Consider the following 40,454-nt stretch of genomic DNA (forward strand, 5'->3'; position numbering starts at 1 on the left):
GTTATTGTTACAGTATTATTAGCATTTATGCTCTTAAAGTCTTGCATGTAAGGCATTAGAACATCTGTAGATTGCGAGAAACTAATTTGAGACAGGAGTAATAAACTAAGTAGAAAGGAAATGTTTACCTTATTCATAAATCTAGTTTTTTTATATTTTATTTATTAATTGAATTTGCCCCTGCTGAAGCAATTAGATGGTCTTGTTCAATGGTTCCGCCACTTACACCAATGGCTCCAATTATTTTTCCGTTTTCATTTTTTATTGGAACACCTCCCGGAAAAGTTATAAGACCGTTATTGGATAATTCAATATTATAAATAATACCTCCTGGTTGGGATAGTTTTCCTAAATCACCTGTATTAATGTCAAAGTATCGTGATGTTTTTGCCTTTTTTATGGCTATGTCTATACTCCCTAAATAAGAGTCATCCATTCTTATAAATGCTTTTAGGTTGGCCCCTGCATCCACTACAGCAATATTTACTAATACATTTGACTCTTCTGCTTTTTCTTTTGCAGCTAGTAATGCTTTTAATGCATTTTCGTGTGAAATATCCGTTGACACTTGAGCGAAAACGGCACTGCTATTTAAAAGGATTAATATAAGTATGTAGAATAGACTTTGTGTTCTTGTTTTCATCTCCGATTTACATTTTTAATGATGCAAATATCTTGAAGGCAGATGACTAAAAAGTTGAACAAGTTCAACAGAGAATAATTAATTCAAAGCTTTCTTTATCTTACTTAAAAACTCGTGGGTAATACCTAAGTAGCTCGCTATTTGTTTGTCTGTCAATTTTGAGGCGATGTGCGGATAACTTTCAATGAAAATATGGTATCGTTCTTTTGCCGTTTGGCAATGGTTACTTACTAAGCGGCGTTGCCATGCCACCAATGCTTTTTGAAACATTACCCTAAATAGTTTTTCTACTGTTGGGATGGTTTCGTAAAGTAAAAGTTTATCCATCCTGTTGATGATGAGTACCTTACTGTCTTCCAAAGCTTGAATATTAAGGTTGGAGGGCGTTTGATTCATAAAACTATCAATATCCATTAACCACCAATCACTTGCTGCAAAATATAATGTGTTTTCATTACCTTTTTCGTCGATAATGAACACCCTAAAACACCCTTCAACAACAAAGCCTTCGAACTTGGCTACATTGCCTTGTCTCAATAAAAAGTCTTTTTTCTGAAGTTTTCGAGGTTTAAAATAACTTGTAAAAAGGTCAATATCTTCTTCTTACATCTCCACAAGATTGTTGATGTTTTGTTTTAGTAAACTGTAGGACATTGTTTTTTATTAAGGTTTCGTCTACTAATCTCGTTTAAATGACTGATTTATTCTATTTTAAAACTTACTACGATTTTCAAATGCATAAAACGGGTTAAACTAAATTAAACGTATTGCCAACTTGATTTGTAAACAGTGGATGTTTATCTAAAAAACTAATCATGGCTTCCACGGCCTTAATTTTCAACTCCTGACGGTTTTTCCCTAAGTGATTTGGCACACCTTGGGATGTTACAAAAGCTACAGAATAATAGCTGTCTAGCTCAAGGTGTTTATCATTAAAATATATTTCCTGTATGCGATAGCCAGCAGGGTTTTCAATTCTAATATTTACGCTTAATCCAATACACCTTTTAACATAGCCGCCCATTTGTTTCATAGGGTCAGAGGAGAAAGTACGTTCAAAGTTTTCCTCTAACAGGTCTATAATTTCTTTGCCGCTTAGGTCAACGGTAGAAACGGGTGGATTCATCGGGATAATGTTATATAAGTCCATTTCAGAAATATTTCCCGCATCAATGGGAGCACCATAACGCCAACCGTTTGAAAAAGCAATTTGAGCATTGGATACAAACTTAACTGCAGACAACAACAAGTTATCCATTGAAGAATTTAAGGTATTATACCGGTGTAAAGTGGTGGAAGTGGCTCCTACAATATTTTTATTCATTTCAGCGTATGGTTGAAGAACATCTGAAACTAATGCGGCTATCTCTTTATCAGGCACTAGGCTTGGTACGACTTTAATTAATTCATATTCATGACTTTTGATTGATTTATCTTTAATGTCTAGTTTGAGATGCCCTAGGAATGAACCATGACAGCCGCATTGAATCAGAATAGTATTATTGACCATAGAAGGTTCATACAGTCGGTTATGCGTATGGGCACTTAAACAAACGTCTACACCACTCACTTTTTCTAACATAGACATGTCTTGCGGATAACCATTGTGTGAGAGTACCATAATTAAGTTTGACCCTTCATCCCTGAGTTGAGTTATGTAGGAAGGTAGCTCTTCAATGCCATTGGTAAATTTTAACCCTTTGCTAAAATGCTTCGGCATGGTCTTATCCACTATATCAGAACATATACCGATGATACCAATTTTCAAGTCTTCAATTTCAATTTTAAGAAAGGGTTGAAAAAAAAGACTACCATCGTCCTTATAGACGTTGAAACCCAGCATGGGATAGTTAAGTTGGGAAAGCAATTTTTTTAGTTGCTCCGGACCATATCCAAAGTCCCAATGACCTACCACAGCATTAAATTGAAGTTTATTAAGTATTGGGATTAATGCTTGCCCTTTTGAAGTGACTATTGGTAAAGTGCCATGAAAGGTGTCGCCTCCGTCAAATAATAAGGTGTTTTTATTGTTTTCTCTAATGCCATTTAAAAGCGTGGCAATCCGTGCATATCCTCCTACCGATTCTATAATTTCTTCGTTGCTATTATAAAACAATTCTGAATGCAAATCTAAATAACCATGCACGTCGTTGAGATATACTAAATCTATTTTCATAAAATAATAGTTATAGCGTGATATTACTTATTTAGCTGATTATTAAGGGCGTTTTATTACCCAAACCTACGGGGAGGTGGGTTCATTATGTAATGTTATGAGCTTTTATTTTTACTGAATATTTTTATAATACGATGATATACAATTTCCATTGTATTCCAATAATATCTATCAAAATTACGTGGTATTCACAAATCAAATAACAACGGTGTCGATGTCTTTGTGGTATTTAGCAATACGCTGATAGATAGGGGTTAATCTATTGTGTTCATGCAAGTAAATGGAGGGGTAGCTCTCCTACATTAAACACCGAACCATCGTTTACTTGTTCATGGATCGTATCCGGTAGTGTTAAAATCCAAAATCCATGATACAAAGGTCAAAGAAGTTATGATTTTGGTGATAAATACTATTCAGAGGATTATTTTTATGGTTTTGCTCTTCCTAAAAATCTTTCTTTCCCGTTTAAAAAATTTATGGCTCTCTGCACATTCTTTACCACGCTTTCCTCTGTTTTTAAACGAGAAATATACCGTATTATCTCTTGTTGCTTAGAGGTGGACAAATGTTCAAAAACTATTTCAGCTTCCGGACTTTCTGCCAAGGCAGTCACCAATAATGGATGAGGCTCCATGCTTCTATCTTTAGGATCGAATTGAATACTTAGATGAATTATCTCACCGATTCTTTGAGGGGAATTTTTGAGCATGACCATATTGATATATAGACGCCAATCACCTTTATATTTTACCAAGGTTTGGAGATAAGGTTTCTGATTGACTTCGCCTTTAACAGGAATGTGGCCTTTGGTCATTCCAGATTGTTTGAATATTATTTTTAAGACGTCCTCGGGCACAAATACAAACGGATTAATGCCAATAAGCTCTATTTTAGCTTTGAACTCATGCATTATTGGACAAATGTTTTCAGTGTATTTAGTTTTTGCATACCCGACAGCCTAGTTATGAATGATTTTCCTCTTATTTTCGTCATCCCAGACCAGAGAATTATAGGAACAAAATCATTTTCAGTGCTTTGAATCATCCGTTTTACGGAAGCAATGATGCCGCATTGGTCTACTTTTATCGTTCTTGGAAGTCACCACTTTTAATCTTACTCAGTTATTCTTTTTTGTCTAGAATAGTCACGCTAGCGGTACCCATGAATCTGTTTTTGGTAACTCTTAAATCTTTATGAAGCACCTTTTCTAGAAGTGCAATGTTGCTATTTTCACCGCCTCATACGAAGTGGTAATGGCTTGTTTATATGATCGATTTCTGTCATTTAAATGCTGCCATTAACAAGATTTTCTCGGATTTTAGCATTACTCACTTGGAGTTCCAGCTTAAGGATACTATTTAAGACATGGAATGTATGCCAAACATATTCCCTTCGGTATCTTTCGCTAGAACCATAGCCCCGTATTCCCCAATAGATATTTTTGATTTAAAAATACTTCCACCTGCTTTAACTACTCGGGCTTCTTCTATGGCACAATCCTCACTCATGAAATAAACAATTATACTATTGTTACCGGACGGAAAACCTTCCATTTTTACCAATGAGCCAGAAGCTCGATTTTCTGATTTCATATCCATCGGAAAAGCAAACATTTCTGAGCCATCATCAGTGGGATTGGGCAGTTCGGTTAATGTGGTCTCGAGCACCTGCTCGTAAAACTTTTTTGCCCTTTGCATGTCATTCACATAAATTTCGAACCAAACGACTGGATTTTGATTTTTCATAGTTTTATTTTTTGGTTATCTTATTATTTCACTGTTGAATTAGCATTTTACGAGATTAAAATGTGTTAAGAAAACAACGATTTACCCTCAAATTTCTTAAGCATAAACCCCCTTCTAGTACTTTAAAATCTTTCTCATGAGATATTATGCCGCTCTGGCTGTCGACCAATATCCAATCGTTAGTCATCATTTTTGTATTTCAGATCTTATTAGAAATTACGGCATGATTAAAATTTTGCTCCATAGCTTGAACATATTTTATCCATTGAGCGTCAGTCATATTCCATAATTTTAGTATTCTAAATTAGCGAATTATTTTTCAATCTTCTTTAGCTCTTTCAGAAATGCAGTAGGAAGAAATATTTTCCACAAAGTTCTCTTCATTAAACTGGTAGACATCACAAGCCGAAATGAAATTGATTCTTTTTCCTTCTTTTATAAACGCTGCAGAGCCTGTGACGACCACGCTATTCTTGTCGACAATGACAGCCTCAGTCACAAAATTAGTATCAACAGAACTGAAGTATTGTGATGTTTTTTCGCAAGCGGATATCACACCGGTTTTTCCTTTTATCTCTGATTCACCGATGATTTTCCAAACGATATTTTTAGATAAAAAGTCAAAAGTGTCTTCGAATTTCCCATTTGAGAATAATTGAGCGATCTCTTGCTGAGATAATGCATTCTTTGTCATAGATAAATGTTAATACTTATCAATCTTCTAATTTGGTTCACGGTCGGCATAGGTAATACTCGTCACCAAACATTTTTTCACCTCCTAGAAGCTAGTGTTCTTATCAAAAATATGGAAATCTCTCATAAAGACCAATAGGCTATTTTAAGTTGCTCCAAATTTTAGTAACATACGTCTGGATAGCCTTAAAACAGTTGCGTAGCTTTTTTTTTGAGACTTACGGTCATTAGAAGTTTGCTTATAAAGGACTGCTCTAGCTAAAAATTGCATGAGCCTATAGAGCTTGAAGGAATTCAGGTAGGGAAGCTTAGTTTTACTACAGCTTTTGAAGGTCAGAAATGTTAAGCAGGTAAGCTTCGTTTGCTTTTTGAATCTCCACTAAATTGTCATCAGATACAGGAATTTTATATTTTTTGAGCTTAGCCACCAGTTCCAAGAAACTTTCTCTCTCTACTTGAGAAAGGACTAGGGCTATCAGTTTTTGATTCTGAAAGGTATTATCAATCCTTATTTGCCCAATCACAAACTGGCTTAGTTTAGGATGATGCTTCACTTTTTCTAACTTTTTAAGAGCGGCCTTTTGGGTGTAATAATCTAGTTCCGTATAATTGGCAATGATATAATCCTGTACTGGTTTTGATTCAAAAAGTGGTTCTGGAATTTTTTCAAAAGCATTTTTGCTAAAATAGCCTTTGCTTTCTGTCATTAAACCCAAAATAGCCTCGATATTCTCTTGATAAGATTTAAAGTCTAAATGATTGATTAGAAAGTAATTATTCGTTTGACTCCTTTGGTTTATAATTTTGGTAATAAGCTCCTTGTTTAAAGCCAAACTCGTATTGTTTTTTATGGAGTCCACCACAGCACCATTGGCAATATGCCAGAGCGTATAACAAGTATAAAGTGCCCCTTCTATCACTTCTTTTTTGACCGTTTCTTTGGTAGCTCCTGAGTAGCCATCCAGTTTCGGTTGGTCAGACTTTACTACCAATTCTTCGGCAGGGATTTTAACGAAATTAAGGTCTTGGTTTTTTAAAATGCCTTGAAGCCTTTGATAGTCTTTCGGAGAAAATGGAATGTGATCTAACTTGGTTAAAGGTTCGCTGGAGAGAATCTCAAAATCCATGAATTCACCAATAAGGTTCCAATTGAAAATGAGGTTGACATCATAGCAGACCCTATCTTCACAGACAGGGGATACAATGTTTGCTCTATATTTATCTAATAGCCCTTGTTCGTCTTTTAAAGCTATAACCTTGAAATGGCCGCCATTTTCCATGTTGACCTCAAAATCTACTCTTTTTTGATGGTCATACATCAAAAAAGAAAGACAGAAGAAGATGGAAAAAATCAGTCTCATTAGTTTTGGGTTTCCATCAGTGTACCGCCTTTGTTATAATCTTGAGTATCCGGAATATTTGGGTTTCCAACACCTTTTATCATCAAAGCTTCTAGTTGGTCAAAATGCTTCTGATATAAGCCTCTAGGATTCGTGTTTTCTTTTATACAAACGGATGCCGCCATACCAAGAACCTCGCCCATCATGCCACCTGTTCTCATTAAACGAACCGTTCCTAAAGCCACATGCGATACGCTGATGTCTCTACCAGCCATCATGAGGTTATTGATGTTTTTCGAATACAAGCATCGGAAAGGAATAGGGTAGGGGTAAATTTTGATGTGCTTAGCAATGGATTTAAAAGCGGCTCCAGGGAATAATTTTGAATTCTCAGGGTCTGGATAATGTAAATCAATGGTCCATGAGGTAGGTGCGGTGCCATCTGGGTACACACGGCGTTCCGTCAAATCTTGTTCTATCAACACATAATCTCCTTTTAATCGTGCCGACTCTCGTTTACCAGCAATATAGGCTACCCAGCGGATGCTTTCATTCTGGAATTTGTCTTTGTTGACAGATTTGTTTTTAAGATAAGACCAGTTAGAATATACTGCCAACATGCCGTAATCTCTAATTTGCTCAAAGTCTAAGGTCATATCAAGACCCATTCCTGTTTCCCATTCCCAGTCACCTTTCGTAATTTCTTCAGATTTTGCTTCGTCCCATTCCATTCCCCACTTAATCTCAGGAAAAGTTACGGCATGGTCTTTCTTTTCTGAAAACCACTGCACAGACGCACCCATGGTCAGGTTGTCGCCTACTTCGGGTGCGGTAGGTTCATTATAAACTGATTTGCTTTCTCTGCCTGTCATAAATTCTGCTCCTGCCAAAAGGCCAATGGTGCCATCTCCTGTACAATCAGCAAAAAGCGGTGCTTTGAAAATTACTTTCTCACCTGTTTCAATATTGGTTGCAAATACTCTTTTGATAGTACCGTTTTCGGTTTCTACTTTATTAGCATGATGATTTAAGAAAAGTGAAATGTTGGGCTCGTTTAAAACCGCGTTTAGTTTTTTGTCATCTTCATAGTAGTTTTTGGGTTGGGCATTTCCACCCTCATCTGGACCAATTTCGTTAACCAAATTCCCTAAAGCAGGGTAGGGCTCTAGGTTTATTCTACCTCCTAAATGCACACGAACTTCTGAGCTATTATTGCCACCAAGTAGAGGTCTGTTTTGAATTAAGGCTACTTTAACTCCATTTCTTGCGGCTGATATAGCAGCACAAGTACCCGCCATTCCGCCACCCACCACTACGAAATCAAATTCTCCTGCATCTCGTGGATTGCTGTCAAACCCGAAGTAATTATTTCTGAAAGTACTTAGTTTCTTTACGTCTTCAATAGGTTTGAACTGAGGGTCATTTGTGAAAATGATGGCGTCGCAGCGACCGTTAAAACCTGTTAAGTCTTTCAGTGAAAGTGTTATCTCCTGATTAGATATACTTACTTCTCCTCCATCCGTCCATGCCCAGTTGGCATGTTCATTACCATAAATTTTAGCCAAAGGTTTGCCATCAATAGCTAACTGAAACTGCCCTGCCGCATCGGCTTGTGACCATTGAGAAGACCAGTTTCTAGTGCGTACATATACATGGTAAGTTCCTTTTTTAGGAAAGGTAACTTTGGTAGAAGCATCTGCTACGGGTATGCCCATGCCATGAGCCATAAGAAATGAAGAGCCCATGACATCCATAAATTGTTGGTCAATAACCCAACCACCTTTGTTGTGAAAGCTTTCGGTTTCAATGAATAGCGTGGTATGTTTTTGTGCGTCTGCAAAAAATGGACAGAACAGTAAAAGAAATAGTATTTTTCTCATTCTTGGGTTGAATTTTTGAGTCAATTTGGCGAAACTTTTATTGACATGTGATACAAAAATATTAAAATGTGGCATTTGATTTTCATTAAGGAAAATTGGTCAACTGTTTTTATGAAAAATGTATTTCATGGATTGGGATTATTTCTGTTTGTATGCATATCCCAAAACCACCCTTAAAATATAATCATCACAGGTGACGTAGAGTGTTTTCTCGTCATGAGACAAAACACAATTAGAGGTCTTTTTTCCTGTATAAATAGTACCTAGATGTTTTCCAGAAGGGTCAATTATCAAAACTCCATCTGGCCCAGCAAGAAAAATAATTCCTTCTTTGTTTATGTCCAAGCCGTCTGGTTGTTGCTTACTTAGACTTTCATCCACTAATTTTTTAGCATCAAAAAACAGCTTCCCTTTCATGGGAAAGCTTCCTTTTTCTAAGTCATAAACCATAAACTGTGCATTGGCCGAATTGGCCACATAGAGCTTACTTTCATCTGGTGAAAGCCCAAGGCCGTTAGGTCTACTCAAGTTTTCAACAAGGAGATCCACTGTTCCGTCTACGTTTAATCTATAAACACCAAAGAAATCTAAATCTGGCTTTATATCAGGATCCATGCCGTAAGGAGGGTCAGTAAAATAGATATTTCCTTTTTTGTCTACTATCAAATCATTTGGGCTATTTAGACGCTTCCCTCGGTAATTATCTATCAAAGTCTGAAAAACTGGAACAGGAAAGTCGTAGGAACTGGCCAGACGAGCAATTTCCCTATCGCCATCTCTACAAATAAGTAGCTGACCATTATTATCTACAGCAAGCCCATTACTGCCTGTACCTTTTTTTGAGCCTGTATAGCCAGACTTTTCTAGAAACAATTCTATGCCTTTGCTTTCTGTCCATTTATAAATGACATTTCTTGGTACGTCTGAAAACAATAAAGCTTGCTTTTCTTCTACCCAAACGGGTCCTTCTATCCAGGAGAACCCTTCGCCTAAAACTTCTGTTTTGGTATGGGCAGGTACAGTTTTATAAAAACTAGGGTCAAAAACCTTAAGCTCTCCAAAAGTCCGATAAGCCCTTAGTGAATCTAAAATTTCACTATACTGCTTTTTGATTTTTAGCTTGTCTGAGGAAAGGTTGGCAAGTTTGTTTTGCTCCAATTCATCATTTTCTATATCATAAAATCGGTCGTCATCATAAAGCTTATAGCGTTTGCCTTTTACAAATCTGGACGGCATAATGCTTTCTTTGTCCCATCCGGGTCTTGGATTATGGTCTATTAGAACCCAGTCTCTTCTGTTAGTATCTTTCTTCTTATTTAAAACTTCAGGCCAAAAACTACTGCCGTCTGTGTAGAAATCTTTTGGCATATTTCTGCCAATGACATCAAAAATGCTTGGGATGAAATCACTCGGAGCCACCATTTGCTCAGACGTTTGACTTTGAATTTTTCCTGGCCAGTTAAGAATTAAAGGTACTCTAGTGCCATTGTCAATCATTTCTCCTTTAGCTCCTTGTACGGCTTTTGCCCCTTTCATAGAAATAATACTTTGATGAGTACCATTATCTGTATAAAATACGAGCAATGTGTTGTCTCTAATGCCTAGGTCTTCTAATTGTGTTATGATTTTGCCTACCAGCTTATCGGCGTATTCCACCATGTCGCCAAAGTTTGCTTTATCTTCTAAAAGTCTTTTGCTGGCATTATCCCATGTTTTACTATCTGGCGTTATATTAAATGGGGGATGCGTGAGGGCCATAGGGTAATAAACAAAGAATGGCTGATCCACATTCTTTTCCATAAAGTCATTGATGAAATTGACGAATAGGTCTGGTCCGTATTGATTGTGCGTGTCTTGTAAAAAGCGGCCATCGCTATAAATCATAGGGTCGGCATATCGGCTTCCTTTGTCTTCTGTATGTGCGGTGTGATACATGGCGTATTCGTCAAAACCCGCTTGCTCTATGGTCATGCCTTTACCTCTTCTTAGGTCTGAGCCAGGAAATCCTGGAGGATCGTAACTCTGCAATTGCCATTTTCCTGCTATACAAGTTTTGTAGCCTTGCTCTTGCATTAGATGGCCAATCGTCTTTTCATCAGGGTCTAAAATTCCGAATGCCTGCCAATTTCTAAAATTGTATTTACCCGTCATTAAGCTCACTCTGGTGGGTGTGCACAAAGGGTAGGCATAGGCATGGTTAAAAAGTGCCCCTTCAGAAGCTATTTTGTCTAAAACCGGAGTTCTGTAAGAGGTCCCTCCATATGCTCCTAAGGCTTCTTTCCCTAGATCGTCAGCCATGATTAAGACAATGTTTGGCATTTTATCAACGGTGGGCTCCTGTGCAAAACCTAAAAAGGATGAGCAGCTCAGAAGGGAAATGAAAATCAAGCTGCAAAAGGTGCCAGCTTTGTTAATGCAATTCATTAGTTTCTTTTTCATAGGGTTTTAGTTTCTTTCAATGGGTACAAAGGCTCTTGTTTGTTAAATATAAAATATTACAGCTATAGCTCTAAGTTAAACACGCTCAAAGGTCGTTTAAATGAATTTGAGTTGATCAATCTTGCATCGGGCCTAGAAATGGCTACTTTTCATTCCTAAGTTTAGCATTTTCAGTTGCAACCCTTTCCAATTGCTTACTGCTTAATCCTTGTCTGTAAAATACATCAGGTTTATGATTTACACGGTGCTCTTTCATCTGCTCATCATGTAAATCTTGACTCAAATCACAATCGAATCTTACTAAGACAGCATGGAGGTTTTCTTTACCACCTTGGTTTATAAAGTGAGCCAAACCCCAAGTAATGCCACGTCCATCTTTGGTGTCTGTAAAAGCATCTGGAATATAGGGTGCTGCTGCATAGGGCATGAGTTCGGTAATGGCAGCTATGTTAAAGTTTACCCCGTCTTTAGCGTATTGAATGGTATTATGTTCGTTACCATCTTTATAAACCAATGCTGCAATACCTTCTTTGAAAGGAAATAAAGATGTTTCATGACCGGAGGTAATTACTGGATTTAGAGCATTTTTGGTAAATGGTCCTAAGGGATTATCTGATGTGGCTAAACCCTGCATTCTTACCCAATTCGGGTTTCTGTCAAAATCAGATTTATAATACAGATATATTTTGCCATTATGCACTAACGGGTAGGGGTCGTGTATGGAGAAATGGTCCCATTCATTTTCAGCACCGTTAGGTATTACTATTTTATTATATGCAGTCCATGGTCCATCTGGGGAGTCGGCATAAGAAACAGCCACTGGGCAGTCGTCTCCTCGTTTTCCGCTGGCTTCCATAAATCCTTGATAATATAAATAATACTTTCCTTTCCATTCCAAAATGTCTGGTGTGGTTACAGAACGCCATCCTACCAGTGGTTTTTCTGGTCTTTTTACGGCAACTCCCTCTTCTTTCCATGTAAAGCCATCTGTGGATGTGGCGAACCAAATTTCTGCCAAATCCCAGTCAGAAGAAGGAATGATATCACTTGATTTTTCGGCACCTTGAGGTGGTACGAGTGTGCTTCTGTGTGTGTACCAAACATAGTATTTACCGTTGGCAAAAATCACTTTGGAAGGATCTCTGCGAGTAATGGTTCCGTCTTCATTGTGGTAGTCAAGGCCTTTAATTTCGGTGTATTTGAATTGACTAAAGAGTTCGTTGTCTTCTGGTTTTGGTGCGGGATAATTGTCGTAAATACGATCCATGGCAGCACTCATTTCTCTGTTGGGCTTTTCTTTAGGTAGTATGTACGGAAACCCACCTTGGCCTAGTGCTTTAGTTATTTTGAAAGTCACTATTACACTTCCTATCATGAAGACGAGTGCTATTCTTTTCATCTTTATTCGTCAATAGAATTAGAAAATAATCCGGTTTAGTTTTTTAAAATAAGGGGTCAATCTCGTTCTAAAATTGACCCCTTATTTCTTATTTCAAATCCACTTTAATGGTGGTAGCATGCGAAAGTGGCAAATTGACTGGTTTTGTAATGATTAAACCTTCAGCGGTTTGCTTCCATTTTACTTTGCTTTTTACGCCTAGAATCTCCACAGCGGTAATTTTTCTATCTAAAAGTGAAGAGCCTTTGGCCAAAGACACAATTTTGATGTCGGATTTTGGCTGTGCCAAACAGAACACATATATGCTGTTTTCTTTTGAAGTAAATCGAAAGTCATCTTGTGTAAAAGGAATATTGTTGACATCACTGATTCCTTCATGAAGGCCTTTTGCTGCTTTTTTCGTCATTGCAGGCCCCTCACCAAATACTTTCCAAGGGCGTGAGCCATAGATTCCTTCACCGTTGATATTGGTCCATTCTGCTATTTCTTCTAAAATATTTAAAACGTCTGGCTCCAAATCTCCTTCTGGAGTTTGAACTACATTCAGCAGTAGATTTCCGTTTTTACTTACAATGTCAACTAACATTTGCACCACGTCTTTGCCTGACTTATAGGCTTGCCCAGTTTTATAAAACCAATCACCTATTGAAGTGTCGGTTTGCCATGGATAGGGGCTAATGCCTTCGGCTTTTCCTCTTTCAATGTCTTTTACCTACATTGGGTTGGGGTCACCATGTTTGCAGTTATACACAGCTTCAAGTTTTCCGTTGTTATGGGCTATGTTTCCATTGTAAAAATTGGCTAACATTTCCCTTCCTATTTGCCCAAAAGGTAATTCGCTATCAGAATACAGTAAATCAGGGTGATACATGTCTACTACTTCATTAATGCTCGCAAGCCAATTTTGTTGATTTGCAAGATTGTTTGTCAACCAATCTTTGTCCGTAGAGTCTGTCTTTGGGTGATACAAATCTTGGAATTCTGGATTGGCTCCATCGTATGGTACACCGGCATAAGGGCCGTCTCTATCAGCTCCATGACTTGGCTGATACCAAGTATAACTGGCTCCTAAGTGTTCTGAAATGCCAAAACGCAAGCCTTCTTTTTTTGCTGCGGCCTGAAATAAACCTACTATGTCTTTTTTAGGGCCCATTTCTACGGAATTCCATCGATGTATTTTAGAATCCCAAAGAAAGAAGTTGTCGTGGTGGGTTCCCATACTCACAAAGTATTTAGCTCCCACTCTTTTGTATAATTTCATTAACGCTTCAGGGTCGAAGCGTTCTGCTTTCCAAAGCGGAATGATATCTTTAAAACCAAATTCTGAAGGATGACCGTATCGTTTTTGGTGCAATGAATAGACTCTTTCGGGAGTGTCTAAATAAGTATCTTTCTTTCTATTATGAATTCTGTTTTGATACATTTTTCTGGCATACCAGTCGCCTTCTCGTGGTACAGCCTGTGGTCCCCAGTGTGCCCAAATACCAAATTTGGCGTCTTTAAACCATTCAGGGAACTGGTAGTTTTTTTCAAAGGACTCTAGTATAGGCTCAAATTTCTCTTGAGCCATTAATGAACTCACTAATGTGAGACAAAATGCCAATGCAATTAATTTATTTTTCATTTTTAAGGTTGGGTATTAATAAATTCAGTTAAAATTCTTTGACCAAATCAATGTCTTTAGCTACATCCTCACTTATTTTCTTCCAATCCATGAGGTTAGTTCGAGCCATCATTTGAGGTTTATAATTAGAGGAACTTAGCTCTGCATATAGGTTCCAATATCCTAGTGCTGCAGTAGCTTCTTTTATGGCTTTAGTTTTGTTTTTTTCTGTTTTTTGAATGGCATATACAGCCAAATATGTAGCGGATTTTATCTTTTCAGCATAATATTTCCCTAAAAGTGCCATAGAGGATAAGTCATCTAAAAGCACTTTCTCTTCTGTTGTTTTGGCCTTAAGTTTAAGAAAAGCTACACTTTTTAGGGTAGCATCAGCCCAGTTGTGTAAATCAGCTGCAACTGAAAAAGGAGTCTTGCCAATGTTTTTTTCGCTTTTGGCGTATTCCATTGGGCTTTGGATGTTTTGCCCAAGCATGGTAGGATTATTCATAAAGTCTATAACCGTCCTAAACGATGCGGTATCGGCTTTTCCTAATCCAGATTCAGCACTAAACATAAAGTCCCAATCTCGCCAATGAAACACGTTTACCAATGGTATTATTTTAGAAGCGGTTTTCCATGTTTCATACAGTTCAGTTGATGGTAGATTAGCATGTCTTTTGGCTATTTTACTTTTAAAAAAGGTATCGCTTAGTTCGTTATCATAACCTAGCCTTCCCCAAAGCATGAAATTGTACCAATGCTTATTGATTTCAAGTTCTCCACTCAGTTCTTCATGCTTGCTAATAAACTCTTTGCCCCAAACATATCCATCGGAGCCGACATAATAACCGGTTGTATTCTCAGGTGGAAAGTTTTTAATGAATTGTCTCACGTACTCTGGGTTTCCCCACCTAAAGACAAAAATGTCATCGTTTCGTAAATTCCACCAAGACTTTAGGCCGTACTTTTTCATTTGCTCCACATGCTCGTCTGCAAATGGAATGTCTGGAGATGAAAAAAGTCGTGCTTTGGCATATTTGAAACTGACATCGAAATTATCGGGATATTGGTCCCAATATTTCATAATCAAATCCATATTGGAATTCCATACGCGATGAATAAAATTCACTTTCCGCTCTGGTTGCATTTTTTTAGCATCCAAAATGCCTTCACCATAAGTTTCCCAAAGCCAGCGTTCACGGTTCCAGCCCAAAGTGTCTTGATTCATGTGTTCACCAGCAGTTACGCCTATTCCTTTAAGTAATGGATAGGTTAGTAAAAACTCTTTTACTGCGTCTCTCTGATAATCAATACCCGCTTGGTTATTTATTTGATGGCTAATACCATGTTTACCTAGTGGCTCGTCCCAGAGTTTGATATTATAAGTTCTGTAAAAAGGCTTTACTGCTTTGGCTACACTGTTTGGGCAAATATTCCAAGTGATAAAATAGACATCTATTCCTCGGTCATTCGCGTATTGCATGAGTTTTTGCCAAAAGGCAATCTTATCATCAATGCTTATTTTTTTGACCAGTTTTAAATTTTCTAAAACATTACTGCTGACGAGTTGCGGCTCAGCCCATTCATTTTCAATACCAATTGGTTTTAAGGTGGTTACAAAGACATCGTCCAGGGCTACATCAGGATATTTTTCTGATTTAATCATTGAAGGAAATGGGTGCGGATTCCAAAATGTAATCACGTTGTAGCGGTTGATAGCCATTTTGTCGAGGTATTCAGACCAAAAATTCCAATTCCACATTTCAAGAATGTTATTTTGAGCCGCATCACCCGTATCGTCATAACTTGGGGTTCGGGCGTCTAAAGGAATATTGAATTTTACGCCACGTTGTTTTTGGAAAGGTTTTCCCTCAGCTGGACTTAGTTTTTGATAAAGCTCTAATTGCTCAGCAGCTTCTAGTCCGCCATATAGGAGTCCACGAGCGTCACCACCAAATATCTTTACATTTTTGTTATCGACAGCGATTTTGTAAGCCTGCTCTATGAGGTTTTCACTGTCCAAAATATATTCGAATTGATATCCCAATGACTTGTTGTAAATAGCTATTTGACTATTGGCAAAAGCCACTTGTGGTAGGTCATTTTGAGCTATGCTAGCAAATGTGGTAAAGAGCAGAAGACCAATGATGTACTTTTTTACGCTATTTTTAGATTCGTTTATTTTCATTCTTGTCTAGTTTATACTTAATGCTTTATAGTTTGAGTGCAGATGTAATAAGGGAGTCATTTAGTTCGACCGCTGATGCGAACCCATTCCCTGATCAAAGTAGACATCGGGCTTATGCCAAACGCCAGTATTCTTAAAAAATGGATCATTATCATCAAGACTTAAATCACAATCAAATCTTGCTATAATGGAGTGTTGTTTGCCAGGTTCCCCTGCGTTTATGAAATGACATAAGCCCCATGTGACTCCTCGCCCATCCTTTGTATTGGTGAAAGCATCGGGAGTAAAAGGGGCAGCTGCTGTAGGTGTAAGTGACAGAACTGATGCGATTTTAAAGTTTACGCCATCTTCGGAGTATTGCATGGTTTCTCTTTCATTGCCATCTTTTATGGCAAGTGCAGCAACGCCGCCTTTGAACGGGAAATAGGTGGTCTCATGACCCGAAGTTAAAACAGGGTTTAAGGGATGCTTTATAAATGGTCCCAGCGGATTGTCAGCTGTAACCAAACCATGTGCAACGGCATATTTGTCTCGAAGTTTAGGCCATTTATTATATGCTGCTTTATAGTACATGTAAATCTTGTCGTTGTAAACGATAGGTTGAGGATCATGTGTGGCATCTTGATCCCATTCCCCTTTTTTTCCGAACGGAATTATTTCGTCTCCGCCATGAATCCAGGGACCATCTGGAGAGTCGGCATAAGAAACAGAAACTGGACACCAATCACCTTTGAGGCCGCTTGGTTCATTAAATGCTTGGTAATAGAGATAATATTTGCCTTTCCAAACTAGCACATCTGGTGTTGCAACGGATCTCCATCCTGATTTTGGTTTGGCTGGTCGAGGAATAGCCATTCCTTTTTCTTCCCAAGTGATGCCATCTACACTTGTTGCATACCAAATCTCACATAAATCCCAATCGGTAGATGGTATTTCATCGGTGGCCTCGTTAACGCTATTTACGCCTATTGGAGGTACTTTAGTATCTCTTTTGGTGTAATAGATATAATACTTACCATCCACTAATATTGGTCTAGAAGGATCTCGTCGGGAAATAGTACCATCGCCATTATGATAATCTAGACCCTTCAGTTTGGTGTACTTAAATTGTGAAAATAATTCATTGTCATGTACTCGTGTGGCCGGATAATCAAACATCCGCTCGGTGGCAGCACTCATAGCGAATGTTGGCTTTTCTTCAGGCATTTTGTGAGGAAAAACTTGTTGTATTTCAGTCGTTGTATTTTCTTCAGTGGTACAAGCAAATTGTGCCAATAAGAAAATATATAAAACTAGTTTTGGTGTCAATTTCATAAGTTCAGGGTGTTGAAGATTAGGTTTTTACTTTAGGATTATGAAAGGTTGAATTCACTTCTTTTTTTTAATAAAAATCCCAAAAGCTGTATTGTTCACCTTCTCTAATGGTCTTATAATCACCTAGTTTTTTTGCTTCTGTTTGCATCTCGTTTTGTAGCGTTTTAACTAAGCTTAGATTTTCTTCCATAAATGCGAGGTTGTTAACTTCCCAGGGGTCGTTCTTGATATTGTACAATTGTGTTACGCGTGATCCTCGTACTACTTCGCCGTTTTCCTTGTCCAAGTGTTTCGCATTTACATATTCTATTAATTTGTAGTCCCCTTTGCGATAAGCTCTTGAAACTGTTTGTAAGCAAAGTATTGGTGCTCTCTATTTTCTTGTTTGGGGTTGTTAATTATGGGCAAAAGGCTTTTGCCTGAAACAGAATTTGGAGTGCTTATTTTTAGTAAATCACAGATGGTTGGGTAGATGTCAAAGTTATAAGCCAGGGCATTTGTTTTTATTCCTTTTTGCTTAATTGCACCACCTGAAAATATCAATGGAATGTGAATTCCGTCTTCGTTATATAGGTTTTGTTTTCCCATCAATCCGTGGTTTCCTACGGCCAATCCGCTGTCTCCTGCGAAAACAATAATCGTGTTTTCGTACTTCCCTGACGCTTTTAATGCGGTAACTACCCTAGCTATTTGGTCGTCTAGATGCGTGGTAATGGCATAATAGTCAGCGAGTTGTTGCTTCGCGATAGCTTCAGTTCTAGGCCAAGGAGCAAGTGCTTCGTCTCTTAAAATCATGTCACCATTATCGAAAGGATGAACGGATAGATAGGAGGGCGTTAGCTGCATTTTATCTATAGGATATAGGTCTCTGTATTTTTGAGGTGCCTGTCTTGGGTCATGTGGTGCATGGAAGGCTAGATACATGAAGAAGGGGGCGTCTTTGTTATATTCTTTCAAAAACTTAGCGGCTTCCGTCGCAAATACTTCGGAAGTATGTGGTCCTTCATCTTCATTAGCAATTGGTCCTTTTTTCATGGCCTTGTCAAAAGGCACTTTCGTAATGTTTTTCAATTTGTCATATTTGAGCAAAAAAGCATTTTCGGGTTCTAGTTGCGAAGGGTCTCTATCAAACTCCCACAGTGGCATTCTGAAATGATCAACCAGATAAAGTCCTATTCCCATTATTTTAGAACCACTGTTAAATGAGCGAACCAATGATTCTTTGTCTTGATGCCATTTGCCTATGATATGCGAATAGTATCCTTCCTTTCTTAAGGTTTCTCCTAATGTTTTATGCTCTTCGGGAATTGAAAATCCTTGTCCCTGAAGTTCAAATAAATTTCTACCTGTATGTAACATGGCACGGCTGGGTGCACAGGTCGCTCCGTGAAAAGCACCCATGAGGTAGGCATTAGAAAACGAAACACCATTTTCTACAAGCTCATCCAAAGCAGGTGTTTTAACATCTTGTCCTCCAAGAGCATGAACACCGGTATAGCGGTTGTCGTCAGTGTAAATTACTATGACATTAGGCTTTTGAGTGTAAGCACTTAATGAAATGCCCAATAGAACGATGAATTGTAATATGTTTAATGTTTTTTTCATGGCTATTTATTTTCTGAGAATGGTGGTTTCTTTAATGAATTCCTGATTGCTTTGTGATTCATGGAAAGTGCCGCTTTTTACATCGTCCAGCACAATTGGGTATCTTTGGTCATCGCTTTTGGTTTCAATATAAAACCCATTTATACGAAGGTTTTTAACGTGACGGGCATAAATTCCAAAGGCTGGCAAAGTGCCAATCAGCGTAAATTCTGGCCACCAGTTGCCCAATACTTCAGGTGTAAATTCATTAATATTTGTTTTGGAAGCATCGGCTTTCGAGCCGCCTCCTGCCACTGTCATTTGTATGTTGTTCAGCACGATGTCGCCAATGTCATGTCCTGGCATTCCGGTTATGATGATGCCCGAATTTTTGTCTAATTCACTGTTGTCTATGATGAAATTATTGAAGTTGAAGTGGTGCATGGCCTTCATAGGAAAAAGCTCCATTGGGGATTCTACACCTGCTCTTTGTTGGCAAAAAGTCATAAAAATAGGTCGCGGGACATTTTTCATAATGAGGTTAGAAAAGATCATATTTTTCATTTCTCCGCCTTCGTTCATCTGTATTTTTAGACCAGAGTCATCTATGTCATGAAAAGTGCAATTGCTCACCGTCACAGATTCAAAATCGCCTCTTGAAGACAATCCGATACGCAAGCCCGCCCATTTACTGGTAAAAGTGCAATTGGTCACTACGATATCTTTACATGGTTTGTCGGCACGCGAAGTTTGTAAACAAATGGAGTCGTCGCTGGTGTCAAAAGAGCTGTTTGAAACCCGCACATTGGTGCAACCGTCAAAATCGAGTCCATCACCATTATTATTTACCCTACTTTTTATGTGTATTCCAGAAACCGAAATATTATTACAAAACAACCAAGCGGAGGTCCATGAGGCGGGATTGATAATGGTTAAATCACGAATTTGAATATTTTCACAATTAAGAAACCGAATGAGCATCGGACGCCCAATTTTATTGGTGAAGTTTTTGACATAGCCGTTTCCGTCAATGGTGCCATTTCCTTCTAGTCTGAAATTTTTGACATTCTCTGCAAAAATCAGACAGCGATCCATGTGTGGTTCATTTTTATATCTGTTTTTGTGGGTGTCTGTGGTGTAGTCGTTTATGTCTGGGCTGCCCAAAAGTGTAGCACCGTTTTCTATGCTAAGTGTTACAAAGTCCTTCAGATAAATGGTTCCAATCATCACCGTTTTTCCAGAAGGAATCAGTACTGTTCCGCCCCCTGCTTGAGTGCATGCGTCTATGGCAGCTTGCACGGCTTTGGTGTCTTTGTTTATGCCATTGGCTTTTGCCCCAAAGTCCATGACATTGAAATCTTTAGCGTTAGCTCCCAAGAAAGTTAAAGTGAAAAGAATAAGTAGGCCCCTAAGTTTGAAGTATTTCATCATTTATTGTTTTGTGCCTTTTGAAGTTCTGCTTGTAATTTTTTCTCTTCTTTTATGACGTTTTCAGCATGAGGGTCAAACCACTGTGGCGGTATGTTTTGAGCATCCCAAACCTTATAGTCACTTTCTAGATTGGCAATGATGGCAGCGTTGGTGTCAGAAATATCTTGCTTTTCCCATGGGTCTGTACTTAAATCGAAAAGCATTGTTTTTTCTTTATAGGCACTTTTATAAAGTTTGTAGTTGCCTTTTCTTACGGCATATTCAAAACCACCAACCGACCTCCAGAACAGTTCATCATGTGGTTTAGACGGGGTTTTGTATTTCAAAAAAGGCATCAGATTTACACCGTCTAGCTGCTTTTCTTGCTTGGCATTTCCTCCTGCGGCATTTAAGAATGTTGGGAATAAGTCTAATGAACTGACGATTTCAGGGTAGGTCTGATTTCCAGAAAGTTCTTTGGGGTAAGTGATGAAAAAAGGAACCTTAATTCCGCCTTCGAATAACATTCCCTTATGGCCACGGTATGGTCGGTTATCGGCATGTTCTATTCTGCCGCCATTATCGCTTAAAAAAACGATGATGGTATTCTCTTTCTGCCCATTGGCTATCAGGGTCGAATCTATTCTTCCCACTCCGGCATCCACCGCATTTACCATAGCAGCATAAATGTTTCTGCCAGCGTATTCTATGTGTTTTGTGTTTTCTAAATATTGATATGTGACATGGTCTGGGGCATGTGGAGCATTATACGCTAGATATATAAAGAATGGTTTTTGAGGCTCTTCTTTCATAAAGGAAATGGCCTCTTTTGTAAAATCATCTGTCAGATAAGTGAGTTCTTTTTCTGGTACAGGAATTCCATTTCTGTAGATGGTTTGTAGTGGGTCTTTCGCAATTCCCCAATAGTTCATTCCACCACCAGGGAAACCAAACCAATGGTCAAATCCTTGAGCCGTGGGATGGAGGTCTGGATGGTCTCCTAAATGCCATTTACCTATAGCAGCTGTTCTATATCCTAAAGGTTTAAGTGCCTCTGGTATCATTTCTTCAGAAAGGGGCGTACCTACAGTGGCATCGTTTTCTTGCTGGTATGGCATGTTACAATCGTGTCCAAAACGAGCCTGATATCTTCCTGTTAAAAGCCCAGCTCTAGAAGGGCTACAGTAGGGGTGAGAAACATAGCCATTGCTGAAAATTACACCCTGTTTAGCGAGCCTGTCTAAGTTTGGCGTTGGTATGTCTGTACAGCCATTGAATCCAACATCCGCCCAGCCTTGGTCGTCTGTTAAAATCACAATAATGTTTGGTTTGATTTTCTCTTTCTGTGCCATAATATTAGTAGCTAATAGATGAAGAAAAAGAAATGTTAAGAGACTTAACTTGTTCATGGCTAATGTTATGATTTGCTTTATTTTTTGAGAGTTTTAATAACTCTTCAAAGGTAGACAGTGGAAAAAGCAATCATATTTTAAAATCTAGCAAAACATAATACTATATTATCTCCAAATAGTTTTATTCGGAGAGTGCCTTCTTTTGGATGCGAAGTTGTTATGGTAGATTGTCGGATATTGGCAGAAAAGGAGCTCTCTAGCTTAATTTTAATGGTGGAAAGCTATAGTGGTAGTTAGAAACTTCTTCTGAGCAATAATTGAACTGTTCAGTCCTATTTATGAAAGCACTCGCTTTTTTAGGTAAATAATGATGATGGGTGAATTGCTTAATAGTTTAAAGCCGTCGTTTTCCACGTGTATTAATGAGAAGCTTTACGGAATTCGCCAGGACTTATTCCTTTCCATTTTTTGAAAGTTCTGTTGAAATATGGAATGTCTTCAAAACCTGATTCAAAGGCAATTTCACCAATACGTTTATTGGTACGAAGCAGTAATTGGGCTGCAGCTTTTAATCTGTAGTCTAAAATGATTTCAACCAGGGTTTTTCCTGTTATTTTTTTGAAGTACCTACAAAATGAGGTGGGGCTCAGCATGGCTATTTCAGCTATTTCGTCAAGGCTTATATTTTCTCTGAAATGGGTGATGATATGCGAGAAAACTTCTTGAAACCTATGCTGATCTTTGTTTTCGCTATCTATATGATAAAGCAAATTTGATTTTTCACTTTCTGAGAGTTCCAGGAGGATTTCCAAAAGCTTCAAAAACTGTCCTGCTGGTTTTAAGCTGGTTAATTGATCTAAATACTTTTCATAAGAAATGTTTTTAAAAGTCAGGCCTTGCTTAGAACTGTTTAGGAGTTGTTTTATACCATCAAATTCAGGAAGTCCTATCCATGAATTTTCTAGAATATCGGGATGAAATTGAATTACAAATGCTTTTACCGCTTCACCTTCGGGGAGTTCACGGTTTATCCAACAATGAGGAAGATTTGGGCCAAGGAGTATGAGTTCGCCCGCTTGAAATTCTTCTATTTGTGAGCCGACATAGCGTAAACCATCCCCTTTAATAATGTAGGTTAATTCATATTCAGGATGATAATGGAAAGGGGAATCAAAGGCAGGAAGCTCAAAAAGTCTGTACGTCACAGAATGACGAACTCCAGGGTTGATATGTTCATAAACTGCCTTCATTTGACTTCTATTTGCTAATGAAATGATATATATGACAATATAGGACAATTAATTGGAAAGAAGTGACAAATATTAAAAGCGGAATTTTGAGAATTTTGTTTAATGATTTTTAAACAATCAATATTGAAATGAAAACAGTAAAAGCGGCAATTGCCAAAGGCGACGGGAATTATAGCATCGAAGAAATTAAAATTGATAAGCCTAAAGGCGATGAGGTTTTAGTTAGAATGAAGGCCGCAGGCATTTGCCACACAGACTGGGACTCCATTAATTGGGGTAAACCTATAGTAATGGGTCATGAGGGTGCAGGAATTGTGGAATCCCTTGGCCCTGAGGTGAAGGGTTTAGCAATAGGAGATGCTGTGATTTTAAACTGGGCCATTCCATGTTATGAGTGTTTTCAATGTCAGGAAGGAAACCAACATATTTGTGAGAAAAACTCTGCGGTAACAGCTGGAAATACCGTTTCTGGAGGACACGCAAGCTTAGAAAGTACCACTTATAATAATCTACCCATAGAACATGCTTTTGGTTTAGGCACCATGAGCGAATACACTTTGGTGCGTGAAGCAGCCTGCGTAAAAGTAGATGCCGATGTGCCATTTCCAAGTGCTGCCATAGTAAGCTGTGGCGTGATGACGGGATTTGGTTCTGTTACCAATGCCGCCAAAGTAAAAGCAGGTAGCAGCGTGGTGGTGATAGGGACAGGCGGTGTGGGTTTAAATGTGATTCAAGGGGCAAAAGTGAGCGGAGCTGCCAAAATAATAGCCATAGATATTAATCCAGAAAGGTTAAAGTTGGCAGAGCAGTTTGGAGCTACGCATATTCTTTTGGCAAAGAAAGAAGACAAGGATTTAAGCCAAGCAGCAAAGGAGATAAAGGAGCTTTGCAATGGCCGCGGGGCAGATTACGCTTTTGAGTGTACTGCCATTCCAGCTCTGGGAGCGGCACCCCTAGCCATGGTTCGTAATGCAGGTACTGCTGTGCAGGTAAGCGGAATAGAGCAAGAAATAATGGTAGACATGAGTCTATTTGAGTGGGATAAAATATATATCAATCCGCTCTATGGTAAAGCACGTCCGCAAATAGATTTTCCTCAAATTATTGAGCTTTATAAATCTGGTAAATTAATGTTAGATGAAATGGTGACAAGAACTTATAGTTTGGAAGATTTACCAATGGCTTTTGAGGATATGTTGGCGGGTAAAAATGCCAAAGGCGTAATCGTTTTTGAATAATTTATGAAAAAGTTTTTTACCACAGAAAGAGCCAGAATAGACCAATTCGACTGTTTTACGGTTAAAAGTCCTGCTTTAGGACACCGTGCTGATGTAACAGTTTTTAAGCCTGAAGGAGATTTTAAAAGTATGCCCCTAGTGGTATTGCTTCATGGTGTTTATGGGAGTCATTGGGCGTGGTCGCTTAGTGCTAAAGTCCATGAAACACTCCAAGAATTGATAAGCCAAAAGCAAGTCCAGCCCATGATGCTAATGATGCCTTCTGATGGTCTTTTCCAAGATGGCAGTGGATATTTGGAACATAAAACGGCTGATTATGAAAAATGGATAGCCAAAGACGTCATTGACTTAGTAAAAGAAAATTACGAAGAAGTAGATGACCTTTCACCTGTTTTTATTGCGGGTTTGTCTATGGGAGGTTTTGGAGCCTTGCGTTTAGGAGCTAAATATCCCCAAATTTTTAAAGCATTTAGTGGTTTGAGTTCTATTACTCGCTTTGACCAAATGGCTGAGTTTATAGAAAATATGGATTCGCTGAAAGAAGCCGTGCTATCGGAAGAAAATGTTATTGACATCATACTGGCAAATAAAGAAAGCCTAAGACCTTTTAGGTTTGATTGTGGCGAAAAAGACACACTTTTTAAATCCAATCAAGTATTACATCAACAGCTTTTAGATAACGAAATACCCCATAGCTTCTTTATTAAAAAAGGCGAGCACAGTTGGGAATATTGGCAAAATAATATTGCTGAAACCTTACTTTTCTTCAATAACCAAATTTGAAATATGAAAAAACAAAATGCAAGTGTTTTTCCCGATCCGTTTGAAGAGGCTAGAAAAACAAAAGGATTTGGAGAAGTACAAGACCAAGATGATGATGTTATGATGCTTTTGCGACATAAGGATGTTCGTAAAACGGCTCATAATTATAAAACTTTTCAGTCTGGAGCAACTCCTGGGCGTATTGTGGTGCCCTCAGAAGTAAATATTAGAGAGACGCGTCAAATTCCATTTGAAGTAGACCCGCCCGTACATGGCGAATATAGAACCTTAATGGAAGCATGGTTTAAAAGACCGCTGCAAGCCCAATATCAAGTAGAGCTTAAAGAGCAAATAGAAGGGTTGTTGGAGGAAGTGATGAAAATGGATAAGGTTGAAATCGTCACTGAATTTGCATTGCCACTGCAGTCAAAAGCCTTAACACTTTTACTGAATACACCTTTTGAGGAGTCTGAAACATGGATTTCATGGGGAACTCATGTGTTTAGAAGTGAAGGCGAAGCTTTAGATGCGGACAAGGCGAACGTTTTGTATGACTATATAGATGCTAAAATAGACGAAGCTTTTGAAAACCCTGGCGAAGATTTATACTCCTATTTACTTAACTGCGATTTTCAGGGTAGAAAACTGACTAAAGAAGAGGTTAAAGGGGTAATGGTTTTAACTTTTGCGGGGGGCAGAGATACGGTTATAAACGCAGTGACCAATTCCCTAGCGTATTTTGCAGAAAATCCAAAAGCACTTGTAGTATTAAAGGAAAATCCTGAAATGATAGGTAAAGCTGTGGAGGAATTGGTGAGGTATTTTGCACCACTAACGCATATGGGAAGAGTGGTTACGGAAGATGCTACCGTGTGCGAACACGCCGCCAAAGCCGATAGCCGAGTTTCTTTATGTTGGGCTTCCGCCAATAGAGACGAAGCTGTTTTTGAGAACCCAAATGAAGTAGTTTTAGATAGAAAAATTAATCCACATGTAGGTTTTGGCTTTAGCCACCATAACTGCCTAGGAGCAACCCATGCCCGACAAATTTTAAAAACGCTTATCACTATTCTCTCTGAAAGAAAAACGGCAATGGAACTGCTTGATTTTGAAGAGAATATAGAAGATTGGGGTGATTTTAAACGCAAAGTGGGCTTTCATAAATTATTATTAAAAATCAACTAAAAAATGGCAAAAATAACTTTTTTAACTTCTGATAATGAGTCTATTACCGTAGAAGGTACATCAGGTAATGTGATGGAACTTGCGGTAGAAAATAACATCAAAGGCATAGATGGCGATTGCGGTGGTGTATGTTCATGTGCCACCTGCCATGTTCATGTTTTACCAGAATTTATAGAACAAGTGGGCAGAGCCAGCGAGATAGAAACGGACATGCTAGAGCTAGACGACAATACCGATGAATATAGCCGTTTGGGTTGTCAAATTGAGATTACGGAGGCTTTAGATGGTGTTATTTTAAAAGTAGCTAAATAATGGAAAGGGCATTAGAGCAAATTTGCGTTATCATTGGAGCCAGTCATGCAGGTGTCAACTTTGCTTTTTCTCTCAGAAAAGAGGGATGGCAGGGGCGGATAATTCTGTATGATGCAGACCCAGAATTGCCCTATCATCGCCCTCCTTTGTCTAAAGCCTTTCTAACTAGCGAAGGGGGGATTGAAAATTTTCTTTTAAAACCGGCTCAGTCTTATGAAAAGGAAAACATAGAACTAAGACTAGGAAACGCAGTTTTAGAAATTGATAAAGCCAATAAAATCATTACTTTAGAAGATGGCGGTCAGCAAGCCTACGATAAACTGGTGCTGGCGACTGGGGCTAGACCCCTTGTGCCAAACATTGAGGGTCTTGATAAAGCAAAAAACTTAAGTTTCTTACGTTCGGCAGCCGATGTCTACAAAATCAAAAGCACTTTTGAAACCTGTAAAACCAAGCAGGTAGTGATAATTGGAGGTGGTTATATTGGTCTAGAAATAGCCGCTTCTTTGAGAAAATTAGGAGCTTCGGTAGATGTGCTGGAAAGAGAAGAACGTATTTTAGCTCGAGTTACAGCTCCAGAGATGTCTACTTTCTTTAATCAATTGCATCAAAATAATGGCGTCAATGTTCAGACCCAAAAACAGGTTCAGTCTATTGAAAATGAATCTGGTATAAACAAAGTTATCTGTACAGATGGCACCTCTTTCGATGCAGAAATGATAATAATTGGTGTAGGGATAAAAGTCAATGCTGAACTGGCCCTAAAAGTCGGTTTGGATGTGGAGAATGGCATTAAAGTGAATGAAACAGCCAGAACGTCTGAACCTGATATTTATAGTATTGGTGATTGCACTTGGCACTTTAATCCGCATTATAAACGCTATGTTCGTTTAGAATCTGTTCAAAATGCAGTAGATCAAGGTAAAGTGGCTGCTGCGGCTATTTGCGGGAAAACTTCCGTTTATAACGCCTTACCGTGGTTTTGGTCTGACCAATACGATGTAAAGCTTCAAATGGTAGGATTGTCAGGAGGCTACAATCAGGTCTTATTAAGAGTGGAGGAGGAGAAAAAGCTATCAGCTTGGTATTTTCAGGACGACAAATTACTTTCTGTAGATGCTGTTAATAATGCCAAGGCTTACGTTTTGGGTACTAAAATATTGAAAGAAAATCAGCGGGTTAATAAGGACGTCTTAATGGATCTCAAGACGTCCTTGAACTATGATTTATTAACGAGCTGATTAAGTCCATTGTAGAAATGAGTTTCTGGACATTCAGAGTCCTTTGATTTGGTGTGGGTCAATTCATTGAAATAATATGTATATTGGCAATTTCTTGGTTATCTTAATAGTTCAAAAAGTGAACTGGAATTAGTCTTATAGCACTTGAGCAAGCCTAATTTTAAAACCCTTTCTTAAATGCTATTATATTTAAGAGTGGTTAAGGTAGTTTGGCTTTTTTAAAATTATTGTTTTCAACCCGAATGAAATTAATATTCAAAAAAAATGAGTTAAGTCCAGAGAAATGCTTTTCTGTGAGGCAGGATAATATTCCGTGTATTGAACACGACTGGCACTTTCATCCTGAGCTGGAACTTATCTATTTTCTAAAGAGTACAGGTACGCGATTTGTTGGAAATTCCATTGGAAACTTTGAGCCGGGTGAGTTGTATTTGATTGGCAGTAATGTGCCTCATTTGTTTAGGAATGACCGTGCTTATTATGAAGGAAATGAAGCTATTTCTGAGGTGGATTTGGTCGTGGTAAAATTCATGCATGACTTTCTTGGTCCAGCATTTTCAGAGCTCTCTGAAACCCAAACTTTAAGGGCTATGTTTCAGAAGTCAAATAGAGGTATTAAGTTTTCAAAATCAAGCACCTATCTGGTGCATAATCACATTCTTGGTTTACTAGGTTCTAAGGGGCTCGGTGGCGTTTCTGAAATATTAAAAGTGCTGGATATCTTATCCAATACCGACAATCATGAGCTTTTATGCCAAGAGGAAATAAAGCACTCCTTCAGCTCGGATGAAAAGGAAAGAATGGCAAAGGTTATCTCTTTTTTAAATGAAAATTTTGAAAAGAAAATAGAACTGGCTGAGATTTCTTCCATTGCTTGTATGACGCCAAACGCCTTTTGTAGATACTTTAAGAATAAGACCAAAAAGTCATTTACACAGTTTTTGATAGAAATAAGATTAGGGCATGCCTGCAAAATGCTGATAGAGGGCAAAGAGCAAATAGCCACCATTGCCTATCAGTCGGGTTTCAATACCGTGACTAACTTCAATCGCCAGTTTAAAAACTTGATGAAAATTACACCTTCAGACTATATGGAGAAATACCAAATGAAGGAAGAGCTGGACTAGACAATCTCCCGATAAGTTAATTAGAGATTACTTTTGGGTAGAAATAAGCTATTGTTTTTTTAGTATCAAATTTACTTTTGCCTCAAAAAAGTATGGTTAGTCTTTTAGTACTCCTTTTTAGTATCACATTTTTGATAGTGGGTGTTACTGTTTTTAAGGTAAATCCCATTCCCATACTTTTAATATCAGCCCTTCTGCTAGGCGTATTGACAGGTTCCTCTATGACAGATGTAAATGAGAGCATTGTTTCTGGTTTTGGTAACACATTGAAATGGATAGGACTGGTTATCTTTTTTGGAACGCTTCTAGGCGAAATTTTAGCAGAAACAGGCGGAGCTAATCAAATTGCAGAGAGCATTATAAATCTTTTTGGTACCAAATACCTGACCTTTAGTTTAGCGATTATTGGCTTTTTAATAGGCATTCCGGTTTTTATGGATGTGGCCTATTTAACACTTTTACCTACTGTTATTGCTCTTTCAAAAAGAACTGGGCAGTCTTTACTCACGCTAGGGATGGCTTTAGCCATGAGTCTTACCATTTCTCATGCTATGATACCACCAACACCAGGACCTGTAGCTGTAGCCGGTTTATTGAATGTGGATATCGGTGAAATAATACCTATTAATATCTTAGTAGGTCTAGGGGCTATGTTTGTCGGTTTGATTTGGATTCATAGCATTTCAAAGCGAATTCCATCTTCTGTATCAATTGAAGTTCCAGACAATGAAGATGCTAGGCCTGCTGAGTTAATTGGTTTTAGAAAAACTTTGCCTTTTTTAGCCTTACTTTCTCCACTTTTTTTAATGACGGTTAGTGCTTTTTATAAAGGTCAAAACCCCGTTATTCTTTTTGTGAAAAGTCCCATTTGGTCTTTAATGATTGGTGTGAGTATATCTCTTTTCTTATTGAGGAAAAATGGATTTAATGAAAAGCTAAATGAGCTTTTTAAACAAGCAGCGTCAAAAAGTGCTATGGTCATACTGATTACCGGTGCAGGTGGTGCGTTTGGACAAGTAATAAAAGATACACAGATCGTCAATGAACTCATGGCCAACTTTGAGCATATCAACGCTTTGGGTTTGTTCTTGCCCTTATTGCTAAGCTTTATTTTTACGACAATGACAGGATCGATTACCGTTTCTCTGTTAACCACCAGTTCTATTGTGGCACCTATGGTGAGTGGCGGTCAGCTTGACCCTTCTCTTACGGCGGCAGCTATTTGTGCTGGCTCAATGGGTATTATCCATGTAAATAGTAGCTTTTTTTGGCTATTTAAAGAAATACATGGTTTCAATGTTCCTCAAGTGCTTCATTCTTTTTCTTTACTATCCATAGTGATTGCTATTGGAGGAGGCTTAATGATTGCTATTTTATCCATATTTCTTTAATCTGCTGTTAGCAAGCATTTTAAGTTAATTTTAGATGGTATTTTATCTGAACGTTGATAAATTAAGTTAAAATAGTGCAATCGTAGGGTAAAACACACCGATGCTAAGAAGGCTAAGGATACTTTCTTTGTGTAGAAAACATTCAAACCTATATGACCTCTTTTTTGCCTTTAATAATAATACTTGTCGCAAGTATTTTCCAGGGTTCTTTCGGACTCGGAATGAAATTTATGTCACCTTTAAAATGGGAGGCTTGGTGGCTAGTACATGCCACTATAGCTATGATAGTCTTACCCATTGGTTGGGCTCTTTTTGTAGTTCCTGATTTATTTGAGGTAATAGCCGCTGCACCTACTCCGTCCATATTTTTAGGTATGCTCTTTGGGTTTTTATGGGGAATTGGAGGGATTATGTTTGGTAAAAGCATACCATTTATTGGTATTTCATTGACCTATGGTATTGTGATGGGGGTGTGTTCGGCAGTAGGAAGTCTTATTCCACTTTTTGGAATAGAAGATGCTACCAGTCTAACTGCTTTTCCTTATATATTAATAGGGGTAGGTATTATGCTAGTTGGCGTGGCTGTTACGGCATATGCAGGTATACTGAAGGATAAAGAAAATAGCTCTGAGGGAGGCTCAAGCTTAAAAGTAGGTCTTTTAATAGCCTTGGCCAGTGGTGTACTTTCGGCATTATTGAATGTTGGATTTGTAGAAGCTCACCCTGTAGGTGTTATGGCAGAGGCTAGTGGAGCTTTAGCTAGAAATAGCAGTTTAGCCATTTGGGTCGTGGTTTTATTAGGAGCTTATATCATGAATGCGGGGTATGCACTTGTACTTCTAACTAAAAATAAATCTTGGAATTCGTTCAAATCTGTCCATGCCAACAAGGCCTACCTTTGGGCTGTTTTAGCGGGTGTTTTTTGGTTTGGAGCTTTGGGTATTTATGGTCAGGGAGCTACGCTAATGGGCGATATGGGACCAGTTATTGGTTGGCCTATTTTACTAGGCGTCTCACTAATAGTGAGTAACGTATGGGCATATATGAATAAAGAATGGCATAAGGGCAGCAGCTCTTTTAAATGGCTTTTGTTTGGATTATTCATCCTCATCATCGCTACACTTATTCTAGGATACGCTAATAATTTCTAAACCTCTTTTTAAAAAGGATATCTACGCTTAAAAATAATTAAAATGAAAATTGTTTCTGTTGAAAGTTATATACTCAATGATAAGCTCAAGGAGAGTTTCTATTTTTCTCAGTGGGAGTATAGCGAACGTAAAATTTGCATCGTCAAAATAACATCAGACACCGGACATGTGGGTTGGGGGGAAGGTTATGGTCCTGCTAAAGTTCTTAAAGCTGGCGTAGAACTTTTAGAACCGTTTATTATAGGTCAGAATCCCTTAGAAAATGAGACCATCTGGAATATTATGTACAGGCGAACGCTAGACTACGCCAGAAGTGGCGTATTACAGGCTTCTGTAAGTGCCATAGATGTGGCCATTTGGGATCTGAAAGGAAAGATTATGGACCTGCCAGTGCATACCCTGTTGGGCGGTAAGAAAAGAGAATCTATAAGCCCATATGCTACTGGAATGTATTTTACGCATGGTGGTCATATGCCTACGGTATTAGCAGAGGAGGCCAAAATGTATGCCAATCAAGGTTATAAAGCCATGAAAATAAAAGTAGGCTTAACGATTGAAAAAGATATAGAAAACGTAGCGGCGGTTAGAGCGGCAATCGGCTCTAAAGTGAAGTTAATGGTAGATGCCAACCATGCCTATAACCTGCGTGAGGCGGTTCAGCTTGCTAGAGCGATAGAAAAATATGATATCGGTTGGTTTGAAGAACCTATTTCTCCAGAGTATTATGATCAATATGCTGAATTGAGGTCAAAAACCACCATTCCCATTTCGGGAGGAGAATGTGAATATCTTAGATTTGGTGCTCACCGACTTCTTCAGGCAAAGGCCGTGGATATTTTACAGCCCGATATATGTGCCACTGGAGGATTAACAGAAGCCAAGAGAATTAGCACGCTGGCCAGTACTTATGGCGTAGAAATTATACCACATACTTGGGGTACCAGCATTGCCATTTCGGCTGCCATGCACTTTATTGCCAATTTGGATGTGATGCCAGGGAGAATGATTCCAGAAGCTTGTATGATGGAGTTTGATAGGACGGAAAATGCTCTGCGAGAAGAACTTACCAATGCAAACTTAGAAGTTATCAACGGTGAAATGAAAATACCAGACGGTCCAGGATTAGGCTTTGAAGTAAATGAAGATGTCATACAAAAATATGCTTTAGAAATTCCAGCTTATGTAACCAACGGCTTATTAAAATAAGATATGAAATACGGATTTAAAAAATTATATATAAACGGCTCATTAACAGAAGCTACGGATGGAGGAACCTTTACGGTAGTCTGTCCTGGAAATGAAAAGGAAATAGCTGAAATAGCATGGGCTTCAAAAGTCGATACTGAAAAAGCATTGCGAGCTGCCAAAGAAGGTTTTGTTTCATGGTCTGCCATGCCCATGGAAGTTAGGCTAGATTGGATTTCTCGTTTGCGTTCCAAAATTTTAGAAAACCGTGATATGCTTCGCGAAAGTATCATGGACGAAATGGGTAAAACTTGGGAAGGTACAGACGAAGACCTGACCAGCATTGCCAATTCGCTAGCATATTATCCAGAAGAAATTTTAAAAAGAACCGACCTCAATATTCCAGACCGAGAAGGCACACATCAGCATACACTTTTATCTCAACCTTTGGGTGTGGTGGTAGCGTTTTTGGCCTATAATTTCCCTTTTTTAAATCTAGGTTTTAAACTTGGACCCGCCTTGGCGGCTGGGTGCTCCATCATTATTAAACCATCAGAATTTTCTCCTCTTTCGGCTTATATTCTTGGAGAGCTTTGTGATGAAATGAATTTTCCTGCAGGCGTTATCAATATCATTTGTGGAGATACTGAGAATGTAGGGATTCCGCTTTGCGAAAGTAAAATACCAAGTCTTATTACGATGATAGGCTCCACAGAAACGGCTCAGAAGCTGATTCAACAAAGTGCTAAAACCTCTATAAAAAGATACAGTATGGAGTGTGGAGGTAATGCTCCTTTTATAGTCATGGAAGACGCTGACTTAAATCTGGCTATTGGTTTAGGTACGGCATTAAAAGTGGGTAATACGGGTCAAATCTGTGTTGCTCCTAACAGGTTTTATGTGCACAACACGCTGATTGATGCCTTTATCGCAGGTATGGTAAAGAATTTTGAGCATACTAAAATTGGTTTCGGCAAAGAAAATAAACCTCAAATGGGTCCTTTGGCCAATAGACAATCAGTGAAGAAGATTGAAAAGATAGTGGAGATGGCGTTGGCTCAGGGAAGTAAAGTGATGTTCGGAGGAAAAGCCATAGACCAACCGGGCTATTACTTTCAACCTACGGTTATCAAGATTAACAATCCTAAAGCAGAGATTTTAAACCACGAAATATTTGGCCCAGTAGCCATGATTGTTCCTTTCGATACTAAAGAAGAGGTTTTAGGCTACGCCAATGACACTGACGCCGGTTTAGCGTCTTATGTTTTCACCAAAAACGAGGAAACTCAAAAGTATTTTGAACAGCATCTTGCTTTTGGAGAAGTACAAGTCAATGGTGTGAAATACGATATTTACTTACCTCATGGAGGAATTAAAAATAGCGGCATTGGCGTAGACTGTTCCACTTTTGCATTAGACGATTATCTCATTAAAAAACGCATTAGTAAATCATTGGAAATGGTATGATACTTCCAGAACACTTCATTAGTATTGATTGGGGAACTACCAATTTTAGGTTAAGGCTGGTCGTAACCGAAACTTTGACTGTGCTGGAAACGGTGCAAACGAATGTTGGAATAAAGACACTCAATGACCTTTTTTTGAAGCAGTCTGAAAAAAACAGACAAGATACTTTTGGAGATTATCTGGTTTCTCAGATTCAAAAATTGGAGACTGAGCATCAGAAAAACCTTGTCGTCATTTCAGGGATGGCCTCTTCCAATATTGGTCTGGAAGAAATGACTTATGCAGAAGTTCCCTTTGATGGAAGCGGATCTAATCTAAACTGGAAGGTTATTAGTCTAACGAATGATTTGGAAACAATTCTAATTTCTGGTGTAAAAACGGATAGCAGTGTCATGCGGGGAGAGGAAATTCAAGCCATCGGTTTGGAAGAATTACTTCAGCCTTACCAAGAAGGGGTATTGCTTTTGCCTGGCACACATAGCAAGCATCTCAACTATAAAAATGGACAATTCACCACTATGAAGACGTTCATGACTGGGGAGCTTTTTCAGTTGCTTTCACAAAAGAGTATTTTATCTGATTCTGTGCAGGCAGGACACTTAACTGAAATCCATAAAAAGGCTTTTGTTTCAGGCGTAAAAAAAGGAAGTAGTGAATCCTTAAGTTCTATTTTGTTTTCTGTGAGGACCAATACGCTTTTACATGATATTTCTAAAGAAGATAATTACTTCTTACTCAGCGGAATGCTCATTGGTAGCGAACTGGCCTATTTGAAAGACCATAAGAGCAAGTTATTTTTATGTGCCGCAGAGCCAGTTTTTACTTTATATCAAATGGCTCTGGCTACCTTGCACCATTCTAAAAATATAATCGTCTTTGATGCTTCCTATATTCTACAAGCTTTACTGAAAGGTCAAAGGAAAATCATAAATCAATATGTCTCTTAATACCAATTTTTCTCAAGATAAGTACCAAAAAATGCCTGTTGTTGGCATTATTCGTGGATATGATTACGAAATCGTAAAATGGATTGCTGAAATATATCAGGAATCAGGGTTTTATACTTTAGAAATTACCATGAATACCGAAGGTGCCACAGAAATGATTTCTGGTCTGGTGAAAGACTTTCCGGAAATGAATATTGGAGCAGGTACGGTTTGTAGTATGGAGGACTATCGTAGGGCTAAAAATGCAGGTTCGCAGTTTATGGTAACCCCCATTATAGATGAAGACATTATAAAAACGGCAGTGGCAGATAACATTCCAATATTTCCTGGAGCTTATACGCCTACAGAAATATATAAGGCTTGGACTTGTGGTGCCACAGCCGTTAAGATTTTTCCTGCGACACAACTTGGCGTGTCCTTTATAAATGATATTAAAGGTCCTCTAGATCAAATTAAGGTATTGCCTACAGGTGGAGTGGCTTTAGAAAATATCAAATCTTTTTTTGAGGCGGGTGTTTATGGCGTAGGTATGGGCAGCTCTCTTTTGCCAAAAAAGCTCATTCATAAGCGTGACAAAGGAGGTCTGAAAAATCATTTTATGTCCATTAAAGCAGAGATTGCAGACTTTTTATAAGTTTTCTCCTTACTATAGGCTTAAACCATTTCGTAATTTATTTTAAGTGAGATATCCCCCGATTTCGTGAATAGCGAATAGTCTCTTAGTTTTAAGGTAAATAACGCCCAAGAAGTCATTTAAAAACTATTCAACCCTAAAGAACTATGTCTCTCAAAAGAAGAAATTTTATTCAGAAAATTGCTTATTCCGTTTCCATTCTAAGCGTAAAGGATGCCTTTGGAAATACAGGAAAATTTGATTTGAACCAGCTTAAATTTCCTCAAAGTATCTTAAAAAAGGACTTCAAAAAAACAAATAACCGTGTTTGGCTTGGAGAACAATTTTGGAGTATTCCGCTGGAAGACTGGCGAGTGAAAAATGGAAGAGTTGAAAGCGACGGAATTGTCAAAAACGCTAGCGTAAATATTTTAGGCTATCAACTTCAAAAAGGAGATGGTACGTTCTCTTTAAGCTGTAAGGCAGGTTTGATAAAATCAGAAAATGACAATGCCACTTTTGGTTTTTCGGTAGGGGTAAAAGATACGACAGACCCAGAAAGTACTTCAGCGGCTTGTTATTTTGGAAATGGAATAAAAGTAGGAATCAGTTTAAATAAGGAGATTTTTATAGAAAATGACCTTAAAAAACTTAGTAGTGACTTTGATTTAAATGAGTTTGAATTAAAACTGACTTCGATTACAAAAAATAACATTTCAGAACTTATCATAAGGGTTAAGGATAAAAAAGGGAGGACGGAAGTTTTATCAAAAAGCATTTCGCAAGACCTATCTGGCTTGATGGACATATGCCAATTGGAGAAAGGAGCTTCTTTTTGGTGGAACAAATTAGAACTTGAGGGTTCAAAAGTTATAGAAAGTCGGAAAGACACTTTTGGCCCTATTTTTTGGTGTATGTACACTTTATCCGACCAAACTTTAAAACTTACCGCTCAATTTCCTCCCATTTCTGAAGAAGACAATCGGTCTAGTCATCTGGAACTTCAAAAAAATGGGGTGTGGGAAAGTGTACAAACACAACAGATTGACAGGGATGCTTTTACGGCTGTGTTTAAGGTGAAGGATTGGACAGAAATGAAAGATACACCCTACAGGGTTGTATATGAACTGGATGGAAATACGCATCATTATCAGGGCATCGTTAGAAAAGAACCTAAAGGAGATTTGTTAAAGTTAGGTGCACTTACCTGTCAACATGCCATGGGTTTTCCATATAGGCCTTTGGTAGAAAATCTAAGTAAGAGTAATCCTGATTTACTATATTTTTCTGGTGACCAGATTTATGAGGAAAATGGTGGATACCCCATTAAACGTGAACCCGAAGAAAAGGCTATTTTAAGCTATTTGGGGAAATATTATATGTTTGGCTGGGCTTTTGGTCATTTGATGCGAGACCGTCCTACGGTTTGCACGCCAGACGATCATGATGTTTTTCAAGGAAACCTTTGGGGAGAGGGCGGTAAGTTGCTTTCTATAGATGAATGGGACGCTCAGCGTGATGCCCAAGGTGGTATGGTACAAACAGCCAAAATGATAAATGTGGTGAATAAAACCCAGTGTGGGCATCTTCCCGATGCTTTTCATCCTGAGGTCTTACCTTCTGGTATTAGCACGTGGTATACACACTTAAGGTATGGTGGGGTAAGTTTTGCGATTGTGAGCGACAGGATGTTTAAGTCGGGACCTGAAATGATTAGAAAAGGTCAGGGAAGAATAGACCATGTGACGGTAAGATTAAATGCCAATGAACTGGAGTCCGAAAGCTTATCTATGATGGGTAATACTCAAATGGAATTCTTAAAGGATTGGACAGAAGATTGGAAAGATGTGGATATGAAAGTAATGTTGAGTCAAACGCTTTTTGCCAATGTGGCCACACATCATGGACCCAAAAAGGAATTTCTCTATGGCGATTTAGATTCTGGTGGATGGCCAAAAAAGCAAAGAGATGAGGTCTTGAGACTGATGCAAAAAGCAGCAGTATTTCATGTAAATGGCGACCAACACCTTCCCTTCTTGGTACAATATAGCATAGACCATGAACAAGATGGAGGATGGACGTTTTGTACGCCAGCTGTTTCTACGGGTTATCCAAGATGGTCTAAGCCAGACAGCTTAAACGTTCCTTATATAAATAGACCTGCTCATGGTCTTCCTAATACCGGTCTTTACAGAGATATTTTCGGAAACGATAACTTCGTATTTGCGGTTGGTAATCCTGAAGAAGAGTTTGACCAAGAAAAAAATAGATATGTAAAAGCTCAGAAAAAAGCCTCAGGCTATGGCTTTATAACTTTCAATACCCAATCCAGAACCATTAAAATGGAAGCCATCCGATTCTTGGCTGATTTATCGAAGAATGTTCCAGGGAATTCTTACCCTGGCTGGCCATTAACCATCAAACAAATGGAAAATGACGGTAGGCGAGCAATTGGCTTTTTACCGAAAATAAAAACCACCAAACCCAATCAGGTTTTTAAAATATACCTAGAAAGTACTGGAGACTTGGTATCCGCAACGCGAGCTTTAGGATACATCCATAAGCCTGCAATATTTATGAATGGCACTTACAGAATATCCATAGGGGAAGGCAAAAACTTGAAAGTGTTAAGCGGAGTTCATATCAGCTTAGACCCAGAAGAGGAAATAAGTATTTAGGATAGTGTTCAGTTCTAGTATAGGTCTCAAAATAGCGGTATGACTTATAATTTCTCACTTTAGGATAATATAAAGGAATAGTGTGTTAATTCAGGCTTACTCACTTACCTTTTTATCGTGTTGTTTTGTACCATAAATCTATGACACCCTAATGAAGAGGATAATTTTATTGCTGTTATTAATAACGCCATTGGCTGGCTTTACCCAAAAGCAGCCCAACATTGTTTTACTTTTTGCTGATGATGCCGGTTATGCCGACTTCGGTTTTCAAGGTAGTAAAGTAATGAAAACACCCAACCTAGATAAGCTCGCCAAGCAAAGCATGAGATGTACGCAGGCTTACGTTTCTGATCCTACCTGCGGTCCATCAAGAGCTGGATTATTAACAGGGAAATACCAGCAGCGTTTTGGTTTTGAGGAAAACAATGTTCCTGGATACATGAGTGCCGTTTCTGCAGTTGACGGAATAGAAATGGGATTGCCGGTAGAAGAAAAAACAATGGCCGACTATTTAAAAAAGTTGGGCTATCGTTCTGCTATTTTCGGCAAATGGCACCAAGGAGGAGCAGATAGGTTTCATCCTTTAAAAAGAGGCTTTGACGAGTTCGTCGGTTTTCGGGGTGGAGCGAGAGATTATTTTGCTTACACAAAACCACCTGAGGAGGTTCAAAATAAATTGGAATATGGATTCAATAATTTCCAAGAGCCTACCCAATACTTGACGGATTTGCTAGCAGAAGAAGCGATTTCATTTATGGGAAAAAATAAGGAAAATCCGTTTTTTGCTTATTTGGCTTTTAATGCCGTGCATACGCCAATGGATGCCACCAAAGAAGATTTAGCCCAATTTCCAGAACTCAGTGGCAAAAGGCAGCAAGTGGCAGCCATGACTTTGGCATTGGACAGAGCTTGTGGGAAAATATTAGATTATTTAGACCAAAATGGTTTATCTGAAAATACCATTGTGATATTCACGAATGATAATGGTGGCCCGGTAGACCATAATGCTTCCGTGAATTTACCCCTGGCAGGAGCCAAAGCCACACACCTAGAAGGTGGTATTCGTGTACCCTTCTTAATTCGCTGGCCAGGAAATATTCCACCAAATAGCACCTATAACTTACCCATTAGCACTTTAGATTTATTGCCTACATTTTATGTTGCAGGAGGCGGAAATACAAAAGACTTAGAAAGTCTAGATGGGGTAAATGTGATACCTTTTTTACAAGGGAAAGCGTCGGGTCGACCGCACGACATTCTGTATTGGAAAAAGGATGCTAGAGCGGTGGTGCGTGAGGGCGACTGGAAGCTTATTAGATTTCCTGATAGGCCTGCAGAACTTTACAGGATTGATGAGGATATCTCAGAGCAAAATGACTTGGCAGCTTTAAATCCAGAAAGGGTAAGGAAAATGTATAAAATGATTTTCGACTGGGAAAAAACTTTAGAAAGACCAAGGTGGATGCTTCAAAAGAAGTATGAGCAGTTAGATATTGAGCTGATGGATAAATATAGGAAAGTTAATTAAAGGGTTAGAAACGCCATTTTTTAATATTTATAGTCTGAAGTCATGAAAAGAACAGTTTTAGTTTCTAGTCTTTTAATGGGTCTGTTTTTAATAAGCTCAAGTTTATATAAACCTGACGGAAGACCCAATATTATTGTAATTCTTGCCGATGATTTGGGTTATAATGATGTCGGCTTTAATGGTTCACCAGATATTAGAACACCTCATTTAGATAAGTTGGCACACAGCGGTACGATGATGTCTTCGGCTTATGTGGCTCATCCGTTTTGTGGGCCTAGCAGAGCAGGACTTATGACAGGTAGATATCCCCATGTCATGGGTTCTCAGTTTAATTTACCAGCTAATAGTGAAGATTTAGTTAGAGGCGGGATTCCACTTAATGAAATTTTTATTAGCAATGTTTTAAAGGAATCGGGGTATCATACTGGAGCCATAGGGAAGTGGCATTTAGGTGCTGTTCCACAGTTTCATCCAAATAAAAGAGGATTTGATGAATTTTACGGTTTTTTAGGTGGGGGTCATAAATACTTTCCTGAGCAATATAAAGCGGCTTATAAAAAGCAAAAAGAAGCAGGTGCTAAGATTATCTTTGAATACCTCCATCCCTTAGAAT

General features: G+C 38.5%; 33 protein-coding genes and 1 pseudogene. 15 read left to right on the top strand and 19 right to left on the bottom strand.

What is annotated here, in order from left to right; genetic code table 11:
- Window positions 1-157 precede the first annotated feature (157 nt).
- The 19 genes and pseudogenes from ACTBZY_RS16240 to ACTBZY_RS16330 all read right to left on the bottom strand — a co-directional run bounded on the left by ACTBZY_RS16240 (window position 158) and on the right by ACTBZY_RS16330 (window position 23,016).
- Window positions 158-643: a GlcG/HbpS family heme-binding protein gene (locus ACTBZY_RS16240; protein WP_463047399.1), complete on the bottom strand. Its 486-nt coding sequence runs from the start codon at window positions 641-643 to the stop codon at window positions 158-160.
- A 78-nt stretch (window positions 644-721) separates the two neighbouring features.
- A complete protein-coding gene (locus ACTBZY_RS16245; protein WP_463047430.1) occupies window positions 722-1,237 on the bottom strand; it encodes a Crp/Fnr family transcriptional regulator in 516 nt (171 codons plus the stop codon).
- Between the two features lie 154 nt (window positions 1,238-1,391).
- Window positions 1,392-2,819: a bifunctional metallophosphatase/5'-nucleotidase gene (locus ACTBZY_RS16250; RefSeq protein WP_463047400.1), complete on the bottom strand. Its 1,428-nt coding sequence runs from the start codon at window positions 2,817-2,819 to the stop codon at window positions 1,392-1,394.
- A gap of 427 nt (window positions 2,820-3,246) precedes the next feature.
- Window positions 3,247-3,729, bottom strand: a complete 483-nt coding sequence (locus ACTBZY_RS16255; protein WP_463047401.1) for a YdeI/OmpD-associated family protein — start codon at window positions 3,727-3,729, stop codon at window positions 3,247-3,249.
- Window positions 3,730-4,177: 448 nt separating this feature from the next.
- Window positions 4,178-4,564, bottom strand: a complete 387-nt coding sequence (locus tag ACTBZY_RS16260) for a VOC family protein (protein ID WP_463047402.1) — start codon at window positions 4,562-4,564, stop codon at window positions 4,178-4,180.
- Between the two features lie 319 nt (window positions 4,565-4,883).
- Window positions 4,884-5,258: a nuclear transport factor 2 family protein gene (locus ACTBZY_RS16265; RefSeq protein WP_463047403.1), complete on the bottom strand. Its 375-nt coding sequence runs from the start codon at window positions 5,256-5,258 to the stop codon at window positions 4,884-4,886.
- A gap of 316 nt (window positions 5,259-5,574) precedes the next feature.
- Window positions 5,575-6,618 (bottom strand): hypothetical protein, encoded by a 1,044-nt coding sequence (locus ACTBZY_RS16270; protein WP_463047404.1) that lies wholly within the window; start codon window positions 6,616-6,618, stop codon window positions 5,575-5,577.
- Window positions 6,618-8,477 carry an FAD-dependent oxidoreductase gene (locus ACTBZY_RS16275; RefSeq protein WP_463047405.1) on the bottom strand — a complete coding sequence of 620 codons (1,860 nt, stop codon included), beginning with the start codon at window positions 8,475-8,477 and terminating at the stop codon, window positions 6,618-6,620. The genes ACTBZY_RS16270 and ACTBZY_RS16275 overlap by 1 nt, the downstream gene beginning before the upstream one ends.
- Before the next feature lie 138 nt (window positions 8,478-8,615).
- Window positions 8,616-10,916 carry a sulfatase-like hydrolase/transferase gene (locus tag ACTBZY_RS16280; protein WP_463047406.1) on the bottom strand — a complete coding sequence of 767 codons (2,301 nt, stop codon included), beginning with the start codon at window positions 10,914-10,916 and terminating at the stop codon, window positions 8,616-8,618.
- Window positions 10,917-11,058: 142 nt separating this feature from the next.
- Window positions 11,059-12,315 (bottom strand): glycoside hydrolase family 117 protein, encoded by a 1,257-nt coding sequence (locus tag ACTBZY_RS16285; protein WP_463047407.1) that lies wholly within the window; start codon window positions 12,313-12,315, stop codon window positions 11,059-11,061.
- 88 nt (window positions 12,316-12,403) lie between these two features.
- A complete protein-coding gene (locus ACTBZY_RS16290) occupies window positions 12,404-12,721 on the bottom strand; it encodes an alpha-L-fucosidase C-terminal domain-containing protein (protein WP_463047431.1) in 318 nt (105 codons plus the stop codon).
- A 60-nt stretch (window positions 12,722-12,781) separates the two neighbouring features.
- Window positions 12,782-13,939, bottom strand: a pseudogene (locus ACTBZY_RS16295) (alpha-L-fucosidase); the annotation flags it as partial.
- Window positions 13,940-13,967: 28 nt separating this feature from the next.
- On the bottom strand, window positions 13,968-16,106 hold the full coding sequence (locus ACTBZY_RS16300; RefSeq protein ID WP_463047408.1) for a hypothetical protein: 2,139 nt from the start codon (window positions 16,104-16,106) through the stop codon (window positions 13,968-13,970).
- Between the two features lie 60 nt (window positions 16,107-16,166).
- Complete coding sequence (locus ACTBZY_RS16305) at window positions 16,167-17,420, bottom strand: glycoside hydrolase family 117 protein (RefSeq protein ID WP_463047409.1); 1,254 nt, start codon at window positions 17,418-17,420, stop codon at window positions 16,167-16,169.
- Between the two features lie 67 nt (window positions 17,421-17,487).
- Window positions 17,488-17,610 carry a hypothetical protein gene (locus ACTBZY_RS16310; protein ID WP_463047410.1) on the bottom strand — a complete coding sequence of 41 codons (123 nt, stop codon included), beginning with the start codon at window positions 17,608-17,610 and terminating at the stop codon, window positions 17,488-17,490.
- 119 nt (window positions 17,611-17,729) lie between these two features.
- Window positions 17,730-19,025, bottom strand: coding sequence for a sulfatase-like hydrolase/transferase (locus ACTBZY_RS16315; protein ID WP_463047411.1), 1,296 nt, complete (start codon window positions 19,023-19,025; stop codon window positions 17,730-17,732).
- 6 nt (window positions 19,026-19,031) lie between these two features.
- Window positions 19,032-20,435: a glycoside hydrolase family 28 protein gene (locus ACTBZY_RS16320; protein WP_463047412.1), complete on the bottom strand. Its 1,404-nt coding sequence runs from the start codon at window positions 20,433-20,435 to the stop codon at window positions 19,032-19,034.
- Window positions 20,432-21,823: a sulfatase-like hydrolase/transferase gene (locus ACTBZY_RS16325; protein WP_463047413.1), complete on the bottom strand. Its 1,392-nt coding sequence runs from the start codon at window positions 21,821-21,823 to the stop codon at window positions 20,432-20,434. The genes ACTBZY_RS16320 and ACTBZY_RS16325 overlap by 4 nt, the downstream gene beginning before the upstream one ends.
- Window positions 21,824-22,185: 362 nt before the next feature.
- A complete protein-coding gene (locus tag ACTBZY_RS16330; RefSeq protein WP_463047414.1) occupies window positions 22,186-23,016 on the bottom strand; it encodes an AraC family transcriptional regulator in 831 nt (276 codons plus the stop codon).
- A gap of 128 nt (window positions 23,017-23,144) precedes the next feature.
- Here ACTBZY_RS16330 and ACTBZY_RS16335 point away from each other — a divergent pair, with 128 nt between their 5' ends.
- The 15 genes from ACTBZY_RS16335 to ACTBZY_RS16405 all read left to right on the top strand — a co-directional run.
- Window positions 23,145-24,254, top strand: coding sequence for a Zn-dependent alcohol dehydrogenase (locus tag ACTBZY_RS16335; protein WP_463047415.1), 1,110 nt, complete (start codon window positions 23,145-23,147; stop codon window positions 24,252-24,254).
- 3 nt (window positions 24,255-24,257) lie between these two features.
- Window positions 24,258-25,037: an alpha/beta hydrolase gene (locus ACTBZY_RS16340; RefSeq protein WP_463047416.1), complete on the top strand. Its 780-nt coding sequence runs from the start codon at window positions 24,258-24,260 to the stop codon at window positions 25,035-25,037.
- Between the two features lie 3 nt (window positions 25,038-25,040).
- Entirely contained in the window at window positions 25,041-26,201 is a 1,161-nt protein-coding gene (locus tag ACTBZY_RS16345) for a cytochrome P450 (RefSeq protein WP_463047417.1), read from the top strand.
- Window positions 26,202-26,204: 3 nt separating this feature from the next.
- Window positions 26,205-26,513, top strand: coding sequence for a 2Fe-2S iron-sulfur cluster-binding protein (locus ACTBZY_RS16350; RefSeq protein ID WP_463047418.1), 309 nt, complete (start codon window positions 26,205-26,207; stop codon window positions 26,511-26,513).
- A complete protein-coding gene (locus ACTBZY_RS16355; protein ID WP_463047419.1) occupies window positions 26,513-27,754 on the top strand; it encodes an NAD(P)/FAD-dependent oxidoreductase in 1,242 nt (413 codons plus the stop codon). Before ACTBZY_RS16350 ends, ACTBZY_RS16355 begins: the two co-directional genes overlap by 1 nt.
- Before the next feature lie 242 nt (window positions 27,755-27,996).
- Window positions 27,997-28,881: an AraC family transcriptional regulator gene (locus ACTBZY_RS16360; protein WP_463047420.1), complete on the top strand. Its 885-nt coding sequence runs from the start codon at window positions 27,997-27,999 to the stop codon at window positions 28,879-28,881.
- 92 nt (window positions 28,882-28,973) lie between these two features.
- Window positions 28,974-30,272 (top strand): GntP family permease, encoded by a 1,299-nt coding sequence (locus ACTBZY_RS16365; protein ID WP_463047421.1) that lies wholly within the window; start codon window positions 28,974-28,976, stop codon window positions 30,270-30,272.
- A gap of 152 nt (window positions 30,273-30,424) precedes the next feature.
- Window positions 30,425-31,423, top strand: a complete 999-nt coding sequence (locus ACTBZY_RS16370; RefSeq protein WP_463047422.1) for an L-rhamnose/proton symporter RhaT — start codon at window positions 30,425-30,427, stop codon at window positions 31,421-31,423.
- Between the two features lie 42 nt (window positions 31,424-31,465).
- Complete coding sequence (locus ACTBZY_RS16375) at window positions 31,466-32,629, top strand: mandelate racemase/muconate lactonizing enzyme family protein (protein WP_463047423.1); 1,164 nt, start codon at window positions 31,466-31,468, stop codon at window positions 32,627-32,629.
- A gap of 3 nt (window positions 32,630-32,632) precedes the next feature.
- Window positions 32,633-34,075, top strand: coding sequence for an aldehyde dehydrogenase family protein (locus ACTBZY_RS16380; protein WP_463047424.1), 1,443 nt, complete (start codon window positions 32,633-32,635; stop codon window positions 34,073-34,075).
- The gene (locus ACTBZY_RS16385) at window positions 34,072-35,022 is read left to right on the top strand and encodes a 2-dehydro-3-deoxygalactonokinase (protein WP_463047425.1); all 951 of its coding nucleotides are present in this window, start codon (window positions 34,072-34,074) and stop codon (window positions 35,020-35,022) included. The genes ACTBZY_RS16380 and ACTBZY_RS16385 overlap by 4 nt, the downstream gene beginning before the upstream one ends.
- Window positions 35,012-35,656, top strand: a complete 645-nt coding sequence (locus ACTBZY_RS16390; RefSeq protein WP_463047426.1) for a bifunctional 4-hydroxy-2-oxoglutarate aldolase/2-dehydro-3-deoxy-phosphogluconate aldolase — start codon at window positions 35,012-35,014, stop codon at window positions 35,654-35,656. The genes ACTBZY_RS16385 and ACTBZY_RS16390 overlap by 11 nt, the downstream gene beginning before the upstream one ends.
- 146 nt (window positions 35,657-35,802) lie before the next feature.
- Complete coding sequence (locus ACTBZY_RS16395; protein WP_463047427.1) at window positions 35,803-38,313, top strand: alkaline phosphatase D family protein; 2,511 nt, start codon at window positions 35,803-35,805, stop codon at window positions 38,311-38,313.
- A gap of 151 nt (window positions 38,314-38,464) precedes the next feature.
- The gene (locus tag ACTBZY_RS16400) at window positions 38,465-39,841 is read left to right on the top strand and encodes a sulfatase (protein WP_463047428.1); all 1,377 of its coding nucleotides are present in this window, start codon (window positions 38,465-38,467) and stop codon (window positions 39,839-39,841) included.
- A 42-nt stretch (window positions 39,842-39,883) separates the two neighbouring features.
- Window positions 39,884-40,454, top strand: a 571-nt coding sequence (locus tag ACTBZY_RS16405; protein WP_463047429.1) for a sulfatase-like hydrolase/transferase, incomplete at its 3' end; no start/stop codon positions are given.

Source organism: Arcticibacterium sp. (genome assembly GCF_055134445.1).

Excerpts from the sequence above, each read along its gene's own strand:
- ACTBZY_RS16390 (WP_463047426.1), top strand. The coding sequence starts at position 35,012 with ATGTCTCTTAATACCAATTTTTCTCAAGATAAGTACCAAAAAATGCCT.
- ACTBZY_RS16345 (WP_463047417.1), top strand. The coding sequence starts at position 25,041 with ATGAAAAAACAAAATGCAAGTGTTTTTCCCGATCCGTTTGAAGAGGCT.
- ACTBZY_RS16320 (WP_463047412.1), bottom strand. The coding sequence starts at position 20,435 with ATGATGAAATACTTCAAACTTAGGGGCCTACTTATTCTTTTCACTTTA.
- ACTBZY_RS16370 (WP_463047422.1), top strand. The coding sequence starts at position 30,425 with ATGACCTCTTTTTTGCCTTTAATAATAATACTTGTCGCAAGTATTTTC.
- ACTBZY_RS16365 (WP_463047421.1), top strand. The coding sequence starts at position 28,974 with ATGGTTAGTCTTTTAGTACTCCTTTTTAGTATCACATTTTTGATAGTG.
- ACTBZY_RS16250 (WP_463047400.1), bottom strand. The coding sequence starts at position 2,819 with ATGAAAATAGATTTAGTATATCTCAACGACGTGCATGGTTATTTAGAT.
- ACTBZY_RS16335 (WP_463047415.1), top strand. The coding sequence starts at position 23,145 with ATGAAAACAGTAAAAGCGGCAATTGCCAAAGGCGACGGGAATTATAGC.
- ACTBZY_RS16240 (WP_463047399.1), bottom strand. The coding sequence starts at position 643 with ATGAAAACAAGAACACAAAGTCTATTCTACATACTTATATTAATCCTT.
- ACTBZY_RS16355 (WP_463047419.1), top strand. The coding sequence starts at position 26,513 with ATGGAAAGGGCATTAGAGCAAATTTGCGTTATCATTGGAGCCAGTCAT.
- ACTBZY_RS16270 (WP_463047404.1), bottom strand. The coding sequence starts at position 6,618 with ATGAGACTGATTTTTTCCATCTTCTTCTGTCTTTCTTTTTTGATGTAT.
- ACTBZY_RS16275 (WP_463047405.1), bottom strand. The coding sequence starts at position 8,477 with ATGAGAAAAATACTATTTCTTTTACTGTTCTGTCCATTTTTTGCAGAC.
- ACTBZY_RS16385 (WP_463047425.1), top strand. The coding sequence starts at position 34,072 with ATGATACTTCCAGAACACTTCATTAGTATTGATTGGGGAACTACCAAT.
- ACTBZY_RS16310 (WP_463047410.1), bottom strand. The coding sequence starts at position 17,610 with ATGGAAGAAAATCTAAGCTTAGTTAAAACGCTACAAAACGAGATGCAA.
- ACTBZY_RS16265 (WP_463047403.1), bottom strand. The coding sequence starts at position 5,258 with ATGACAAAGAATGCATTATCTCAGCAAGAGATCGCTCAATTATTCTCA.
- ACTBZY_RS16340 (WP_463047416.1), top strand. The coding sequence starts at position 24,258 with ATGAAAAAGTTTTTTACCACAGAAAGAGCCAGAATAGACCAATTCGAC.
- ACTBZY_RS16375 (WP_463047423.1), top strand. The coding sequence starts at position 31,466 with ATGAAAATTGTTTCTGTTGAAAGTTATATACTCAATGATAAGCTCAAG.
- ACTBZY_RS16290 (WP_463047431.1), bottom strand. The coding sequence starts at position 12,721 with ATGACGAAAAAAGCAGCAAAAGGCCTTCATGAAGGAATCAGTGATGTC.
- ACTBZY_RS16315 (WP_463047411.1), bottom strand. The coding sequence starts at position 19,025 with ATGAAAAAAACATTAAACATATTACAATTCATCGTTCTATTGGGCATT.
- ACTBZY_RS16400 (WP_463047428.1), top strand. The coding sequence starts at position 38,465 with ATGAAGAGGATAATTTTATTGCTGTTATTAATAACGCCATTGGCTGGC.
- ACTBZY_RS16300 (WP_463047408.1), bottom strand. The coding sequence starts at position 16,106 with ATGAAAATAAACGAATCTAAAAATAGCGTAAAAAAGTACATCATTGGT.
- ACTBZY_RS16330 (WP_463047414.1), bottom strand. The coding sequence starts at position 23,016 with ATGAAGGCAGTTTATGAACATATCAACCCTGGAGTTCGTCATTCTGTG.
- ACTBZY_RS16285 (WP_463047407.1), bottom strand. The coding sequence starts at position 12,315 with ATGAAAAGAATAGCACTCGTCTTCATGATAGGAAGTGTAATAGTGACT.
- ACTBZY_RS16325 (WP_463047413.1), bottom strand. The coding sequence starts at position 21,823 with ATGAACAAGTTAAGTCTCTTAACATTTCTTTTTCTTCATCTATTAGCT.
- ACTBZY_RS16380 (WP_463047424.1), top strand. The coding sequence starts at position 32,633 with ATGAAATACGGATTTAAAAAATTATATATAAACGGCTCATTAACAGAA.
- ACTBZY_RS16395 (WP_463047427.1), top strand. The coding sequence starts at position 35,803 with ATGTCTCTCAAAAGAAGAAATTTTATTCAGAAAATTGCTTATTCCGTT.
- ACTBZY_RS16280 (WP_463047406.1), bottom strand. The coding sequence starts at position 10,916 with ATGAAAAAGAAACTAATGAATTGCATTAACAAAGCTGGCACCTTTTGC.
- ACTBZY_RS16360 (WP_463047420.1), top strand. The coding sequence starts at position 27,997 with ATGAAATTAATATTCAAAAAAAATGAGTTAAGTCCAGAGAAATGCTTT.
- ACTBZY_RS16255 (WP_463047401.1), bottom strand. The coding sequence starts at position 3,729 with ATGCATGAGTTCAAAGCTAAAATAGAGCTTATTGGCATTAATCCGTTT.
- ACTBZY_RS16305 (WP_463047409.1), bottom strand. The coding sequence starts at position 17,420 with ATGAAATTGACACCAAAACTAGTTTTATATATTTTCTTATTGGCACAA.
- ACTBZY_RS16350 (WP_463047418.1), top strand. The coding sequence starts at position 26,205 with ATGGCAAAAATAACTTTTTTAACTTCTGATAATGAGTCTATTACCGTA.
- ACTBZY_RS16260 (WP_463047402.1), bottom strand. The coding sequence starts at position 4,564 with ATGAAAAATCAAAATCCAGTCGTTTGGTTCGAAATTTATGTGAATGAC.